The organism is Burkholderia sp. S171, assembly GCF_009766085.1.
Lineage (GTDB): Bacteria > Pseudomonadota > Gammaproteobacteria > Burkholderiales > Burkholderiaceae > Caballeronia.
Map to the genome: position 1 here is coordinate 533189 of NZ_LMUF01000007.1, position 57671 is coordinate 590859.

The window sequence follows — 57671 nt, forward strand, 5'->3', positions numbered from 1 at the left end:
ATGCGTCTGCATGCGTGCGTTTCCATTTGCGCGGTTCGCGGACCTTGAGCCCGAAGGTTCGGTTCGCATGCCACCGCCCATGTTGGGGGAACACACGATCGACGCGCTGGGCGAGTACGGCTTTTCAGACGAGCAAATCGATGCGTGGCTGACATCGCAGGTCGTGTTGCAGCATGAGCACGCGCTGGGCTGAATCAAGCCCAAGTCCAGCACGTGCTCATAGAGGCGCCGTCAAGCCGCCGGGGTCGCTTCCTTCTCCTTGGCGGCTTCGTCGTTGGCGGCGGCATCGCGGGTTTCCGGCATCGCGAGCCATACCAGCGCCACGGCCAGCGCACCGGCTGCGGCAAGTCCGAAGAAGCTGGTGTTCACGCCAAACTTGTCCGCCACGAACCCGGCAATCGCCGTGCTCAGCGTCGCCCCGACACCCGCCGCCAGCCCAAAGAATCCGATACACAAGTTGTACCGGCCCTTGCCGCCGGCCACGTCGGCTGCAATCAGCGGCAGCATTACACCGAACACGGCCGCGCTGATACCGTCGAGCATCTGCACCGGCACCAGCAGGTAAGGGCTGGCCGCACTGCTCGCGGCCGCGAACAGCAGCGCACGCAACGGCAGCGCCGAGAAGCCGATGATCAGCACCGGCCGCCGTCCCCAGCTTTGCGCCTGCCGCCCGACCCACGGCGACAACCCCGCCACGATGAACTGCGGCACGATAATGCACGCCGCAATCACGAGTTGAACGTTGTCGCCCATGTGCGCCGTGACTTCACCGGCGGCGAGGTTCAGCATGGCCGCATTCGACAAGTGAAACAGCACCACGCACGCCGCGAAGGTCAAGAGCCTCGGGTCCCGCAGCAGATCGCGCAGGCTTTCAGGCCGCTCGGCCCCGGCCGCGCTCACCGCTTGCGCGATGCTCGCGCCCGCTTTCGCCGCCGCTTTTTTCATACGAGGCACGACAGGTGCCATCTCGTGATGAATCATGTTCAGCGCGACGAGCGCAGGCAATGCCAGCGCCGCCGTCAAGAAGAACACTGAGCGCAGCGACAGATACTCGCCGAACAAACCCATCGCCGCCGCCGTGAGCGCACTGCCGATGGACGCCCAGCGCGCATTGCGCCCGAGCCGGTTGCCGAGATCGGCACGCGAGACGAGGGCGAGCGAGATCGCGGCCATGGCGGGCACGAGCATGCAGCTCGCAAAGCCGTGCAGCACTTCGGCCGCGAACACGACGGTGAACGTGGGGCTCGCGCCAAGCAGCAACGCACTTACGATGATCGCGATGATGGCGGCAGCAGCCGCGCCCTTCTTGTTGCGCAACGCATCGACGAGCGCGCCGGCCGGCAACTGGCTCGCCATCGCGCTGATCGTACCGACGCTCAGCATCAGCCCGATCTCGCCTTGCGTCCATTTGTTCGCGGCGAGATAGGAAGCGATGAACGGCCCAAACCCGGTCTGCACATTCGCGACAAAGAAGTTCAGCCAATCGAGCGCGCGCAGACTTCGTGCAATTCCCATATTTCAGATCGTCCTCATTGTTTCGAGGGGCGCGCAACAGCCGCCGCACCGGCTTTCGCACCTGACGCCGGGCCGGAGGCCGCGGCCGCGGCCGGAACTGCAGCCGAAGCGGGCTCCGGCGACTCGGCGGGTTCCGGCGGCGGGACGACGGGCGAAATGATCTTGATCGGTTGATCGGGCGAGTAAGTGGGGGCGGCTTTGATCTGTGCGTCGGTGAAATCCAGTTGCAATTGCATTACCTTGTTGCGCGAGACCACGTGCAGGTCGGGCCAGTTCGCCGCGACTTGCCGTTTGTCGGCGGCGAGGGAATCGGAGAGATCGATGACGATTGCCTGGGGCTGCGCCTCGCTATCGATCAGCACGTCGACGACGCGGCCCATCCGCGCGCCGTTTTTCTGCGAAACATTGGAGTCGATAAGTTGGGCGAGCGTCGGCGGAATATCGTTGACTGATCCCGGTCTCGCCGAGGCTTCCTGAGCCTTCGCTTTCGCCACGCTCGACGCTCCATTGCTGCCGGGCGTGGGTATGGCGAACGTGATGGGCGCTTTTTTGGTGGCCGGATTGAAGCGGAACGCGGTCCACGGGAAGGTCACCTTGCGGTCTCCAATACCCAGGAAACCCGCCAGATTCACGATCATGATTTTCGGTTTGCCGGTGGCATCGGCGTACATGTCCACTGCGCGGCCGATCACCTTGCCGTCCGGGCGCTGGATCTCGCTGTCGAGCAAACCGCGGATTTGCTCGTGCTGCATGATGCGCGTGGTGAGCAGCGGCGGCGGCACAGGCGGCGCTTTTTCTTCGACGGGCGGCGGCGGGGGCGGCGGCGGTTTTTTCGGCACGACCACACGCCGTTTGGGCGCGGGGCGCGGGGCTTTCGGTTCGGCCGGGGGCTGCGTGGCGACCGGTGTCGATGCCGGCTCTTCCGGCTCCACGACTTCCGGCTCGGCCGGCGGTTGCGGCGTCGACAAATCGACAATGGGCGCAGGCGCCTGATGCGGGAACAGGCTGCATCCCGACATGACCGCGAGGACAAGGAGGATCGCAAGCGTCCGGGCCACTGTTCGCCAGTGCCATTCGTACGCTCGAAGCGGGAAACCGCCACTCATCACAAGAGCTCCATGTTGCAGGACTGCCTTCACGAAATTCGTGCGCCGTCGCACGGGTTGTCGGCGGCGCGTGGGTTAGGGGAGGTTCGAGTTAATGTCCGATTCGGAACGCGCGAGCGGCACACGCAAGCGGCTGTATCCGTTTCGTCCGGCCGCGCTCAAAAGCCCGGCGGACGCGACTTCGCCTCGGTCGCCTGCGCGAGCCGCGCGGCGGTGTCGGGAGCGCCCATCTTCGCGGCGGCGTCGCGTGCGGTGAAACCGTTCGCGTCCTTCGCGTCGGGGTTCGCGCCTTTCTCGATCAGGAACTCGACCATCTCCATGCGATTGAACATGGCCGCGATCATCAACGCGGTGCGTCCGTCCGGCGATGCCCCTTCCACGTCCGCGCCGTGTTCCAGCAATGCCTCGATGACCGGCTTGTACCCCTTGAACGCCGCGCCTGCAATCGGCGTCTGGCCGTTGTCGTTGCGCAGGTTCGGATCCGCCTTGTGTCCAAGCAGCACGCGCACCGCATCGGCATGGCCGTGATAGCTGGCAAGCATGACGAGCGTGTCGCCTTTATCGTTACGCAGGTTCGGCGGCAAGCCTTTATGCAGCAAGGTGTCGAGCATGGCGGCGTCGCCGCGGCGGGCTACGTCGAAGACCTCGCTCGCGAAATCGATGAGTTCGTCGCTCATGGGTTCCGGGCTTTGACCGGGCTTGCCGGCGGATGAGTCGGCGGATGAGTCGGGCTGCATGGGAGGCTCCATTAGGATTGCACGGACCGGTGCGGCGCGGCCGCTGCTCGATGCCGGGATGGCAGGCGGGCGCCGGGTCGGGCGATGTTCGGTAGGTACTGCGTGCAGCGTCGATGTCAGGCGGTGTCGTTCAGTTGCGTCGGTTGCATCGGTTGCATATGGCATCGGTCCTGCGGTCATTCCTGGTTTCTGCGGCTTCCATCAGTGCGTCAGGATACACAGGTTTGGCGGCGGCCCGCACCGTGATAGCAGGAATCGCGCCTTGTCCGGGCGACCGGGCTTCCTGACCTGACATCCTGTCCAGACCGCGTGTTCGGAGCGTCATTCTAATGGGTGCGTCTTCATCGGCCGTTGTTCTTCAGTGCCGCTAAATGTGACTGATCAGTTTGACCGGCGGTTTATTGGTGTTCGCAGCGGCGTTGCGCGCTCCTCGTTGCGGTCTCTTTTCGCCTTGCGTGAGCGTTGTTCATCGGCAGATCGCCCAGCCTGCCGTCCTTGGGATTTTTGCTCGTGTTCGCCGGCAAGGTTATCGGCGGCTCTTTGCTTGACCTATGCGTATCGCGCGCTTACGCTCGCCAGCACTTCAATCTGGAAATGCACCGTGAGCCCCAACAACGCCGATAACCCCGACACGCTCCGCCGCGTGGCGCCCGCCGCCGAACGCAATCGTGGACCCATTCTCGAAGTGCTGAGCCGCGCTTTGCCCAAGGCCGGCGTCGTCCTCGAAATCGCGAGCGGAACGGGGCAGCATGCCGTCCACTTCGCCGCGGCGCTGCCCACCGTCACCTGGCAACCGAGCGATCCCGACGCGGCTTCGCGGGCATCTATCGACGCCTGGCGCAAGCACGCTTCACTCGCCAACCTCAACGCACCGATCGCCCTGGATGTCCGGTCCGCTCCCTGGCCGGTGCCGGATTCCCTTGCGGCAATTGTCTGCATCAACATGATCCATATTGCGCCGTGGGCGGCAGCCGAAGGGCTTTTCCAGGGAGCCGGCAAGCGCCTGACGAACGACGGCGTGCTGTTTTTGTACGGACCTTACAAGCGCGACGGGGCACATACCGCTCCGAGCAACGAAGCCTTCGACAACCAGCTTCGCGCGACCAATCCATCCTGGGGCGTTCGAAATATGGAAGACGTTATGCAGCTCGGCCGTGCGGCAGATTTGTGGATGGAAGAAGCCGTGCCCATGCCCGCAAACAACTTCTGCCTGATATTCCGGCGCACCGGAATCTGAGGTATCGGGAGGGAGGCAGCCGAACCGAGGCACCGAATCTGGCAGATCCAACGCAGGGCGCTTCGAACGGTTCCATATCGGCTGGATGAAGAGCGCACGGGGCACCGTAGGCACGACGCAAAAGACGTTGTAAGAATGTCCTCCGGCGGAGCGGCGAAGTGCCGCAAAAAAAGCCGCCGCACTGCCCGCGCACGCCCATCCAGCCCGCTTCCGATGCCAGCCGCCGCCCCTCGCCGCGCCTCAATTGTCGTCTGGCGTGTAGACTGCGTTAGGCCTTTGGTTGCAACGTCTCCTCAAAGCACTTTTTTCGTCTGTTTTCTGCCGATTCCCTCAAGCGGAGGCATCGTACATGCATGTAGCACTGCAACAGGACGTCGCTTCGAGCGAACTTTCGTCCCAACAGTCTCAACCGTCGGCGCGCGATCTGCGTCGTGTCGATATTCACCCCGATCACTGGTATCCGGTCGCCTGGTCGCGGGAAGTAAAACGCGGCAAGGCGCATGGCGTTCGTTTTGCCGGCGACCCCGTCGTGCTCGTCCGTACGGAAAGCGGCAAGGTGTTCGCGCTGGAAGACCGCTGCGCGCATCGCCAGGTGCCGCTGCACGCGGGCGTAGTCGACGGCGAATCCATTCGCTGCTGTTATCACGGCTGGACCTACGACTGCACCGGCCGCTGTATCGACGTCCCGTATCTCGGGCGCGAACGCCTGCCGAACGGCGTGCGCTCGTATCCGTGCCGCGAAGAAGCCGGCCTGATCTTCATTTTCCCCGGCGACCCGCTGCTCGCCGAGACCACGCCGTTTCCCGCGCTGGGTTCTGTCGGCGATAAAGCCTATAAAACCCGTCGCTTCGGTCGCGAAGTGAAGTGCCATTACACCTTCATGCACGAGAACCTGATGGACATGAACCATCAGTTCCTGCATCGCAAGCAGATGGGGCAGATGAAGGCGCGTTCAGTCGGGCGCAGCCGCGGTGAAGATTGGGTGGAAGTGAACTACACGTTCGCGCGCGAGGAGGGCAAGCAGCCGATCGGCGAGGCGCTGGTGTTCAGCCAGAAGCGCGGCACGAAGCCTGACGATAACAACAAAGACGTGATGACGATCCGCACGGAGTATCCGTACCAGACGCTCAGGATCCGTACCAAGGACCAGACGATGGTGATGGATCTGTGGATCGCGTACGTGCCGCTCGACGCCGAGCAGCGCACCAACCGCACGTTCGGCCTGCTGTCTATCCGCCGGCCGAAGATCCCGGGCATTCTTGATGCCGCGTGGCCGTTGCTGGTGTGGTTCACCGAGCGTATCTTCAAGGAAGACCGGTGGATTGTGGAGCGCGAGCAGGAAGCGCATGACCGGCAAGGCGCCGATCATAACCATGAGGTGTTCCCGGTCATCCTCGAACTGCGCTCGCTGCTGACTGAATGCGGTGCGCCGCTTCGAGAACCCGCGACGGAGCGTCGTGTGCATATGATTCAGCCGATCAGTGACTGATGCCGGCTGGCTCGCACGCACGACAAAATGCCGCAGTACCAACGTCTTGGGTCTTAGCCAAGACGTCGCAGTCATGAAGTATTAACCAGAAGAGGTCGACCATCATGGAACCCAACTCGACAGAGAACCCGGTCAAGCCGGCGGTGAACGCGCCTCCCGAACAGGATCATTTCGATGCCGCCATCAGCCACGTCGATCATTCCTATGCGTCGGGTGTCATGGCTGCAGGCGCGGCCAAGGGCATTCTCTATAGCGTGATCGAGACGCTGGGCACGCTTATCGGCGACCCGGATTTGCCGGAGCATGCGCGGTCCGGTTATCAGGCGTTAAGAGTGAGTGCGCAAGAACTGCGCTCGAAGATCGATTAAGCGTTTGCGCTTTGTTATCGTTTCAGCATCGAGTCGTGCAGCCAGTCCCTGTGACGCATTTTTATGGTCGCCGGGTAACCAAATCGCAACGGCTCGGGCAATAATGTCAGGTCAACCACGGAGCACATCATGAGCAAGAGCCAGGACGCAAAGAAAACCGAGAAGAAGGTCGCTGTCAAATCGCCGAAAGAAAAGAAAGAAGCGAAGAAAGTGAAGAAGGAGGCGTCCAAGCGGCAGTAATTCAGTAACGGAAGCGGCAGTTTGGAGGTGATGCGAGACTGCAGACGGGCGCGTTCAAACGTCCGCCGGGTTGATGTCTATCCCGCTTCTGCTTCCAGATTCTCCGCTTCCCGCAGTATGGTTTGGTTTATCGACGGCCCGCTCAACAGCGGGCCGTTTGCATGGTGAAGGCCTCGCTCGTACGGAGGCAAACTGATCGTCCCGTTGAGACGATGAACGGCCCATGAAAGACGCCAATGCCCCGCGAACCGCGAAATTCTGTATGATAATGATTCTCAATAACGTGCCTCGGTCCATTTTTGCGGATTGAGCCAGACCCTCTGCTCGCGCTCCATGCAAGACTTTTTCATGCCGGGATCCGTACTGTTCGCGATCGTCGGTGCACTCGCGTTTTATCTCGCCGCACCCGGCCAGCGCTGGCTGCGCGCCCCGTTGCCGCCGAGGCTTTTTAGAACGCTCGCGGCGGTTTTCAGCATCGCGGCGTTTGTTGTGGGCGCGAGCGGGCAGCATCCCGCCACGTCGCTTGCCATCGTGTTCACCGCGGTTATGGCGTGCCTGACCGCGTGTCCGTTTATCGGCGTGTTGCTCGAGCGGGTCCGCGTTGGCGACGCTTCGCGGGCGACACGTTGACCGTGGACACAGTGCGGCCCGCGAAAGAGCGCAGCACGTTATCGCGGGACTGGCTCTCGAAGACGCTGGCCGGCGTGATCGGTGGGTTCGGGCTGGCGATTGCGGCGAGCGGACTGCTGGCGTGCCTGACACCCGGCGCCCTCGATGAACAGAACAAATTCCAGGTCGCGATGTGGCTCGTGCCGCCTGTCTGGATCGGGGTGATGAGCGGTAGCTTTGTATTTCGGAGCGGCCTGCGCGCCTGGATCGGGCTGGGTGGCGCGAACGCGCTCGGCTTTGCGATGCTCGCGCTCGCCCGTCATTTTTTCATTCGATAACCCCCATGCGCAGCGACGTCATCCGCGTCTACAAGACGGTTCACACGTGGACGGGCATTGTTGCCGGTCTTGCGCTTTTTATCGCGTTCTATGCCGGCGCGGTGACCATGTTCAAGGACACGCTGAACGACTGGGTCACACCGCCAACCGCGCATGCCGGGGTCTTTCCGCTGGCTCAGGCGCCTGCCGTTATCGAGAAGATGCTGGCCGCGCATCCGGCGGCGCGGCGCCAGTTCACGTTGAGGATCGAACCTGCGAACGCGGCTAGTCTTTCATGGCGCGAGCCCGGCAAACCGCAGCGTTTCACCACCACGCTCGATGCCAACGGCAAGCTCGAAACGCAGGCGCACGGCGTGTCGAACGCGGCAAGTTTCATCGACGTCCTGCATATGACGGCCGGCATTCCAGGCGGTTTCGATGTCGGCATGGGCGTGATGGCCGTGGTGTCGCTGCTTTACGGGCTTGCGCTAGTGTCCGGTGTGATCGTGCTGCTGCCGAGCCTGATCAAGGACCTGTTTGCGTTGCGCGTGGGCAAGAACCTCAAGCGGATGTGGCTCGATGCGCACAATGTCGTGGGTATTCTGAGCTTGCCGTTTCATGTGGTGATGGCGTTATCGGTGGTCGCGTTCGGACTGAGTGACACTATTTACTCAGTGCAGGATCGCGTGATCTACGGCGGCACGCTCGGCGCTACCGTGCAGGCGCAGAACCCGTATTACGCGAAGGCGCCAGTGGTGCCGGGTGGCTCCACGACGCTTGCCTCACCGCTTCAGATCGTGGCCGCGGTGAAGCAGCACGCGCCGGAATTCGAGCCGACCGAGTTGATCTATCGCGGCGCGGGGGCACCGGGCGCGACCGTATTCGTCGGCGGCGATGATCCGCGTTATCTGGCGCGCAGTGGAGGATTTGCGCTGCTGGATCCGGTGACCGGGCGCTTTCTGAATGCTCAATTCCTGCCCGGTGCCGCCGATGGCAACGCGTGGTCCGCAGCCACCAGCGCATTCTTCGCATTGCACTTTGGCAGTTACGGCGGCGAGCCGATCCAATGGGGTTATTTCTTTCTCGGCCTGGCCGGTGCGTTCTTGTTCTATTCGGGCAATCTGCTTTGGATTGAGAGTCGCCGAAAACTCGAACGCGGCGCCGATGCCCCCAGGCAACGGCCCGCGACCTACTTCATGGCGGCGCTAACCGTTGGCGTGACGTTGGGTTGCGTGGCCGGTATTTCCGCGACGCTCGCAGCGGGGAAGTTGCTGAATGGCCGCGTGGCGGATTTATCGGCGTGGCACGCCCGGATCTATTACGCGGTGTTCCTGGCGAGCATTGCGTGGGCGTTCGTGCGAGGCGGAGCGCGGGGATCGGTCGAGCTTTTGGCGCTGACAACGGGCGCGACTTTGCTCGTGCCGCTGGCTTCAGCCGTTGGATGGCTTTTCCCTTCCACGGGGATGTGGTTCGAGCCTGCGGCGGCCGGGGTGGATGTGTGCGCGCTGATAGGCGCAGGGTGTTTTGCCTGGATGCTGCGGGCAACCGCGAAGCGGGCCGCGACAGGCCGGCAGGATAGCGTATGGAGATATTCCGCTCGCGCCCGGTGACGGGATTTGAGTGAGGCTTTGTCTTGAACCGGAAGGGGGGACTACAGATTGCCGCTGCTCGACAAGGTAATGCGCTTGAGGCGTAAGGCAGATTTTCGATCGCGACGTTTTTTTTCAGAGCCGGGCATAACAGAGCGCTGCGTCAAGGCAACACGCCTTTCAACCGCGCTCTGGAGCGTCCGAGACATCGCGAATCGTTTCGCAATGTCTCGCACTTCGATAGCCGCCGGCCGCGTTTCTACAACAACCGGTTCACGGCGAAACCCATCCTCAAAAGTCCGTGGTCATCGAAAGCAGCAGCGTCCGCGGTGTTCCCTGCGTCAGATACGCGCCAGTCGCCGAAGCCCAGTAAGCCTTGTTCGTTATGTTCTCCACGGTCGCGCGGAACGTGGTGACGTGCTTCACGATGCTCGTCGTGTAGCGCGCGCCGAGATCGAAACGGTCCCAGGCCGGTATCGACAGCTTGTTCTGCGCGTCGAGATACTGGTTGCTCGTGTGGATCCACGCGGCGTTGACCGTGACGCCGGGCAGCATCGGCAGATCGTATTCCGCGCCGACGTTGAACAGGTAGCTCGGCACGCCGATCGGACGCAAGCCGTCGGTGGCGCCCTGGTTGGTATCGAGTTGCTTGGCGTTGATCATCGTCGCGCCTGCAAGCACGCGAACGCCGTGCAACGGCTCGCCATATACCGATAACTCAAGACCGCGGTGACGCTGCGTGCCGTTGGTGCCGAATACGTTGCTCGTGGTGTCAGTGTAGGCGGACGGCTGTTCGATCTGGAACGCCGACAATGTCGCACCGAAGTGATTCGAATCGTACTTCGCGCCCACCTCGTATTGTTTCGTGCGGCTCGGTGCAAGTGTCTGGCCCACGTTGGCTGCGGTTGAAGGCGCACTCTGTCCGGCAGCCAGTGACTCGCTGCGGTTCGCGAACAGCGCAATATTATTCGTCGGCTTCACGACGAGGCCGAAGATGGGCGTCGTGATCGACTGGTCGTACGAAGACGAGATGGTGTCGGTACCGACCGTGAAGTTGTTCTGGTGCAGTTGCTGATGGCGCGCGCCGATCGTGAACAGGACGCGATCGTTCAGGAAACCGAGCGTGTCTGAGACGGCCACGCTGCGCGTCAGGATCTGGTCGGCAAGACCCGGATCGGCGAAACTTCCCGCGACAAAACCGTTGGCCGCAGGCTCAGGCACGATGCCGCCTCCGTACAGGCTTGTCGGGAACGAGCCGCTGAACGCGAACGCTTCACGATCTTCGAGCGTGGTGATCGCAAAACCCGCGCTGACCAAATGACTGACCGGCCCGGTGGAGAAGTGCCCGCGTACGCCGGCTTCGGCAGACAAGGCATCGGTGGTGCGCAAGACGTCGCCGCGCGTCGAGGTCGTGCCGGTATCGGCGTTATAGGTTGGCGACGAGTACGTCCCGTCCTCATGCGAACGACGAATGCCGCCGCTGACATACGCCGTCCAGGCGGGCGCGAAGTCGTATTCAGCTCGCGCGATACCGACTGTGTCTTCAAGCGTGCTTTGCGTCCAGGGTTGAGCGAAATTGCTGGCTGCGGACGGAACGGTTGGCACCTGATCGCCGGATACGGAAACCGTCGAGCGCCCTTGATCGATATTCCTTCGCTGGTAGAGAAAATCGCCATATAAACGGACTTTGTCGCCGCGATAGTCAAGCGAGACAGCCGTCGACGTGTTGTGACGGAATTCATCGTCGATGCTTGTTTCGCCGCCGAGGATCGAACTGTTCACACGGATGCCGAACTGGCCGTCGCTGCCGAAGCGCCGGCCGACATCAACGTGCGTTCCCAGTTGGCCGGAGCCGCTGCCTTCCACCGTCACGCGCGTGAGCGGTTGGTCGTCTGCGCGTTTCAGTTCCAGATTGATGCCGCCGCCCACTGCGGAACCGGTCGGCGACGCGCCGTTCAGGAACGCGTTGGCGCCTTTGAACACATCCACCCGTTCCAGCACTTCGGTCGCCACGAGCTGGCGCGGCGTGATGCCATACAGGCCATTCAACGAGATGTCATCCCCGGTCAGTTGAAAGCCGCGAATGACGAAAACCTCCGAGAAGTTGCCAAAGCCGAAGGCCGGACGCACGCCGGGATCGTGCGACAAGAGTTCGCCGACCGAATGCGCCTGTTGATCTTCGATTGCCTTCGACGTGTAGCTCGTCATGCTGAAGGGTACGTTGATCATTTCCTGATTGCCGAGCACTCCGAACTTTGCACCACGAGCAATCTGGCCGCCACCGTACGCAGGGGCGAAGTCGCCCGGCAGCGGTTCTTTGGCTGCCTGAACCTTCACGGCGGGCAATACGTTTTCCGTCGTCTCGGGCGAAGTGGATTGCGCCCGAGCGGTGGACGTTACGCCGATTGTCAGGGGGAGCGCTGCGTAAAGGAATGCGAGGCGGACGGCGTTGGATAACGGTCGAACGGACGATGAACCGGTAAAAGTGGACATGGCGATTAGGTAGTTGGCACGCGAAGCGGCTGCGAAGTGAGTGCGAGCAGGTAGGTAGCGGACGTAAGTTGTGGACTTAAGCCGCGGACGATCGTGACCGCGCGCTCGTGGCGCCACGAGCGATGTTTTTTGGTCTCTGTGCCAGATGAAGAAATTACGAGAAGCTGGAAATCGGCTGACAAATTATACACGAATGCGAATCGTTATCATTCGTAGTTTCAATAACAATAATGATGCGACATGAGGGAAGGGGCTTGCCGGGAAGGGCCGAAAACTGGCCGAGGATGTTGACGATCGAGTAATGCGATTCAGCAGCGGTTTACGGGCTGTAGTGCGACAAGAGCCGACTGAAGTGGACCTTCAGACAGAAGATCCGGACCGTTAAATGCCGCCCACCCAGCGTTCTTCTGACGCTTTCAAATGCGACCGCATGGCGGCCTGTGCGGCGATCGGATCGCGCGCTTCCAGCGTCCGCAGGATTCGCTCGTGCTCGGAGAGCGCGACGCCCCATGTCGTTATGTTTTCTGCGAGGCCGCTTACCTTGGCCGCGATCGGGTCGTTGCGGCCATCGAATAACTCGCCTACCAGCCGGGTCAGCACGGAATTCCCTGCAATTTCAGCCAGCGTGATATGGAACTGCCGGTCCGGTTCCAACGGCGAGCGTCCTTCTGCGATCAACTCGCGCATCGATTCCACGCTCTTTTGCAGGCGTGCCATAGCGTCCGGCGTCAGCCGCGTGCAAGCCAGCACGATCACGCATCCTTCGATAGCCGCGCGCGCCTGCATTAACTCGGTAGGGCTTTCGCCCATGGAGGTCAACGGCGGTTCCTCCGTGCTGCCTTCGCAGACATACACGCCCGAGCCCATCCGGATCTCGACCTGACCGCGAATTTCCAATGCAATCAACGCCTCCCGCAACGACGGCCGTGACACGCCCAACTGCTGCGCAAGCTCGCGTTCCGGCGGCAGGCGCGTCCCCGCCTGGAAGCTGCCGACCCGGATCAGCGTGTTGATCTGATCGGCGATGGTTTGGTATAGCCGTCGCGTTTCAACCGGTTTTACAGATGTCGTCATGGGTGTCGGGCAGGGATCGAAGTGTAAGGTGGCTTGACCAATTGCTTTCAGGATCGCTTGACCGGCATGCCGATGAATATAAGGGTAAATACCGCGATTCCAGAGTGGGCCTAACCCCATTATCATTCACAACAGGTAAGGCCACGTGACGAAACATAAAAATTGGCTTGACCACTTTGGTGCCAGACCGATGATCAGGCGCCACCCCAGAATCAGCGACCCCGCCGAGGAGACAATGCCGGTGCACATGCTCATACGAGTCGACGAGGCTCAGCGATGAACGTAGCAGCCGAACAAGGCGCGCCGCACAGCGCGCCCCATGCTGCGCGCTCGCCCGCCATGCCGGACGAGCCCTTGCTGCGCCTGAACAGCGTCGGCAAGCGTTTTCCTGGCGTGATCGCGCTGCAGAACGTCAGCTTCGACGTCCGCGCGGGCGAAGTGCACGCCATTTGCGGTGAAAACGGCGCGGGCAAATCGACGCTGATGAAGATCGTCAGCGGCCAATACCGGCCGGACGAAGGCGAGATCTACATCGACGGCCGCGAGCACCACTTCGCGTCGACGCTTGAGGCGCAGGCTGCGGGCATCGCGATCATTCATCAGGAACTGAACCTGATTCCGCACTTGTCCATCGCGGAAAATATCTTCCTGGCGCGGGAGCCGAAGCGGGGGATTTTCATCGATCGGACGCGTCTCGCTGCTGATTCCCAAGCCGCGCTCGATCGCATTGGTTTGTCGCTCAAGCCGCGCACGCTGGTTGGATCGTTGTCGGTCGCGCAACAGCAGATGATCGAGATCGCCAAGGCGCTGTCGCTCAACGCGCGGCTCTTGATCATGGATGAACCCACATCGTCGCTGACGGAATCCGAGACCGTGCATTTGTTCCGGATCATCAAGGAGTTGCGGCAGGCGGGCGTGGGCATTGTCTATATCTCGCATCGGCTGGACGAACTGGCCGAGATTGCCGATCGCGTCACCGTGCTGCGCGACGGCCGCACCATTTCCACCGATGATTTCGCTGCCACCACCATCGAGCAAGTGGTCTCGCACATGGTCGGGCGCGATCTGGACGATGTCTTTCCCGAACGCAAATCGCAGCCGACGAATGAAGTGCTGCTGAGCGTGAAGGGCCTCACGCGCCGCGAGGTGTTCGGGCCGGTGAGCTTTGAATTGCGTCGCGGGGAAATCTTGGGGTTTGCCGGACTGATGGGCTCGGGGCGCACTGAAGTGGCGCGCGCGGTGTTCGGCGCCGATCCGGTGGAGGCGGGCGAAGTTCAGTTGCAAGGCAAGCGGCTCTCGATCCATTCGCCGATCGACGCAATCCGCAATGGCATTGCGTATCTTTCGGAGGATCGCAAGGGCAACGGTCTCGCGCTGCAGATGACGGTCGCGAAGAACATCACGCTCGCGAACGTGGGAGCGGTATCGGGCGCGGGCGGTTTTATCCGCTTCGACGAGGAGGCGAAGGTCGCGCGCAAATATATCGATGCATTGGGCATTCGTACGCCGAGCGTGAACCAGATCACGCGCAATCTCTCGGGCGGCAATCAGCAGAAGGTCGTCATCAGCAAATGGCTGTTCCGCGAATCGAAGATCCTGTTCTTCGATGAACCCACGCGCGGCATCGACGTCGGTGCGAAATACGCGATCTATGAACTCATGGACCGGCTCGCGGCACAGGGCATCGGCGTTGTATTGATCAGCTCGGAGTTGCCCGAAATCATGGGCATGACGGACCGCGTGGCCGTGTTTCATGAAGGCCAGATCGCGGGCGTGCTCGAGACCCGCAAAACCAATCAGGAAGAAATCATGCACTACGCATCAGGACGGATCGCCCATGCTTGAGATGACTACCGACCCGGCGCACGCCGACCGTGCCCGCGCCCGTGAACGCCGCAAGGACCTGATCCAGAAGTTCGCGGCTCTGGGAAGCCTGGTGATGCTCGTGGTCGTGTTCTCGGCGACCAGCAACGCATTCATGTCGCTTGGCAATGGCATGACCGTGGCGTTGCAGGTGACGTCCATCGCTTATCTCGGGATCGGCGCGACGTGCGTGATCATTACTGGTGGTATCGACTTGTCGGTCGGGTCGGTGCTCGCGTTGTCAGGCGTGGCCGCCGCGATGCTCGTGAAAGCCGGCGTGCCCGTGCCGATAGGCATGCTCGGCGGCGTGGTCGTGGGCGCGATCTGTGGTGCGTTCAACGGCTTGTTCGTGACGCGCATGGGCTTGCCGCCGTTCATCGCGACGCTGGGGATGATGCTCGTTGCGCGCGGCGTGGCTTTGCAGATTACCGGGGCGCGGCCGGTCTCGGGACTCGGCGATTCATTCGCAGAACTCGGTAATGGCTCGCTCTTTCGCGTGGTCCGCATGGGCTCGGACGGGTTTCCCGACATCGTGTTTCCCGGCATTCCGTATCCCGTGATCATCATGGTTGTGCTGGCGGTGTTGGTCGCCATCATGCTCAGCCGCACCTCGCTCGGGCGGCACATTTACGCGGTCGGATCGAATGCGGAAGCGGCGCGGCTGTCCGGCGTGAACGTGAATCGCGTGAAGCTGTTCACGTATGTGCTGTCTGGCGCGCTTGCAGGGTTGACCGGCTGCGTGCTGATGTCGCGGCTGGTGACGGCGCAGCCGAACGAAGGCGTGATGTATGAACTCGATGCTATCGCGAGCGCGGTGATTGGCGGCACGTCGCTGATGGGCGGTGTCGGCACGATCTCCGGCACGGCGATTGGCGCGTTCGTGATCGGCATTTTGCGCAACGGGCTGAACATGAACGGGGTATCGAGTTTCATCCAGCAGATCATCATCGGCCTGGTTATCTTGGGGACGGTGTGGATTGACCAGATCCGTAACCGGAGATGAGTTTCATCGAACGCGCCTTCAGCGTTCGCGTTTTTAAAAGAAAGCACGGGTCCCACGGGGTCTTACAAAATGAACAGGAGCGAGACATGAAACTGACTACTAAAGCGATGTTTGCCGCCGTGCTTGCCGTTGCTGCGAGCAGCGCGTTTGCGGCGGGTGGCGAGATTGCCGTGATCGTGAAGAGTGCCGATTCGAACTATTGGCAGAACGTCAACAAGGGCGCGACCGCGGCCTTGGCCACGGAGAAGGGTTACACGATGACCTTCCAGGGCCCGGCTGCCGAATCCGACATCGCCGCCGAAGTGAACATGGTCGAGAACGCGGTGAACCGGAAAGTTGCGGGGATCGTGCTGGCGGCATCGGACCCGGACGCGCTGGTGCCGGCCGTGAAGAAAGCGTGGGAAGCGCATATCCCGGTGGTGATCATTGATTCGGCCTTGTCTGATTCGGGCAAGCCGTATTACCAGGCTTTCTTGTCCACCGACAATGAAAAGGCCGGCGAGATGTGCGCTCAAGCGTTGATCGCACGGGTGGGGCAGACGGGCAAGATTGCGTTGATGTCGTATGTGGCTGGGGCGGGTTCGGAAGTAGGGCGCGTGGGCGGATTCCGCAAGTATCTGGCGGCGCATTCGAAGTTGCAGGTGGTCGGCCCGTATTACTCGCAGTCGCAAATGGCGAATGCGTTGAATCAGACGACTGACGTATTGGCTGCCAATCCTGATTTAAAGGGTATTTTCGGGGCGAACGAGCCGACGGCTGTCGGGATGGGACGTGCGCTGGCTCAGTCGGGTAAGGCCGGCAAGGTCATTGCAGTTGGTTTCGATGGCAATTCCGATTTGCAGAACTTCGTGAAGGACGGGACGATTCAGGCAATCGCCGTGCAAGGTTCGTATCAGATGGGCTACAAGGGCATTCAGACGGTGATTGGTGTGATTGAGAAGAAGGCCCCGCCGAAGTTTGTTGATACGGGTGTCGTCATGGTCGATAAGGGGAATATTGATCTGCCAGTGGCGAAGAACGTGTTGTATTGAGCGTTGTTGATCGCGGCTCTTTGTTCGGGCTAGGCAGGTGATGCGCAGTGCGAAGGGATTGTTGGCTGATCCTTTTTGCACTGCGCTTTTTTTCGCGGTCGACTTTGACGGTTTTGTGTCACCGGACGCTGACTGAGTTTTTGTTGTCGGTTTCTCCATTACCTTCACCGGTAGAACAATCTGTTCTTTCCGTGTGGCTATCCGCCGCATATCTGCTCGCATACCATGATGTACCGATTACGACCCTAAGCCAGATATGCGAACTCCCCTGTACCGATGGTTATTGGCCGCTTCCGCCGCCACCGTTCTATTTGCCAGCGCCGCTCAAGCCCAGGTCGACACGACCAAAAGCACGGTGACGGCGACATCGAAGCAAATGAACGTGCCGGTTGAAGGCAAGTTCAAGAAGTTCACCGCGCAACTCGACTTCGATCCGGCCAAGCCCGCTGCGGGCAGCGCGAATCTCAGCATCGATACGGGAAGCTACGATCTCGGCGATGAAAGCTACAACAAGCAGGCGACCGACAAGGACTGGTTCGATACCGCCCATTTCCCGACGGCTACATTCACGTCGACGGCGATCGCGCCGGCTGGCGGCACGAAGTTCAACGTCAGCGGCAAGTTGACCATCAAGGGCAAGTCGCAGAACGTTGTTGTGCCCGTCACCGTCACGAGTCAGGGCGCAACGCAAACCTTCGATGGTTCATTGCCCATCAAGCGCACGCAGTTCGATGTCGGCTCGGGCGAATGGAAAGACACCTCGGTCGTGGCCGATGAGGTCGTCATCAAGTTCCACCTCGTCTCGACGAAGAAATAAGCCAAGAAATAAGCATTCATCGATCATCACATTCATCCTGGAAAACTCATGAAAAAGAACCTTCTGATTGCAGCCGCTGGCGCGCTTGTCGCGGCCGTTTCGTTCAACGCGATGGCTGAAGAAGTCACGTATCAACTCGACCCGAACCACACGTACCCGAGCTTCGAAACGGACCACTTCGGCGGCATCTCGGTCTGGCGCGGCAAGTTTACGAAGAGCAGCGGCACGGTGACGCTTGATCGTGCGGCGAAGAAGGGCACGCTGGATGCGACTATCGACATGACGTCGATTGATATCGGCAATGACAAGCTGAATGGCGAACTGAAGAGCGCGCAATTCTTCGACGCCGACAAGTTCCCGACGGCGACCTACAAGGGCACGTCGATAAAGTTCAAGGGCGATGTGCCGGTTGAAGTGATCGGCGAGTTGACGCTGCATGGCGTGACGAAGCCGTTGAACCTGAAGATCGAATCGTTCAAGTGCTTCACGAACCCGATGCTGAAGAAGGAAGTGTGCGGCACGGAATCGACGGCGACGTTCGATCGCGGCGACTTCGGCGTGGACTATGGCAAGGCATACGGCTTCAAGATGAAGACGACGCTGCATATTCAAGCTGAAGGCGTGAAGCAGTAAATAGACTGAGGGATGCCGGCGTGGAGGTGGTTACGCGCCGGTTGTTCAGAATAGAGAAGCCGTTCCAGCTAGTGCTGGAACGGCTTTTTGGTTTTTAAATCCGGCTTTTAATCCAGCTCTGAATTCGCACGTGCGTTCGCGGTGTTCATCCCCGCGGTACCGCATAGCATTGCTGCGCTCGCCATCAATGCTCTCGTGTCATGAATGAAATGACATCCCGGTTATCGCTAAACCGGGTCCGGTCCAACACAATCCTCTCCAACGCAGCGCTTGCTGCCTAATTTTCTGGAGAGAGACCATGTTTGCAGTTACCGGGATCACAGGGCAGGTTGGTGGTGTTGTTGCACGTTTGTTATTGGCTGCCGGCCATGATGTTCGCGCCGTCGTTCGCGATGCTGCGAAGGGCGAGGTTTGGGCGAAGCAGGGTTGCGAAGTCGCGCTCGCCGACGTCAACGACCAACAGGCATTGCAACACGCGTTCGAAGGCACGGAAGGCGTGTTTGTCCTGCTGCCACCAACATTCGACCCCACGCCGGGCTTTCCCGAAGCACGCAAGACCATTGCCACGCTGCGGGCTGCGCTCGCGGCTGCCAAGCCGTCCAAGGTCGTCGTGCTGTCCACCATCGGCGCACAAGCCACGCAGCCGAATCTGTTGAATCAGCTTCAAATCCTCGAGCAGGAACTCGGTACGCTGCCAATGCCCGTGGCTTTCCTGCGCGCTGCGTGGTTCATCGAAAACGCTGCGTGGGATGTTGCTCCCGCACGCGATTCGGGCATCGTTCCCAGTTTCCTGCAACCGCTCGATAAACCCGTGCCGATGGTTGCTACCGCCGATATCGGCCGCGTCGCGGCAGAATTGCTGCGTGAATCATGGTCGGGGCGTCGTATCGTTGAACTGGAAGGGCCGCAGCGCATTTCGCCCGACATGATTGCTGCGAGCTTTGCGCGTCTGCTTGGCCGCGACGTCAGCATGACCGTGGTGCCGCGTGATACATGGGAAGACCTGTTCCGCTCGCAAGGGATGAAAAATCCGATGCCGCGCATGCAGATGATCGATGGTTTCAATGAAGAATGGATCTGCTTCGAAGGCGCTGAAAACGAAGTGCGAAAGGGCCGTGTGCCGCTCGATACGGTGCTGCAATCGTTAATCGAAAAAGCGTAGTAGAAGGGCATCGGTCACTAGATTCCGATCGGGCGCATTCACATTTAGTCAGGAGTACAAGCAATGATTGGAACGGAAGAAAATGCGAGCGGTAAAGGCCGCCTCGATGGCAAGAAAGTGATCGTGCTCGGCGGTTCATCGGGTATCGGCTACGCGGTGGCGGAGTATGCGCTGGCGGAAGGTGCATATGTTGTGATTGGATCGAGCCATGCGGGACGTGTCGACGCCGCGGTCACGGCGCTGGGTAAGAATGCAGAAGGCCATGCGCTCGATCTCACCGATGAGACCGCTATTGAAGCGGTTTTCAACGCGACCGGCAGCTTCGATCATCTGGTGTTCACTGCAGGAGATTCGCTGAGGCTTGGCGAGATCGCCACGACGGATTTATCGCGGGCAAGACGCGCCTTCGATATCCGCTATTGGGGCGCGCTCGCCGCGGTCAAATACGGTGCGCCGCATATCGCGGCAGGTGGTTCGATCGTGTTGACAACGGGCGTCGCGGCGCTGCGTCCGCGCAGCGGCTGGGCATTCGGCGCGAGCGTGTGTGGCGCGATGGAAGCGCTTACGCGCGCGCTTGCCGTGGAGCTGGCGCCGTTGCGTGTTAACGCCGTTTCACCGGGATTGATCGCGACGAACCTTTGGCAGAACATGTCCGAAGAAGACCGGCAGTCGATGTACGAACAAGCCGGCAAGCATTTTCCAGTTGGACGAGTGGGCGAAGCGCGTGATGTCGCGGCCGCGTATCTGTTCCTGATGGAGAGCGGATTCGCGACGGGGCAGACGGTCGTGGTGGACGGTGGGGCGGTGCTGGTATAGGCGAACATCGCCGCGACAGTAGGCAAAGCCGTAGCGGCAAGGGACGTCGAATTCCCCCGTCATCTCAATCTTCGGGTGATTAACTTGCCGCGAAAATGTCAGTGGCCCAGACGCTTTGCGCCCGAGCCACTGTTTTGATCGCGCTCGTCAATTCGTGGACGGCAGATACGGGGACGTCAACGTGGTCGGAGGGAATGTCACAGCGCCCAATTGTTTCGTGAAGCTGTACCGCACATAAACGGCGGCCATGTATTCCCGGTATTGATAAGCGTTGCCAAGCGATGCCGATCCGCCTACGAACAGTTGCGGCGCAAGCTGGTATTCGGCGCTTGCGTTGAACGAGTACGCGACGCCCGTTTTGCTGGTGCTGGGATATACACCGCTGGTGGTGTACGGCGTCGCCGACAGAGCCGCGACAATTGACTGGAGACCACTACCACCATTGGTCGGGAAATAATTCGAAGCATCCTGGCGATAATGCTGAACGCCGATCGACCCCTTCACGTCGTACGTAAAGGCGCCATTGCGACCCTTGTATTCGATCGGAAAGTTCAATATCACATACTGTTGCGGGCTGAAATAGCCACCCTGACCGTACGTGAAGTACGACAGGTTTTTGTCGTAATGCATCAGGGTCGTGTTCACGCCCACGGTGAGCGTCTGATTTGCATCCGTGAACAAACGCGTGTACACCCCGCCGCCGCCTTTGACCGCCGTATTACTCTCTACGTTGTAGCCTTCGAAGTATTCGTACGACGCGTTTACGTAAGCGCCGCTCATGCCGTCGTCCCAGCCGAGCGAGGCACGGCCGCCGCTCGAGGTTACGCCGCCCCAGGTCAGCGTTCCGTTGTTTACCAGGTTTTGATAGGTTGCATCCCCCAATTGCGCTCTCAGTGCAGCGGCATTGTTTTGGGCATACGTACTGATGCTCGAATCTCGTGTGCCCGCATAGGACAACAAGCTGTCCGTGACGGCGCGGCGCGCAACGGCGAGCGAGTACGAAACCTTATCGGTGATGCCGCCGTTGTATTCAGCGCCGCCCACCCAGTTTGCCTCACGAAAACCGAAAGGCGTTCTCCCGACATCGGCCTTGATGCTGTCGGTTTCATAGCCCACGGATAACCCCACGCCACTCGCAGTCTGGTCGCCGGAAAGGTTTTGGCCCGTGAGCCCGCCGACCACACTCGCGCCAAACCGTGCCAGCGTGTTCGGATCATTGGAGGCCGTGCCCGCGTCCAGCGAGACTGGCGTTGCCGTCACGACAATATGTCCATTCCCCGCCGCGATGCGACCTTGAACCGGCGCTTCGATATCCGTCAGGTTCGACAACCCGTCTTCGCCGGTACGGCTGCGAAAGATGATTCCGCCCGACACCGTGCTCGACCGGGCGCGGTTGATTTGCGCGAGTTCATCGGCGACGCCCAGCGTTTGTGCATTTGCTACGGTCGTCGGATTGTTGCCGGCCATGCCGGTGTAAGGCTGTCCATTTTGCGCGGGCGCGTAGCCGTATCCTGCCGGCGGTTGCGGAATGTACGGCTGCCCGTAACCCTGGTTCGCATAGGGTTGCTGTTGTTGCTGCTGCGGATACCCATACCCCTGTTGCGGATACTGCTGCTGCGGGTAAGGCTGCTGCTGGGGATAAGGCTGCTGCCTGTAGTCCGTTTCATCGGCCTGACGGGTGTTACGCAGCGTGGCCTGCTTGCGCGTTGCCGTACGTTTCGACTTCGCTGCCGGTGCGCTGGAATACGTACCGGGTTGCGGTTGCTGAGCATTCGCCTGCGCTTCGCGCGCGGCGGGCGACATGGGCCATGGCGAACTGACTGCCGCCGGGTTGTACGGCTGCTGAGCCTGTTGATACTGACCCGGATAAGCCTGCTGCTGTTGATACGGCTGTTGATATTGCGCCGGATAGGGCTGCTGATATTGCGGCTGATTCGGTTGCTGATAAGCCTGCGGCTGATATTGAGCCTGCCCCTGCGGTTGATATTGACCTTGATATTGCCCCTGATACTGTCCCGAATCCTGAGCCGACCCTTGCCCCGGATAAGGCTGCAACGGCGCCGCTGCGGGCCCGCCAGACTGGCTCGAACCAGAAGTGTCGGGACCATATCCGCCGCCGGTCGTCACCGGGCGTGCGACATTGCCCGGCGTCGAATAGGGTGCAACATACGGTGTCGAATAAGGCGCGGGTTGAGGCGGGGGCAAATAGTTCGGCACGTTCTGCGTCGGTGAAGAAGGCTGAGGATAAGAAGTGGGCAACCCGGGCATTGGCGTGGTCGAGCGCGAGAACAGTCCGCTCAGCGGACCGGTCGGGGCACCGGGTGCACCCGCCACGCTCGTTGACGTATCGACGGCGGTCACGCCTTCAAACGGATTGGTGCCCGGCAGCGGCGTCGACCCGATGCGCTGCATGGCGGATTCCCAGCCGCGCGGCACGTTGGGTTGCGTACCCTGGCCAGTCACTCGCGCCGTTTGACGCACGGGCGTATTCGCCGCGATCAACGCCTGCTGCAAATAGCGCGATGCCAGCGACAGCTTGCCCTCTGCGTGATACATGCGGCCGGTCGCAGCGAGCACGCGGGGGTCATCAGGCGCTGCGCGCAGCGCCTGATTCGCCGTTGCCTCGGCAAACGAAAATTCCTTCGCGCCGGTGGCAGCGCCAATTGTCGCAACTTGCAAGTCGATGTCGTCAGGACGTCGAGCCAGCGCCGCGCGATAACTCGCGAGGGCGCTGCGGTCATCGCCGGCGGACGTGTACAAACGGGCCAGTGCGCCTTGCAGGTCGGGGTTGTCGGGCATGGCGGAAAGCCAGGGCGCGATTACATCGTAGGCACTTGCCAGGTCTCCGCGCTGGCGCACGGTATCGGCTTGTTTCACCACAATGCCGACATTCAGATTGTTAAAGTCGATGCGTTGCTGCGGCGTGAGCTGCGAAGCGGCGAGCCGCCGCATGACCGAGCCCAGCTCGGCTTCCTGCTGCGGATTCGTCTGTCCCGCAGTCACGGGAATATTGGTCAGGATACCTGCGTATTGCAATAGCAGGCCGGTGTTGTCAGGGGCGGCGGCCATCGCGCCGCGCACCAGCGACAACGCGCGCATGGCGTCGCCCGCTTGCAGATACGACGACGCAACCACGCCGATCAGTTCCGGGCTGCCCTGGGCAGTCGGCGTAGCGGCTTGCAGGATCGCTTCGGCTTGTTGCCTCTGCCCGGCACGCGACATCCGGTTCGCGAGATCCGCTTGCGTATGCACCCATAAGCGATGTTGCAGCACGGTCATGGCCGTCGTGCGCTGGTTGACCGGAATGCGTTCCAACTGCGATAAACCCGTCGCCCAGTCCTGCGTTTCGGCCGAGAGCAGCGCGCTTGCATACAGCGCGTCGGTCATGTCCGGATGCGCGGCGAGCAAGCCGTCCATCATGCTGCGCGCATTGCCGACCGCCCCTTGGCGCACATAAATGCGGGCGAGGTCGAGGCGCATCCAGACATCGTCGGGATTGTTCAGCAGCGCGTCTTCGAAGAGACTGCGCGCGGTGCCCAAGTCGCCGCGTGCTTCCGCCGCGCGCGCCTGCGCCGCCTGCGCTTCGCCGCGCAGCTTGTTGATGCCGCCGGCCTTCGCCTGCTGTTCCGCGTTCAACTGGTTCGCGAAGGTGAGCGCTTCTTCACCACGGCCTTGCGCGGCCAGTGCACCGACGAGTCCGCGAATGGCGTCGGGGTTGTCGGCCTGACGGCGCAACGCCATCCGGTACGCCTGTTCTGCGCCACGCGGGTCGCCGCTATTGAGCAGCGTTTCGCCGAGCATGGTCTGCGCGGTGGTGTCCGACGGATTCAGCGCGATCGCGCGCTCGAAATCCGACTTCGCCTGGGCGATCTCGCCATTGCTGCGCGCGCCGATACCCGCGCTCGTGTAACTCCAGTAAGTCGCGCTGGTGAGCGCGTCTTTCCAGCGCGCCGGATTGCCGGCCCGCGATGCACGCTCGAGATACGTACGTGCTTCGTCGAATTTTTCTTGCTTCAACGCGGCGATGCCCATGCCGCCGAGCGCATCGCCGTCGTTCGGACTATTCGCCAGCACCGCCGAAAAACGGGCGCGCGCCGTGACGATATCGCCACGATCCAGCGACGCGAAACCATCGGCGACCGAACGGCCCCGGGCGTCGGTGGCGGCATCCGCTTGCGAGCGATCGCGAGCTTGCTTGTCTTGCAGGACCATCGAATCGAAACGCGCCTTGACCGCGGGATCGTCCGGCGATGTCTGCAAATACGCTTGATAAAGCGGGGCATCGGATGCACGCGCGCCGAGCCACAGCAGCGCCTGGCGCCAGCTTTTTTTCGCCTCCTCGCCGACCGTGCTGTCCGTGCTCAACTGCGCAAGGCGGGCGATACCGTCACGCCGTGTGGTATCGCGATAGGTCAGGTGCTGCGCAAGCGCGAGCGCGTAGCGCGGGTCGTTGGGGTTCTGGCGCGCGAGCTGCGTCAAGCCCTGACGCGCCTGATCCCAGCCTTGCGGCGTGGCGGCCAGCGCCTGGTAATACTCGAGCGTGAGTTCGGGCGTCGCCGGCTTGCCGTCAATCGCGCGCTGATATTCCTGCACGGCGGACGCACTCTGTCCACTTTGCGCGAGCCGCCGGGCGTCGTTCACGGTCTGGTCGCGCGGGCTGGTTTCACCCAGCCGCCGGCCGAGTTCATCGATATTCGGATACTGCGGCGCAGCTTCCCGCAGACGCTGCAGATACTGTTGCGCGCCGCTGCCGTCCTTGCGGTCCGAGAGAATGATGCCCATGCCGTAGAGCGCGTCCGGCTGCTTCGGGTCGATGCGCAGCACTTTCAGCCACGCCTGCTCGGCCAGATCGCCCCGGCGATGCGCCTGCCAATAACGGCCCTGATCGATCAGCACGGCCAGGGGCGAATTGGCACTTGCACTGGCACCGGCTGAAGTGGCGGCGCTGCTGGCGGCTTGCGCGAACACGGTGAGCGGCACATTAGCGATGCAGCCAGCCGCGAGGCTCAATGCGATCGCTCGCGCACCGGTGTGCGGTTTCATCGGTTTCATCGTGAACAGGGGCCGTTTCAACATGCGCTTCTCCAGCTCGGTACGAGTCGACCGGCTTCGTCGAAACGGTATCGGCCTTCTATAAATCCGGCGCCGAACAAGCCCAGCACCCGGTCGTAATAAACCGGTTCACGGTTAGGATTTGCGGGCGCGGCGCCCGAAGAGGTTGCCACGGGCGCGTCGAGCACCGCGAGACGCGTGCGGGCAAGACCCAGGCCGCGATCGTCGCCGAGTGCCTTGAAATACGGTGCGAGCGCGGCCCAGTAGCTTAGCGGACCTTCGCCGCTCGTCACTCCAGTCGCCACATTCACGCGTTCCGGCGGATACCCGTTTTGCGCGACGGCCTGGCGCATGCCGCCGAGCGCCGCGAGCCACGGTTTGCCAAGCGGATCGGCGCTGAATGTCAGCCCGGCCCACAAATACACGCGAATGGCGTCGTAGCTGCCGGTGTCGGCGGTTTGCGGATCGACAACGAACTGCCCCGACTTGTACGCGGCCCAGTCAGGAGAAAAGCCATGCGGCGCGGTCGTGGTCACGAGCTTGTAGCCGTTCTCGGCAAGCTGGTTCCACGGGCCGTCCGGCATCTCGCGAGCGAGGCCGCGCAACACCGGCAGCGGCGAATAGCTCGGGTTCAGGCGCGTTACGTCGCCGGTTTGGAAGCCTTGCGGACCGGGCAGCAGCACGGGTCCCAGGCCTGCCAGATGGGTCACTTCATGACGCACGATCTGCGTGGCCAGCGCCATGCCCAGTTGCGTGTAAGTTTTCTCGTTCCACAGACGGCCGGCTTGCAGCAGGTCGTAGGCAATCCACAGGTCGGAATCGGAGGCCGAATTGGGATCGAGCACGCCGAAAGAACCGTCCGGTTTCCTGCCCCATTGCCATGAAGGCAACCGGACATTGCCCGGTTCGAACTGGTTCGCGGCGAGGTTCGTGCGGGTCCAGGCGAGCAGCCGGTCGAAGGTCGCGCGGTCGTTCGCGACCAGCGCGAAGAACATGGCGTACGACTGGCCTTCGGAGGTTGTCTGCTGCGTCGGCGTGGAGTAGTCGATCACGCGGCCGTCGGCCTGCACGAAACGCGCTGTGAAGGTCCGGTAAGCGGTCCAGTCCGTACATTGCGCGGGTGAAGAAGCATATGTGCTGAACGTGGTTCCCATGCCGGTCAACGCCAGCGCCAGAATTGCAGCCTTCGATCCACGCCTAAAACCAGCCTGCATATCAATCCCTCAAACGGCGCGCGGCAATGGCGCGCAGCGACCGGTAGAACAGTGCCGCGATGATGATGGCCGCGAGCAAGCTGCCAAACACCAGCAAGAGCGGGTGCGACGACAACGCCCAGCGCATGTATTCGAACGGCGACAGGCGGCCGACGTAATACGCCTGGCCATTCGATGTCACGGTCACGTCGCGTCCGTGGATCACGGCCATGGCGCCCTGGATCTCGGGCAGGATGTCGTTGTCGAGCAAGGCGGCGGACAGGTCGGCGTCGGACTGTCCGGCCGCGCTGATCAGCGCCACCGCGCTGCGATTGCTTTTCAAGGGCGATTCGAAGCCCGTGATGAGCGCGTCGCCGCTGGAGCTGACGAGCGTCAAGTCGGCGCGTGCCGGCAGACGCTCCACACCACGCGAGCCGTGCCACCAGTCGACCACCTTGAACGCCACGTCGGAGAGTTCGAAATTGCGCGACTCGCCGTCGCCCGAGAAGGGCATGTGCTTTGCCCAGCTTTGCAGCAGTGGCTGGCGGCCGGGCGAACCGAGGATCAGCAGGTCTTTATCGGCGAGACTGTCGACCTGATCGGCCTGGGCGACGGTCACGCCGGTCACCGGATAACCCGTCGATGCCCCCATGCGCCCCATCTCCAGCAAGTACAGGCTGAAGTCCGCGGAGTTCGGATCGTTCGGCATGATGACCGCCGTTTCCGACAGGTCAGCCATGCGCGTGAACGGGAAACCGCCGTTTGCAAAGGCCGCGAGGTCGGGCAGCGCCATGTAGTGCGGGAAACCCGACAGGTCGATGGTCGAGTTCGGATCGATGGAACCCACCACGTTGTCCAGCACGCGGCCCTGGCATTCGCCGGTCTTCGGGTAGTCGTAGTAGAAGTGCAGGCGCAACTGCGAGCGCGGCGTGAGCAGCAGCGGCGGCAAGTAGATCTCATGACGCGCGGCGGCCGTCTGGTCGGGCATCACCCGATTGAAATACCGGCCGAGATCGAAGGTCGACGTGGCCACCGCCGGGATCCGCAGCGACTGCACGAAACCGTCGTTCACGTTGATATTCAGCGTGGACCGGTCAAGCGTAGGCCGCACCGTGTAGCGATAACCCAAATCGATTGGCACGCCCTTCGTTTGCCACATGAAGAGATCGGGCGGCACGCGCATGTTCACGCGCACGGCATCGGCGTTATAACCCGACACCGACAGGTCACGCGCTTCGGCCAGTTCGCCGAAACGCACCGGCCGGTCGGTCGGCAGCCAGTTCGGCGCGTCGTACGGTTTGCGCGGGGCGAAGTCGTTCAGTTGCGTGATCGTCGCGCTCGTGCCGGACAACGAGTTCTGGCCGATACCAAGCGCCTTCGCGGCGGTCTTCAGCTCGGTGTCGTTGCGGCCCATCACGAGCAGCAGGCGGCCACGCGAAGGCGATTCACGATCCATCACCGCGATGGTCGGCCCGTTTATATCGGGGATCTTCACGCCGGCCGGGTGCTGGTCGCTGGTGGCGAACACCACGGCGTTGCCGGACAGCGGCACGTTGTCGATCTGCGTCGGAAACACAGCGCCGCGATACCCCGCGAGCGAGCCGAACCACGACGCTACCGCGCCCGCTGCTTCCAGCGTGGCGGCGCTCGGTTTTTGCGCGAACACGAACGGCAGTTCGAGACGGCGAACGTCGCGGCGATCAAAGAAAGGCGCGGGCAGCGAGGCCAGGTCAACCTTGCTTTCAAGCGATGCATACGTGAGGTCGAGCGAACTCGCGTTGCTGACCGTTGCCCACAGCGTGGAGTTCGACGGGTCCTCGCATTGCTGCGTGTAGTGGCCGATCAACTGCACGTTCAGGTGATTGAATTCCGTGATGAAGCGCGGGTCGATCGACACGTCGCGTGCAACCAGGATGCCGGCCTGCTCGCGCGGCACGGGCAGCGTGGCGGCGACTTCGCCGTTGACCAGCACCTTGAGTTGCGAGATCGACGGCAGCAGCGAAGGCGAATAGCTGTAGATCAGGTGCAGCACCGCGCCGGTCACGACTTCGTCGCTGCGAACCGAGAACGGCACGCCGTTCTGGCCGTCCGTGCCACGCAGTTGCAGCGGATCGAGCGCGCCCAGGTCGGAGAACGTAAGCGTCTGGCGGCGGCCGCCGGGTACCAGCGTGCCGGGCTCGGCCGTGGTCGGCGTTTTGGGGGCGAGCGTGCGCACGGCCGGTACAGCCGATCCCCCCAATGCGCCCGAGGCCGCTTGTGCGAACGCCGGCACGGGCACGGCGAGCGACGGCTGATCGATGGTCGCCCGGTTGAACGGCAGTGCAGGGCCGGGTGGCGGCACGGCGCCCACGCCGGTAGCGGTTGCGCTCATGGTCCCGCTCGCCGTCGTGCTGGCCGGGGCGCTAGCGGCCGCGGCGCTTGCCAGCGACGCCAGCGGCACGGCCAGTGCCGTTTGCAACGCAAGCCAGCAAGCGAGGCTGCGCATCAGGGCGCGGGGAATGGGGCGGGAGCTGAACGGAGTAAAAACCGTTGTGTCCGGTTCGCCATGTTCATTACCCGGGCTCAGCATCGAAATTCCCTTACCCATGTCAGTCTTTGGTCTTCAGTTTTTTAACGTCGGGAGAACGGGTCGTCAGCCAGTTCCGCGCGTCGGTGAAAAGATGTTCGAACAATGCGCCGATACCGCCCATGCCCACCACCAGGACATGCCGCAAGCCGCGTAACGGCGCGTCCGGGATGCGTCCTTCGGACCAGTTGGTCCAGGCGTCAGCGCGGGCGAAAGTGGTCTTGACGAACTCGAATTCCTGCTCACGCGTGAGCGCCGAAAAGCGCAGCCCGACGCGTCCGACAGCGGTAAAACCGACGGTCGCGGGAAACGCATATTCTTCGTCGCCGCGAAATAGCGATACGGTGACTTTCTCGTGCAGCGGCACTTCCAGATTGCCCGGCAACTTCACGCCCACGCCGCCTTCCGAGTAGTCCATGGTTTCGCAGGCGAGGGTGCGGCCGGTCGAAAACTTGAGCATCACGGGCATCTTCATTTCTACCCGATGCGTCGTGCGCACTTGCCGGCGCTCGCTTGCAGCGGCCACGCTCGCGCCGAGGATCAGCATGTTGTAGGTGGTCCACGCCAGGTTCAGCAAGACCGTGTTCACTTCGCTCTTCACGTCCCAGTGCAGGTAGATGTTCACCAGTCCGGCAATAAACCCGAGCAGGTTCAGCACCAGCAGGATCAGGTATGGGCGCGAGATGGCGTAATCGAAATAATCCTCGGATATCTGGCCGCCCTTTGCCGTCACGTTGAACTTGCCGAGCTTCGGGTTGATCAGCGCGAGCAGGGTAGGCGCGGTGATGTACGACGCCAGCACGGACTCATACACTTCAGCCCAGAACGAGTGCCGAAACGCGCGCTGCATCCGCGAGTTCGTGATGCTCGCGTGCATCATGTGCGGCAACGCGAAGATGGCGATCGTGCCGGCCGCCGCATGGATCACGTGCGCGCCAAAAAACAGGTACGACAGCGGCGCGGTCAGGAACACGAGGCGCGGGATGCCGTAGAAGAAGTGCATCATCCCGTTCAGGTAACAGAGCCGCTGACCGAGCTTGAGGCCCTTGCCCGTGAGCGGGTTATCGATCCGGAAAATCTGCGTCATGCCGCGCGCCCATCGAATTCGCTGGCCGATGTGGCCGGACAAACTCTCGGTCGCGAGACCGGCTGCCTGCGGGATCGCGAGATACGCGGTGGTGTAGCCGAGCCGATGCAGCTTGAGCGCCGTATGCGCATCTTCCGTCACCGTCTCGACCGCGATGCCGCCGATCTCTTCCACCATCGTTCGGCGCAGCAGCGCGCACGAACCGCAGAAGAAGGTCGCGTTCCAGAGGTCGTTGCCGTCCTGTACCAGCCCGTAAAACAGCTCGCCTTCGTTGGGCACCTTGCGGAACGTGCCCAGGTTGCGTTCGAACGGATCCGGCGAAAAGAAGTGGTGCGGCGTTTGCAGCATCGACAGCTTCTTGTCGCGCAGGAACCAGCCAAGGCCGATCTGCAGGAACGAGCGCGTGGGAATGTGATCGCAATCGAAAATGGCGAGAAATTCGCCCTTCGTGATTTTCAGCGCTTCGTTGATATTGCCGGCCTTCGCATGCCGGTTGTGCGTACGGATGGTCCAGGTAACGCCGACCTCTTCGCAGAACGCCTTGAACTCGGGACGGCGGCCGTCATCGAGAACATGAATGGAGATCTTGTCCGCCGGATAGTCGATCGCAAGCGCCGCATAAATAGTCGGCTTCACCACGCCGAGCGGCTCGTTATACGTGGGAATAAAGATGTCGACAGTCGGCCATTCATCACGGTTTGCCGGCAACGGCATCGGCTTTCTCTGCAGCGGCCACGCGGTCTGGAAATAGCCGAGCATCAGCACAATGGCCGAATAGACTTCGGCGGCGACCAGCAGCAAACCCCAGGCGGCATCGAGCGGACGTTCCCAATAGGTCGTCTCGGTCAGCCGCCAGTACATGTAGCGGCCCGTGACCGCCACGGACAGCATGATCATGACCAGCGTGGCGTACTGGCCGCGCAGGCGCCGGAACGCAAGGGCCATGGCAAAACAGCAGCACGCGAACACCAGTTGCTGCGTGGTCTCGAGCGGTACCGTCCAGACGAAATACATCGCCGCGAGGGCAAACAGCGTGAGGATCGTCGTAAAGATCCGGCTGCCCCAGATCTTTGAATCGACAAAACGTTCCAGCCGCGACGCGACCTGGTCGGCCTCGGACAATGTTCGTGCGCGTGGCTTGCTCATGCGACGCTCCTCGGCGAGAGCTGCTTGGCGTCGACCGCGTTGGTGAGCCATTCGCCACACGTACGCAGATCGGCGGCGGCCTGGCTCAACGGGTCGTAATGGATCAGCGTGGTGTCGCAGGCGAGCGACTCGCTCACGCCTTCGTCAAGATGGATAACGCCCGGGAACATTTTGTCGCCGAGCAGGTTGCGCAATACCTTGAGCACGTCTTTCGTCAGTTGCCGCGACTGGTCTACCTGGTTCACCACGTAACCCGTACCGACAAAGTTCGCCCGCGGCGTGGCATAGGCTTCGATCATGCGTTCCATCTGCGGGATGGCGGCGTACGAAGCGGCGTCGGCCAGCACGACATTCAACGCGAAATTCGACGCGCACAGCGCCGTGCGCGTATAGACCGACGAACCCGGCGGGGTATCGACTATGACGATGTCCGCGGCATCGAGTCCCAGCCTTTCAAGCGATTGCGCGAGCCACTGCGGGTCGCGGTCGATATGCGCTTCGAAGCGGCGGCGATCGTCTTCCACCACCGCGCCGTAGGGCAGGACCGTCACGCCGTCGACACCGTCGAACATCACGGTTTGCCATGGATCACCGGCGAGGGTGGCACGCGACAATCCGTCGATGCTGTCGAGCGGAATGCCGAAATGCAGGCGCAGCGCGTTTTGTGGATCGAGGTCGAGCGCGATCACGCGGCGCCCGCGTGCAGCGAGGACCGAGGCCAGATTCGCCGCGAGCGTGGTTTTTCCGACACCGCCTTTGGCAGAGACGACGGTGATGACTTTCATGAGGACGAATTTCGGTTGGCGAGCCACGAACTAGCGCCCGGGTTGACGGGTGTCTGCGCCGATGCCGACGTAGACGCGACAGGTCCGCGCAGACGCTGGAACATCGACTCCAGCGAATCCGGCTGTGCGCTGGCTTGGGGTGCAGGCTGAGCTTGCCCTTGTGGACGGAACAGCTTGCCGAGGATCGACTGGTTCTTTGGTTCGGCTGCTTGTGCCGATGCCGGCAACGGCGCGGCTTCGGCTGCCTGCACGCGTGGCAACGATTTTGCAACGCTGTTCGAACGTTGCAGCGCCGCGGCGAACCCGGTCGGTTGCGCGGGCGTGCTCGCAGGCGTGGCGAGCGGCTGCGTGCGCGGTTGTGGCTGTGATTGTTGAGCCTGCGGCAGGTGCTGCTCTTGTTGCGTGTGGAACGGCCGAAACAATGGTTGCGGCAGTCGTGCTTGCTGCGGCTGTTGCACGGCGGGAATGGCGACTGGCGGAGCGGCCTCGGTTTCCACGGCGTTCGACGTTTCTTCAACCGCATCGATCAGCGCCGAGAAGCGCGCTGCGCCCACCGGCGCCGCCGGCAATGTCACGTTGGCGACCGGCGGAACCGTCTTCCGATGCGCACGTGCAAAGAGCGGCGGTTTGCCGCGATTGACCGGCGCTGCGCCTTCCGGCTGAGTCAGGCTGTTTGGCACGTTGCGATGTTCGCCGGAGCGATCTTGCGTCTGGGACAGGTGAGCATCGCGGCGAGGCGCGATGCTCGGGATCGACGGCTGCGAGAAGTCAAGGGTCGCGAGCAACGGCCAGCGCGTGCGGGCGTGGATAGCCTCGTTTTCGCGGCCGATCTCCTGGTAGTTGCTGGCATCGCCGCCAAATTTATCGAACAGCTTCTCAATATCGCGCGAAGGGTTCATGTGCTGCGTCCTCGTACTCTCTCGGTTGTGCTGCGAGCCTTGCCTCGACGACCACTGGCCAGTGACGTCTCGCGCGCCTTTGGGCGCTGATGCTGGCAATGCCTGATTGACTACCTGGTTGACCACCTGATCCGGTGTCGGACCTGTGCTGCATTCTTGAAGCTTGCCCAGCGAAGCGAGCTTGGATGTGCCCTCAATGGCCTTCAGTTGCTATAACGGCCCAATCGGAATTCGACTGCAGCACTTTCGTCGAATTCGCCAGCCTGGACCACCGACAAGCCTTGCGCGCCGAGTGCGCTTAACCACTCCTGATACGCGCCTTCGAGAAACGCCGGGCTCCACGGCAATGCATTCGCGCCGAAGGCGAGCAGCGGCGGACAGCAATGAACGATGCGCAGATAATCCGGCTCGTCGCTCACCTCCACAAACCCCCAGTCGACGTCATTCCAGATCGCGTTCAACGCGGCGCCGAGTTCAGGCGTGGTGGCGCAGGGCGGCAGCGGGTGAGCGGCGGCAAAACGGCGACCTACCCGTTGCATTAACTGACGCAACTCGTCGCGGCCGATCTGGGTATCGAATTCTTCCGCCAAGGCGACCAGCACGCCGCGCCACTGCGAGGAAATTTGCCGGTCAAGCAGATAGTCGAGGGTCATGGCCATATTGTTAGAAAGGAAAGCTTCCAGCTAAATGAATGCGAAAATAGCGTTACAGCGTAACCAGTAGTATTTACACCATGCCGTCGTGTGAGGCCGGTAAAATAGTGATACGTCTTACCTGTAAGCCGGGAGTCTACTTGAAGGCGATTTGTTTTTGCCACCTAACGCACATTAGCAAATAGTTCTGTGGTTAAAGCCGCAAACAGAGGGCAAAAAAATCGTTATGTCCACTTTATGTAGTACTCAGACAGTTAGCGCAAACGTTTAATCCCTCAAACTCTTTCGTCAGTTTAATCTTGCGCTACGCGCTTGTGTCGCGAAGTTGGCGGGAGTTGGGCCGTGGGGTCCAAATTGCGTGAATCGCAGTCATCGATTCACCGAAGGGTCTTCGCTTACATGTGGGCGCATCGGGCTGAAACTGCGGGTTTTGGCATGCCTCTCAACGCTGATCGGAAAATGCTGCTGCTCTCGTGCAAAGGCAAATTCTGGCGGCTTGCGGCATTACGCGATTTTTTCAGCCGCGGTTCGCAGGGATACTCTGTGCATGTGAGCAAGTGGTTTATTTGACTCCGCACGCAACCAGTTAATGGCGCGAGGTCAGCTACCCGATTATCGAATGGATGAAAGAGAGGTGATTGGGCGCCCGGATAGGTTTGCGCCAGATCAATTGTTCTTCGTTTGACGATGCCAACCTTCGCGCCGGCCGTTGGCACGTTACCAGTGGGCACAAAATCGGATAGACGTTTTGCTTTTTGGCTCGACACCATTCGATCAGCAGGTACGAGCACGAGGGTTCGCGCAGAACGTCCGCGATCGTCAGGGTCGCTGATCGCCGACGTCCAGCTCAATAAAATCGACCATGAAAGAAAATGGGGGCAACCGTAAAAGAGGCCGACGGTTTAGCTCTTTTTCAGCAGTGCTGCGCCGGACATCGGTGCATTGGGGGATTGAAAGCTTTCTCCGCAGTTGATACCTTGGAGGCCGGTTGAAACCTCAATCCAGGAGATGTCATGTCTTATATGTTGCTCATCGCCGAACCGGTTGGACAGCGGGCCGAGCGTTCGCCAGCCGAGGGCAAGCTTCTCTACGAGAGCATGGTCGAGTTCGGCGCGGAACTGAAAGAACGTGGCTTGCTGATCGCGAGTGAATCGCTGGCAACGGGCGGAGTACGTGTCAAGAAGCGCGACGGCCAGGCTAGCCTGATCGACGGACCGTTCGCGGAAGCGAAGGAGATGATCGGCGGGTTCTACATGCTCGATTGTGCGACGAAGGAAGAGGCCATCGAGATTGCATCGGCGTGTCCGGCCGCCGAATGGTGCGAGGTCGAGGTGCGCAAGATCGGTCCCTGCTGGGAGTGATCTTTTTACGCCACCTCGGTGCGATTGGGTTCGCCTCTACGAGTTAACCCTCGTCAGCTAAAAAATTGTCGATTTCTCCTGCCGTGGTTCGTCGTGGGAATGAGAGCGCGTCCAGCGTTCTCGGATTCGCGCCACGACCACACCACGAGGAGAACAACGATGCGATTCATCATCTTGGTCAAGGCGACCGAAAAAACCGAAGCGGGCATCCTCCCCGAGGGCGCGTTGATCGGCGCGATGGCGACCTACCACGAAGAGCTGGCGAAGGCAGGCGTGCTGCTCGATGCGAACGGTCTCCAGCCGAGCGCCAAAGGCTGGCGCGTGCGTTACGAGGGTGGCCTGCGCAGCGTGATCGAGGGGCCGTTCGCGGAGACCCGCGAACTGATTGCGGGCTACACGCTCATCCAGGTGCGTTCACGCGAAGAAGCGATCGAATGGGCACGCCGTTTTCCTTCACCGATGGGCGAGCATGAAAGCGGCGAAATCGAAGTGCGGCAACTGTTTGAACTGGACGACTTCGGCTCGGGCGAATCGATCGAGCGCTTCCGCGAACTCGAATCAGCGCGGCGCGTTTGAACGCCGCTTGAATAATCCGAACACACTCGCGGAAGCCGGCTAACGCCAGCACCCCGCATTTCTCGAAGGACTATAAAAAATGCATAAGCAAATCTTTGTGAACCTGGCCGTGGCGGACCTGCCGAAAGCGCGCACGTTTTTCAACGAACTCGGCTTCAGTTTTAATCCGACCTTCAGTAACGATCAGGGCGCGTGCCTGGTCATCGCTGAGAACATCTTCGTGATGCTGCTGGTCAAGCCGTTCTTCCAGACCTTCACCACGAAGACGATCATCGACCCGAAACAGCAGGTTGAAGCGCTCACGTGCCTGTCGTGCGAGAGCCGCGCGGAGGTCGATGGAATCGTGGCCAAGGCCGTGCGCGCAGGCGGCACGACGCCACGGCCGGTGCAGGATCTCGGCTTCATGTATGGCCATGGTTTCGACGATCTCGACGGCCATTCATGGGAGTTCGTATATATGGAGCCGAACGCGGACCCGCACGCTGTTTCGAACACGGAGAGCACTCCGTGAGCGGAGCTTCCGGCGAGTCCGGCGGCGGCCAGGAGTCGGCCACGCATCGCGCGATAGAGGCGGTGTGGCGGATGGAATCGGCGAAGGTGATTGCGGTCGTGGCGCGTATGGTGCGGGACGTGTCGCTCGCCGAGGAGTTTGCGCAGGACGCGTTGATCGCGGCACTTGAGCATTGGCGTGTGGATGGCGTGCCGGACAATCCGGGCGCGTGGCTCATGACCACGGCGAAGCATCGTGCGCTGGATCGCTTGCGCCAGGATGCCTTGCACGCCCGCAAGCACGAGGAGTTGGGACTCGACATGGATGCGCGCGAGGAGCACGTCACGCCGGATTTCGTGGATGCGCTGGACGCCGCGCGTGAGGACGATATCGGCGACGATTTGCTGCGGCTCGTGTTCACGGCGTGTCATCCGGTGCTGTCCGTCGATGCCCGGGTTGCGCTAACGTTGCGGCTGCTCGGCGGCCTGACCACGGATGAGATTGCGCGCGCGTTCCTGCAGCCCGAGCCGACCATCGCACAACGGATTGTGCGGGCGAAGCGGACTTTATCGGCGGCACGTGTGCCGTTCGAAGTGCCGAAAGCGGATGCGCGAGCGGCGCGGCTGGCGTCGGTGCTGGAGGTCATTTACCTGATCTTCAACGAGGGTTATTCGGCGACCGCGGGCGACGACTGGATGCGGCCTTCGTTATGCGATGACGCGTTGCGTCTCGGGCGGATCTTGGCGGGTTTGACGCCTGAAGAGAGCGAGGTATTTGGGCTCGTCGCGTTGATGGAGATACAGGCGTCCCGGACTCGTGCACGAACCGATGCGACCGGGCGGCCGGTCTTGTTGATGGACCAGGACCGCAGCCGATGGGACCTGTTGTTGATCCGTCGCGGCCTCGCTGCATTGGAGCGGTCAGAGGCGTTGAATGGCGCACGCGGGCCTTATGCGCTGCAGGGTGCGCTGGCGGCGTGCCATGCGCGTGCACGGCGGGCGGAGGACACGGACTGGGCGCAGATTGTGGCGCTATACGACGCGCTGGCAATGGTGGCGCCATCGCCCGTGGTGGAGCTCAATCGGGCGGTGGCGGTGGGGATGGCGTTTGGCCCGGCGGCGGGGCTGGAGATTGTCGACGAATTGGGATCGAATGTAGTGCTGAAGAACTACCACTGGCTGCCGAGCGTGAGGGGCGATTTGCTGGCGAAGCTGGGCCGTCGTGAGGAGGCGCGGGCGGAGTTCGAACGGGCCGCAGGGATGACACGTAATGGGCGGGAGAGGGAGTTGTTGCTTGAGCGGGCGGAGGAGATGAAGGTTGCGCCTGAATGAAGCGGGCTTACACGGCGGCAAGCTAGCCGGCGGGGCGAAGCGAAAATTCGCAGATAGCCCAACGACCCTATAAATCCTGCTCCGCCCCCATAGGCGCAATCTCGACCACCACTCGTTCCAGCGCCCGAAATGGCGCCAGCCTGATTTCATCGGCGAGGGTGGTGGTGATCAGGCGCCAGTCGCGCTCCAGCGGTGTCCAGTGCTGCTGCCGTGCGCGCCCGAGCTTGTCGGCATCGGCCAGCACTACCACACTCGCTGCCCGGCGAATAATGCAGTCCTTCAGATACGCCTGTTCCGCGCTGGCCTCGCACAAACCAAAATCCGCGGCCACGCCATCCGCCCCGAGAAACGCGAGATCCACGCTCAACCGGCTTAGCACAAGTTCGGCCAGCGGCCCAAGCGTGCTCATGCTCGATGCCCGCAGATCACCGCCAATCAGCGTGATCCGCATGCCCGGCACGTTGGCAAGCGTCATCACCGCCAGCAGGTTGTTGGTCACCACATGCAAGTCACGATGCGCACTCAAATGACGCGCGAGCGCGGCGCACGTCGTGCCGCCGTCGAGCAGCACGGTGTCGCCATCCTTCACATGCAACGCGGCGGCCTTCGCGATCACTTCCTTCTGTTCCCGCTGCGTCGACTTGCGTTCCTCCAGCGACGCTTCCGGCTCATGCGCACCAACCAGCGCGGTCGCGCCGCCATACGTGCGCACGAGACGGCGCTCTTTCGCCAGCATGGTGAGGTCGCGCCGCACCGTCGCCTCCGATACCCCCAGCGCCTCGCTCAACTGCTCTACATTGGCGTCGCGGGTGAGGACAAGATCGAGGATGGCGCGGTGACGGGCGGATGCTTTCATCGGTGAATGCTCATGCTTGATAACAAGGCCGCCGATGTTACACGAGCGCGTCTGCCGTCCTGCTGATCCGCCGATCCAATCACCCGCGCCGTGTCGCGAGTTCCGCGCCCTGACGCAGCGCTTCGAGCAGGCTGCGTTCATCGGCTATCCCTTTGCCCGCGATATCAAACGCCGTCCCATGATCCACCGACGTGCGGATCACTTCCAGCCCGACCGTCACGTTCACGCCCGCCTCGAGCCCGAGCACCTTGACCGGACCATGTCCCTGATCGTGATACATCGCGACCACAAGATCGAAGTCGCCGCGGCCGGCGCGAAAAAAGAGCGTGTCGGCGGGCAGGGGACCGGTGACATCGAGTCCGCGTTCCTGCAGGATCTTGACAGCCGGGATGATCTTTTCTTCTTCCTCGCCATAACCGAACAAGCCGTTTTCGCCCGCGTGCGGGTTGATGCCGCACACGCCAATACGTGGCTTCGCAATCCCCGCTTTCACCAGCGTCGCATTACCGCGCTCGATGGTGCGCTGCACGAGGCCGGGCTCGATCTTCCTGATCGCATCGATGATGCCGATATGCGTCGTCACATGAATCACGCGCAGTTGCGGCGCGACCAGCATCATCGAGACTTCCTTCACGCCCGTCAGATGCGCGAGCATTTCCGTGTGGCCCGGAAACTTGTGACCGCCCGCGTGCAGCGCTTCCTTGTTGAGCGGCGCGGTGCAGATCGCATCGATCTGCTGCGATTGCGCCAGTTCCACGGCACGCGCGATGTACTGATACGCGGCATCGCCGGCCACTGCCGAGAGCTGGCCGAAGGGCAAGTCATCGGGGATCAGGTTCAAGTCGATGCAATCGATGATGCCCGTCTCATACTTCGCTTCCGTCGCATCCTTGATGCGGCGAATTTTCGCGTTGCCGTGCACGATCTCATTGGCTTGCTCGAGGCGGCGTGCGTCGCCGATCACGAGCGGACGGCATTGCTCGTAGACCACTTTGTGCGTGAGACTCTTGACGACGATCTCGGGACCGACGCCGGATGCATCGCCCATCGTGATGCCGATTACGGGGAGAGTGTTGCTCATGATGATTGGTTGAACTCCGTGTAAGTGGGGGCGCTCTGAGGCGAGATGCTTACTGTGTTCGCGCTCGCGGGCGTTAATGTGTGTTGGTGGCCGCGTCGGACGTTCGCAATGTCGGCTGTGCAGGCTGCGGCAGTCTCTGCAAATGCTCCCACGCGCCGAAAAGCGCATGCTCGCTGCCGAATGCACCGGCCTTGGTGACAATGGCGGGACGTGCCGCATGCCGCCCGCAAGGTCGCGCTACCGCGACGCCTGCTTCGATTTCCGACAGCAAATCGAGGCTATCGATACCGGCTGCGCTCAGCATCGCGCGGGCGGTTTCGCCGCCGGTCGCGATCAAGCCGCCGACATGCCTGAAATGCGGCGTCACCAGCGCGGCGAGCGAGGTAGACAGGTGCGCGCCTTCGGCTGGATCGAAGGCATCGTCCCGGCCGATGCGCACCAGCAAGTCGAGGTGCCGCTCCAGATAATCGCCAATCTTCGACTGCCACGCGCGCCAGTCCGCGTGCTCGCTGCCTACCCGCAAGACCGCAGGCGGCACGATCAGTTCGCTCACACGGGCACGCTCGCGCAGCATCGCGCATTGGCGTTCGGACACGGCCGACAGGCTGCCGACCAGGACCAGGATCGCGCCTTCCTGCTTCTCGTGGACGACGGCCTCGCGGGGCGGCGCATCGAAGAGATCGGGCAGCGACGCCAGTTCGCGTGCAAGTCCGCCCGATCCGACCCAGAACAACGGGTGCTCGAACGGGTCGAGTAGCGTGGTGGCTTGTGCGAGCCGTTGCAGGTCGCCGCCGCTATGGGCATCGACGATCAACGCTTGCACGCCTTGCGCGGCGGTTGCCTTGATCCTGTGCAGCAGCGCGTTGATGTTGCCGCGCAAGGCATCCACATCGATGGACTCGCAGCGCAAGCCCGCTTCCTCAAGCATCGTCCTGACATTCGCAGGCCTGCCGGCGTTTTCCAGCTTCCACGTGTCCGTGTTTTCCAGCGGTTCGCCATGCACCAGCACGCGAGCCTGGTGCAGCGTGCGGCCGGTCGCGGGAAACGAAGGCGCGACAATCGCCAGTCCAGCGAGCGGTTGCAACGCGGCCACTTCAGCCGTCCAGTTGCCGCGCAACGTCGAATCGATTTTCTTGTATAAGCGCCGCCCGGGCGCGCTCAACGCGTTGAATGCATCGGCGGTGCGCTGCGCCGCGTCTTGCGGCGAGAGGCGGCGCGTGTCGGTATCGGCAGCGATGACGTCAACGTTGTCCTCTGCCGCAGTGCCCATCACGCCCGATGTCGCAAGCGTCACGACCGTGCGCCGTCCCGCACCGGCGAACGCGATGGCGCAGTCGGCTGCGCCGGAGAGATCGTCGGCGACGATCAGCATGCTGCGGATGTTCATCGCGTGGCCTCGTTCTGGACTTTCTGCACGGTACGGCGCTCTTCGGCCCGGGCGTTCACGCGTTTGGCGACTGCCGCCGTCAGAATGGGCGACACAATAGCAGTCACCACCACGCACGCCGCGACCAGCAGTGTCGCGCTTTTCGCGGCTTCCGCGTAGACCGGATTCGCCGCCGCGATCAGCGCGGGAACCGCCGCCGCATTACCCGCCGTATTGGCCGCCGCCACGCCGGCCACGCCCGTGCCACCCGTCAGGCGGTCAGTGAAATACAGGGGGATTCCCGTCACGACCACCACCGCCAGTCCCAATCCGATGCCAAGCAGGCCCGCTTGCCACACTTTGTGCAGGTCAAGACTCGCCCCCAGCGCAAGCGCGAAGAACGGGATCATGACCGGCACGGCGCGCGCAAGGAAGTCGCGCATTTCGCGATCCAGATTGCCCAGCAGCATGCCGACCGCGAGCGGCAGGATGCTGCCGACCAGCGTAGGCCACGGAAACGCGGCGAGGCCCGCCACGCCGAGCGTGACCATCGTGAGAAACGGTCCGGATTCCAGCGACATGATCGTGTACGCGCCCACATCTTCGGACTTCCCGTATTGCCCCATCAGCGCCATGTAGAGGCCGCCGTTGGTGTCGTTCATCGCGGCGACCACGGCCAATGTCGAGATGCCGGCGAACAAGCCCGAAGAAATGGGCTGCTCCCCAAGGAAATGTCCCATCACGAACCCTACGACAATCGCCGAGCCGATCTTCGCCGCGAACAACGCGCCGCCTTTCTTCAGCAGATAGGGCGTCGCCTTGACGTTGATGCTCGCACCCATACATACATAGAACACAGCCAGGATCGGCAGCGCGCCGGTGAATAATGCGCTGGTGAACGAGCCGAAGAACTTCGGCATGCCGGGCAAGAATGTCGCGACTAACGAGCCGATAAGCAAGGGCACGATCATCATGCCGCCGGGAACACGCTCGATCGAGCGCTTGATAGGAAGCTGGGCCATACGGGTCTCCTGTTTGACGAGCGAATCCGAGTTCAATGCTCGAATCGATCACGTGTTTGATTGAAGCAGTCAAAAAGAAGTGTAATCCCGTCCCACGAAATGCGCAAATTGATCGTTTTTATGATCGATCTGATCATTTGGCTGAAAGTGACGCACCGGTCGTTCAAGCATTGATGTGCTCGCTCGATAGCTACGCCAGCAAAAAACACACCGTCGCCGGGCGGCTGCGGCGCATCGTTCCTCGTGCGCGGACCGCGCTCGAACATGCTTTGCCCGCAGCTAATAAACTAGCGATATGACCGCTGCAAAATCATCGACTTCCAATCCGCTCGACAGCTTCCATCCGGCCGTCGCGGCGTGGTTCAACCGGCATTTCCCTTCGCCCACGGAGGCGCAAGCGCGGGCCTGGCCGCTGATCAAGGCCCGTACGTCAACGCTCGTGGCCGCGCCGACCGGCTCGGGCAAGACGTTGACTGCGTTCCTGGCCGAGATCGATGAACTGGTCCGGGAAGGGCTGGCTAGCGCCCACCCGCTGCCCAACGAAACGACCGTGGTCTACGTGTCGCCGCTCAAGGCGCTGTCCAACGATATCCGCGTGAACTTGCAGGAACCGCTCGCCGGCATCTCGGCTGAACTCGAGCGGCTGGGACTTCCTCCCGTCGAGATTCGCGCCGCGGTGCGCACCGGCGACACCACGCAACAAGAGCGCAACGCGGTCAAAAAGCGGCCGCCGCATATCCTCGTCACCACGCCGGAATCGCTTTACGTGCTGCTCAGTTCCGATTCCGGCCGGGCGATGTTATCGACGGTGCGTACGGTGATCGTCGATGAAATCCATGCAGTCGCCGGCAACAAACGCGGCGCCCATCTCGCGCTTAGTCTTGAACGCCTGGACGCGTTGTGCATTGAACATAAGCACGAAGCGCCGGTGCGGATCGGGTTATCGGCGACCCAAAAGCCGATCGAACTTGTCGCGGAATTCCTCACGGGTAAGCGCCCATGTTCGATCGTCGATGTCGGCCATGTGAGGAAGCGCGACCTCGCGCTGGAACTTCCGCCTATCCCGCTTGAAGCCATCATGTCGAACGATGTGCGCGAGCGTGTCTACGACCGCCTTGCCGATCTGATCGCACAGCACCGCACCACGCTCGTGTTCGTGAACACGCGCCGGATGGCCGAGCGTGTCGCGCGCCATCTCACCGAGCGGCTCGGCAAGCCCGCCGTCGCGGCCCATCACGGCAGCCTGGCAAAAGAGCAACGGCTGGATGCCGAGCAGCGGCTCAAGCGCGGAGAGTTACAGGTGCTGATTGCAACGGCTTCGCTCGAACTTGGGATTGATATCGGCGACGTGGAGCTGGTCTGTCAACTCGGTTCGCCGGGCTCGATCGGCGGTTTCCTGCAGCGTGTCGGGCGCTCGGGGCATCAGGTAATCGGTACGCCGAAAGGGCGGCTCTTTCCTGAGTCGCGCGACGATCTCATCGAATGTGCGGCGCTGCTCGATTGCGTGGCGCGTGGTGAACTCGACGTGCTGCATATTCCTCAAGCACCGCTCGATGTTCTCGCCCAGCAGATCGCCGCCGAAGTGGCGTGCCGCGAGTGGAGCGAGGACGCGCTCTTCGAACTCGTGCGTCGTGCGATGCCGTATGGGTCGCTTGATCGGTCGCAGTACGACGCAGTTATTCGTATGCTCGCTGAGGGCTATACGAGTCGGCGCGGCGTGCGCGGGGCTTACGTGCACCGGGACGCGGTGACGCATAGTTTGCGCGGCCGGCGGGGTGGCAGGCTGACGGCGGTGACATCGGGTGGAGCGATTCCAGACAACGCCGATTTCGCCGTGCTGCTCGAACCGCAAGGTTTGCAGATAGGCACCGTCAACGAGGATTTCGCGGTCGAAAGCCTCGCCGGTGACGTGTTCCAGCTCGGCAATGCGTCGTACAAGATCCTGCGCGTGGAGGGTGGCCGAGTGCGCGTGGAAGACGCGCACGGCCAGCCGCCGAACATTCCGTTCTGGCTCGGAGAAGCGCCGGGGCGGACCAATGAATTGTCGGCGGCAATCGCGCGTTTGCATGCGCAAGTGGACGCTTGGCTGAGCGATTATCCGGTCGACAAAACGATTCTCCTGCTCGCAGAGACAACCGGTATTGGCGAGGAAGCGGCACGTCAAATAGTTGATTATCTGGCGCGCTCGCGATCCGCGCTCTCCGTTTTGCCCACGCAGGACGTGCTGGTCATGGAGCGTTTCTTCGATGCCTCCGGCGGCACGCAACTTGTCATTCATGCGCCCTTCGGCAGCCGGGTGAACCGTGCGTGGGGCCTCGCGCTGCGCAAGCGTTTTTGCCGCACGTTCAACTTCGAATTGCAGGCTGCGGCGACCGAGGACGCAATCGTGCTGTCGCTGACCGGTAGCCACAGTTTTCCACTCGATGAAGTCTGGCGTTACCTCCATTCCAATACCGCGGAACACATGCTGATCCAGGCGCTGCTCGATGCACCGCTGTTCGGCGTGCGCTGGCGCTGGAACGCGACCAACGCGCTTGCGTTGCCGCGTTACGCGGGCGGTCGCCGGGTCGCGCCGCAATTGCAGCGCATGAAAAGCGAGGATTTGCTCTCGACGGTATTCCCCGACCAGGTGGCGTGCGTCGAAAACGTTGTGGGCGAGCGTGACGTGCCGCGCCATCCGCTGGTCGATCAGACGATCGACGATTGTCTGCACGACGCCATGGATTGCGATGCGTGGCTCGCGCTGTTAAGGCGCATAGAAAGCGGCAATGTGCGGCTCGTCACGCGCGATTTGCCCGCGCCGTCACCGCTGGCGGCGGAGGTTTTATCGGCGCGTCCTTACGCCTTTCTCGACGATGCCCCTATCGAGGAACGCCGCACCCAGGCCGTGCTTGCGCGAGGCTGGACCGATCCGCAATCGAGCGATGACCTGGGTGCGCTCGATGCCGATGCTATTGCGGGCGTGCGCGAAGAAGCGTGGCCAACCGTTTGCAACGCCGATGAAATGCACGAGGCGCTCTCGGGGCTTTCGTGCATCACCGACACGGAGTCGCAAGCCAACGATGGCTGGCCGGCGTGGCTTCAACAGCTCGCGGCCTCCGGGCGTGCGACGCGTTTGCAGGTGACATCGACGGATGGGTTATGGGTGCCGGTCGAACGCCTGACATGCTTGCGCGCGGTTCATCCGGTTGCATCAATGCAGCCGCCGCTGAACCCGCTGCCCGGATTCGACGAAGCGTGGACCGAAGACGATGCGCTCGTCGATATCGTGCGCGCCCGGCTGAGCGGCTTTGGTCCGCTGCCGGCGCCTGTTATTGCGCGCGCTCTGGCCGTGCCGGTTTCGTCGGTAGCGCTCGCACTGACGCGCCTCGAAGTTGAAGGTTATGTCATGCGAGGCCGCTTCACGCCGGGCGCGACGGGGGCGATGGAAGAAGAGTGGTGCGAACGGCATCTGCTGGCGCGTATCCATCGATACACCGTGCGGCGTTTGCGGCGCGAAATCGAGCCGGTCGAGTTGCAGGATTTCATGCGTTTCCTGTTCGACTGGCAGCACCTCAGCGTGGACGCGAAAGCCGATCCGCACGGCGACGGCCACGACGCGCTGATGCGCGCGATCGAACAACTCGAAGGCTACGAAGCGCCCGCGGTCGCGTGGGAAGACGAGATCCTGCCTGCGCGCCTGAGCGCTTATTCCATGACCTGGCTCGACGATCTATGCCGCTCCGGCAAGGTTGTCTGGAGCCGTCCGGGTGCGCGGTCGCGCAGTTCGGGCGGTCCAGTGCGCACCACGCCGATCGTGTTGCTGCCGCGTCGAAATCTCGCTGCGTGGAATCCGCTGATGCAACCGGTGCAATTACCCGAGCCTTCGTCGCGTGCCCAGCTCGTGTTCGACGCGCTCACGCAACACGGCGCCATGTTCTTCGATGAACTGCGCTCGGACGTTCGCCTGCTGGATACCGAACTCGAAACCGCGCTGGGCGAACTGGTGTCGCTGGGACTGGTGAACGCCGATAGTTTCGCCGGCCTGCGCGCGTTGCTCACGCCGGCCGCACGCCGCAACAGTGTTGGCCGGCGGCCACGGCGCGGCGGGCGAGGCCATTTCATTGGCGGGATGGATGACGCCGGGCGTTGGGCGTTGCTGCGCCGCACTGAACTCAGTGCCGCGCCCGGCACTACTACTGACTCGCTTGAGCACGTCGCGATGACCCTGTTGCGCCGATACGGCGTGATCTTTTGGCGCTTGCTCGAACGTGAAGCCGACTGGCTGCCGCCGTGGCGCGACTTGCTGCGGGTATTTCATCGGCTGGAAGCACGCGGTGAAATTCGCGGCGGCCGATTCGTGGCCGGACTGGCGGGGGAGCAGTTCGCGTTGCCCGAAGCCGTGCCGCTTTTACGCACGATGCGCAACCGGGCCGCCGACGGCAGTTTCATCGCGATCAGCGCGGTCGATCCCTTGAATCTCGCCGGCACCTTGCTGCCCGGGGAGAAAGTGCCGGCGCTGCCGGGTAATCGCGTGCTATATCGCGATGGTTTGCCGGTTGGGGCGGTTATCGCGGGAAAAACGCGTTTCCTGGTGGAACTCGATGCGCAATCGCAAGAAAGCGTGCGCTGGCATCTCGTCCGGCGCAGCTTTGACCGAATGCCCGTTTCTCCGTTAATGTCGGGTCGCTAAAAGAACAGGCTGAGTTTCATAAGAAAAATTGAAAGATTTTCGATAAAACGTTGATGTTCTTGCTAAACATTACGCGGGTAGAAATAATTGATGAATCGCAACCGAGGGAGACAACCTCGTCGCTTATTTTAATGAAAGTTAAATGAAAGTTCTGGCCGTGGAGAGGCGAACCGCTTTCGTCAAAAACCATCACCGACCCAGACAATCCCGCGCGAGTCGCATTATCGATTCAATCGTCTTTCAGCAATGTGCATCCTGCCCGGCCCGTGAGCGGTGATGGACAACAACGCCTGTAAAACCGTTGCCCCGCTTGACCTGCCAGAAAAAGAACGAATAAGGATATAGCGACAACTCCCCGTTTCCTTCAGCTCGTTTTAAACCCATGCTAAAGTTTTATCGATAAAACGCCGTTAATTTCTTTGCGATGTCGGGTAATGCCAAAAGCCGGGCACGGCCAATCTGGAAAATAATGTCGGAACCTGTTATGGAGGCTGAGTAACGCCATGTCGACGCCCATCAGATTCGACAGTGCCGATTTCCCCGAGAATGACGCCGAGGAAATCTGGCGCGAAGGAATCGACGCTGTGTTTGAGATCCAGCGCCCGAAAGATCCACCCGCGCCGTTTCGCGCGAAGATGGAAAGCTGGTCTTTAGGTTCAATGCTGCTCATGTCGCATGTTGTAGGTGGAGACGTCGAATTTCAGCGCACCCGCCGCAGGATAGCGACCTCCGGCGTTGACCATTACCTCGTGCATTGCCTACTCGACGGCACGCTGATGTCGACTTTTGGCCGCGATATCCAGCAGGTGTCGCTCGGGTCGGTCGTCGTGCGCGACCTGGTCGTCGAAAACGTCGGTTTCACCCGCGACGCGCCCATGCTGACGCTCACCATTCCACGCCAGGCCATCGACCGGCGCACGGGCGGCGCATTGCGCCTGCACGGATTGTCCTGGGAGGCGGCTGACCCTATCGGCCTGCTGATCGCTTCGCATATGCGCACTCTGGTCAGCGTCGCGAGCGCGATGGACGACGAGCAGGCTCACGTGGCGGGCGAAGCCACGCTGGACTTTGTCGCTGCCTGCGTGCTGCGGCGTGCCGAGCGCTGGGAGCAATCCGGCGATCCGCGCCTGACGCCGGTGATCCGCGCGCAGGCGCTGAGTTTTATCGAAGGCAATCTGGCCGACATGAGCCTCGGTCCGGCGAGGCTGCGCGAAATCCTGAAGGTATCGCGAACCGCGCTCTATGAACTTTTCGAACCGATGGGCGGCGTGGCGGAGTATGTACGCGCGCGCCGGCTCGATGAAGCCATGCGCCGGCTCGAATCGCCGCTGCATTCGCGCGATCTCATTGGTGCAATCGCCTGCGCGGTCGGCTTCATGAGCGAATCCACGTTCAACCGCGCTTTCAAGGAGCGTTTCCGTTGCACGCCGACAGAAGCCCGCAAGAGGCGCGCGGCCGGGGCGCAGATTGGCGCGACTTTAGCGGCCGACGACAGCAGCCGTTTTCGCGACGCGCGCGGTGTTGGGTTCAGGACCGCCGCGACGATCCGCAGCTTGGGCGCCTGAGTGTGTAAAGGAGATGTAAGTGGCCGTAAGCACCCGTAAACGCATGTAAACGCAGATAAACATTTCCCCGATGCGCTGAACAAAATGGGCGGAAAGAGCGGACGGAATGAGAGGGCGGCAGCGTACGTCGAGGGCATCATTGCGTGGCGCGTACGCAGGCATCGTGAGCCGTGCTGAGCAAAGGCCGAGGCGAAGAGAATGAGGCCGATTATTTCTCGGCGCGTGTGGCAGGCGCCTTGCCCGTTGGACGCACTCGCCCTTGGGTGGTCACGACAAGCGCCGCTGACAGACCGCTACGGCTCCGACAACAAATCCATACCGCCCGACGCGAAGGCTGTGACTGTGCAGGGTTATGGGTCCCCAAAACCGCATCGGTCATCCGACGCAGAGAGCAGGCACGCGCAGGCAGTTGCGGACCTTAATGCCCGTTCCGCCGGATTCAGGCGTGACCACGCTTGAACGCTGAAAAGCACAGGATCGCGGACCTGAGAGAGAAAGCGTCATCAAGACGCTTCGAGGCAAAACGCGCCTCACGGTCGATGTCACCGACATCAAGCCCGCCGCGTGTTCGACCTACACCAAGAAAAATGTGACATCGGGAAAACTCATGTGGCTGTTTGCTTTGTTCCACGCCGAAACCTTGTTCGGCCGTATCGTCAAGATGGGTGTGTGCGGCGCGGCAGTTGTCGCGTTTTATGTGGGTCTCACGTCGACGCCACCATCGGGGATCCAGGTTGCACTGTCGCTTGCCGTGATCGCGGCGCTCTGGCTGCATGGGTATCGCGAAAGCAAGCGGTCGTCGTATGCGTCGGCGCAATGCGACGCCGAGATTCGCGAGGATGAGGGCCGGATTCGGGTAGCCGGCGGCGGAGTCGATTTCACCTTGCATCTCGCGTCGCGGACGCTCACGGTCAACAAGGTGGCGAAGCGATTCGTTTCGACCGACGCTCCCGGCGAGTTTCAACGCTTGCGCTCGGGCCGCTTCGATTGGCCGTTCCGGGCGCTGACGATCGAACCTGAGCCTGAACCTGAGTCAAAAGCGGGCAGCTTCGGCACGGTGTCTGGCGCTTCGGCAGCACGATGGACGGGTGAGAGGGCAATACCGTCGTCCGATACCGGCGAGACCACGACGCTGGCTGGCGAACGTGCAATTGGCGTGTACTGGAAACACCCGGGCCAGGGTGATCGCCTGTTATTTTCGGTGACGGGTCCCGTCGAAAAATATGAAGCGATAGACCGCGCATTTTCGATCTTCGCTGCCTGGGTCGATCACGAGGACGAAGCGCGGCACGCAATCGAACGCCGCCAACAGGCCGAGGCGTGGCAACGCGATTGGGAAGCGCAACGGTTGGCAGAAGAACTCGAACACACGCGGCGCCGGGGAGACAGCCCCTTCGACGAAACCGATCAGCCCATGCGCATGGCCGCCAAAGCAACTAAAGCGGCCAGAGCAATCACGCCTTCGAGCAGGTGGTAGCTGCCGGCCATATGTTAGAAATGCGCTCGTCGCGCGCCGTCGTTCTTATCGCTCGGAAGGCGCAAAAACGCGCAGCCGATGACCGTCGGGGTCCAGCGCGACGAAGGTAAAGCCAAAATCCATTTCCGTCGGACGTTGGATGATCTCCAGGCCGCGCTTGACCCAATCAGCGAAGAGACTGTGCACGGCGTCGCTGTTTTTCACGGGGAACCCGAGTTCGCCGCCACCGCCTCCCGCTGAAGCCGACGCGGGTTCGACCGTATGCTTTGACCACAATCCCAGCTTGAGACCCGAATCCAGGACGAACATGGCGAACGTCGGAGAAGTTTCGACGGGTGTCTTGCCGAGCAAGCCCGCATAAAAATCGGCGCTGGTCGCAGGGTTGTCGACGTACAGGATGATGAAGTTGGGATCGGTCATGGTGTTCGCTCGCTCAGGGTCGATGGGAATTAGCCGCGGTGCGCAGCCGGGAATCCAGCAACGAGTCAGCAATTCACTGATTGACTGCCGCTGCTGAAGTCGAACCCATCGTAAGCGTTGTTACTGCCAGTTTCTGTCAGGAGTGGTGCTTCGCGGACTCATCACTTTCCGGCGGAGCAAGTGCCCCGTCATCGCGCTGACCGCAAGAGCGATCGACCGAGCGGCGAGCGCGCAGTGAACTCTATTTTGAGCAGTTCGTGCGGTCCCAAAGCCCCTGTTAGAAAGGACTTGGCCTAATTTGTGTGCTAGAGTGACTAAAGGGATAGCGACGCGATGGAGGGGAGCCATGAAGCTGGAAGACCGAATCGTTCGTTCAATTTCACAAAGGAAGGGGCCCGTCATACTTCGCTCTGAGGTCGCCCCCTTGGGAAGTCCTGCCCATGTTGGACGCGTGTTGTCGAAGCTGGTTAGTGACGGCAAGCTTGTCCGCGTCAGCAAAGGGGTATTCGCGAAAACTCAAATCAACAAATTTACCGGCACGCCAACTCCCGCGGCAACATTCGAAGTCATTGCTGCAGAAACCTTCCGCAAGCTCGGCGTTGAGATCACCCCGGGATGGTTGGCCCGCGAATATAACAATGGGCGGTCGACCCAAATCCCGATGGATAGCATCGTCAACACGGGAAAGCGTCGCATCCGCCGCAAAATCCAGGTCGGACGCCGAACGGTAAAGTATGAGAACGATCACAAGCGAGTGGAAGTCTGACATAGAGCAAGCTGCGACTGCCGACTTGCTGGGAAATTTGCCGGCTGCAGTGGCGGAAAAGGATGTTCACATCACTGACGCGCTAAGGGAACTGTCGCGAATCAAGGTTGTGCATACGGCCCACAAAATCAGCCAGAAAAAGGGCGACCCGCGTCCGGGTACGCTGGAGATAACAAGCCAACTCGTCTTCGCTGGGGGCACCTGCCTTTCCAAGGCGCATGGGCTGATCGAGCGTATGTCCGAAGACATCGATATCAAGATCGTACTTGGGGAAGTGCCGAGTGGATACGCGCTACCCAAGGGCCAGTCGGACAGGGCACGGCTTGGTGATATCCAGACAAAGGTGTGCGCTCAACTTGAATCGATTGGCTTCACGCTCACGGTTGTTGAGGAGGAGAGCAATCCAGTCTCGCGCGACAATCGGCGCTATTACTGCCTGGCGGTCGACTACGGCCCCGAGTTTATGGATATCTCGGGTGTGTTAAGGCCTCAGTTGAAGGTTGAACTCATACACCGTCATCCAAAACTCAACCAGCAAATGCTGGACTTTGGTTATCTGGTCGACCGGTTTATTGGCCGCGAGTCAGTCGAGCGCGTGCAAGTGCCCTGCATTTCAATCGCGGAAACACTTGCTGAAAAAGTTCTTTCTTTATTAAGGCGCTGCGCTTGGTATTGGGATGGTTATCAACGCGGTGATTTCGATACAGCATTGGTTCGCCATATCTATGACGTGTGGCGTATCAATACATCTTTGCCCGAGGCGGTCGACAAAGCTGGAGAAGTGTTCGAAGCCCTGGTGTTGGAAGACGTCAAGGAATTCGAAGGACAGAACCCTGATTTTGACGCCGCCCCTTACGCGATCCTTCGTCGCACTCTGGTGCGTGCTGCTACGGATGACGGGCTGCGGAAGAATTTCGACCAGCGGCTCGCTCCGCTGCTGTTTGCAAAAGATAAACCGACTTTCGATGTCTGCTTTTCAAGTTTCAACGCTGTTGCTAAAACTCTTTTGTCCGCCCGGGCGGTGGTCCAGTAGGACTACCGCCGATTTAACATCCACGCCTCACGCCAGCGCCGCCGCAACGACCGCGGACAAATTCCCGATCGAAAACGGTTTCCGAAGCAACGAGATATTGTTGCCCATGGCGGCGTCGAGGGCGGAGCTGTCCGCGTAACCGCTCGCGAAAACAATGGGCATGTGCAGACCCTGGGACCGCGCCAGTTTGGCCACCGTCGCGCCATCAAGATGCGGCATCGCGAAGTCCAGCACCAGCAAGTCAGGTGGATCACTTGCCATCATGTGGAGCGCCGCCCGCCCGCCTGCCGCCGAGTCCACCCGATACCCCAGCGCGACCAGCGTTTCGACCATGAACGTCCGAACATCAGGATCGTCGTCGACGACCAGGATCCGTGGCGCACTCAGCTCACTCACATTGACGACAGCCGCCGACGACGGGTCCGGTGCGGCGGCTAACGCGGGCGAACGTCGCAGAAACAAGGAGACGCGGGTGCCACGCGGACTGCTCTCGATCCGCGCATGGCCGCCCGCCTGCTGGCAGATTCCGTACACCTGGGCGAGACCAAGACCGGTTCCCGCGCCCAGTTCCTTGGTGGTAAAAAACGGCTCGAATGCCCGGGCCGCGACATCGGCGGGCATGCCGGTGCCGGTATCGTCGACACTCAATTCCACGTAATCGCCATCGGCGAGATCGGCATCGTCCGTAATCGTCCACGCTACCGTGCTGATGCGCAGCACGCCGCCCGTCGGCATCGCGTCCCGTGCGTTGATGGCGAGGTTGAGCAAGGCGAGTTCGAGTTGGGTCGCGTCCGCCACGACCAGGGCGTTGTCGTCGCCGAGTTCCAGCCGCAGGTCGATCCCGGGACCCAGCGTGCGGTCGAACAGATCGGCCATGCCGTGCACGAGTTGCGCCAGCCCGACGGGTTTCAATTCGAGTTTCTGCGAGCGCGAAAACGCCAGCAATTGCGCGGTGAGCTTGGCGCCGCGGTTGACGGCCCGCATGGCGTTGCCGGTCCAGCGCAGCACGCGCTCGGGGTCGGACGGCGAGCGCTTCACGAGTTCCAGATTGCCGTGAATAGCCTGCAGCAGGTTGTTGAAATCGTGGGCCAGGCCGCCGGTCAACTGACCGACCGCCTCCATTTTTTGAGCCTGGTGCAGGCGGGCTTCCATCTGCCGTTGCTGCGAGAGATCGGAGATCACGCCGCAGATCAGGCGGTCCTGATCGCGCTCGGCTTCAAGCGCCTTGAAGCTGCAATAGACGGGGGTTTCTCCGCCGGCCGACAACACGGTGAGTTCATCCCGGGCAGTGCCGGTAGCGCTTTCTCGGATCAGTTCCTGCAGACGCGCGTGCTGGCCATCGAGCACAAAAGCGCTGAACGCGTAGCCCACCACATGCTCGACCTGGGCGCCGAGCAACTGCCCGGCACGTTCGTTGGCGTAGAGAATGGTGCCGTCGGCGGAGAGCATCACCGCGCCTTCCTGCATCTGCTCCACGAGCACGCGGTAGGGCCGGTCCGCGCTCTCGAGCGTGTAGATGCGGCGGTCATCGTCGCTGCCGACCACCACGGCATCCACCGCGCCGCTGCGGATAGCGTCGAGCGTATCTTCCGCCTCGCGCAGCCGCTCGCGCAGCTCTTCGATAGTCGCGGTTTCGAGTGAAGTGGAGCGGAATTGATCGGACATACGCGTCAAGGTTTGATGGCCGCGCCCGGGGACGCGCTTAAGGATGCACTGCCGGCTACGTTCGACACCATCACGCCAAGCGCGGCCAACACCTTGTTTGAATCCGACAGGTCGCCGATCACCCTTCGCAACGGCCCGGGACGCAGCTTGACCAGCGTCGGCGCGGCAATGATCTGAGCGGCGATCGCGGCTTCCGGATGCAGGTAGATATCGATCACTTCAAGCTCGAAGCGGCCCGCCGCATAGGTTTCCAGCAAACGCCGCGCGTTGTCCACGGCACGCGTTGAGCGTTGCGTGTTCCCCGTTACGTACAGGCGCAGCACGAGCATGTCCGAGGGTGGCGGAGGCGGTGGACCGTCTCCGCCCCCTCCACCATAGGCTTCGACGGGCAGGGCGCTCACGAACCGGCCCTCGTCTGGATATCGAGGCCGACGAGCACGCGCTCGGTATCGGACAAATCGCCGATTACTTTCCTGAGCGGCGCGGGCAGATGCCGGACCACGGTCGGTATCGCGAGAATCTGGTCGGCGGCGGCCAATTGCGGGTTGACGCGCAGATCGATGACTTCAATCGAATACTCGCCGGCAAGGTGCATGGCGCAGAGCGCGCGGAGATTGCGGATGGCTGCCAACGATTTCGGCGTTTCCCCCGCTATATACAAGCGCAGCGAATACAAGCAAGCGCCGGGCGTTCCGGCGGCGTCCGGTTCAAATTGCGCTGGCGAAGGCGAGTCGTGTTCAGTCATTCTTTGGTTCGCCGCAGTTGCGCCATCCGGGTCCGGTCGGCTTCCTGCAGGCGCTTGTGTTCGTCACTTTGCTCGACTAACGCATCGAGTTCCGACGCTTCCGCGTCGAGCGCCGACTGCAGTTCCGCGACCTGCTGCTCGACCGCTTTGCGCCGCCGCGCAAGCTCGCGTTTCTTTTGCATCACAAGCTCGTCGCGCGCGGCGGATTCGTCGCGTTCCTGCGCTTCCTGCGCGAGCCGCGCGGAACCTGTCAGCACGCCGCCCGCGCCTATATATGCCGGCACCATGGCGATTCCCCCATTGCTGATCTGATATTCGCGGACCTGGTTCGAGTGATCCATGCCGCGCGATTTCAGCACGTAGACAAGCCGGTTGCGCTCGCCGTTCGTTTCAATATGCGATAGCGAAATCCAGGTATCCATCAGCGAGGAAATGCTGCGGTCATTGATGCTGGACGCCTGGTCGGTGGTGCTGAGACTGGTAAAAAGTGCCGTGATACCGCGCGATTTGAGGAAATCGACAAGTCGTAACAGCGTTGCATGCACTTCGGATTCCGCGCCACGCAGCGACGAAATCGGGTCGATCACCACGGCGGTCGGCTTGAACAGGTCGATGTCGCGGACCATCCGCGCCAAATGCATTTCCAGCCCGAAGAAACTGGGCCGCGCCGATTCGATCCTGAGCGTGCCGCCCAGACAGTGCGCAAGATCCACGCCTACCGAGCGCATGTTGCGCACGATCTGTTCGGGTGACTCTTCAAAGGCGAACCACAGCGTGCGTTCGCCGAGTGCGCAGCGGGTCTCGACGAATTTAGCGGCAAAGGTGGTTTTGCCCGTTCCCGCCAGCCCCGACACCAGTACGCTGGAGCCGACAAAATACCCCCCCACGCCCAACATGGCGTCGAGATCGGTGATGCCCGTGGAGATGACGTCGCTCGACGTCAGGTGCGACAGGCCGGCCGATGTAATGGGGAGGACGCTGATGCCGGTGGTATCGATAAGAAACGGGTATTCGTTGGTCCCATGCGCCGAGCCGCGATATTTAACGATCCTCAGGCGCCGCGTGGTGACCTGGTTTTCGACCCGGTTGTCGAGCAGGATCACGCAGTCGGACACGTATTCTTCAATGCCGTGCCGCGTCAACTGGCCCGAATCGCCGGTTCCCCGCTCCGCCGTCACGATGGCAGTCACGCCGCGTTCCTTCAGCCAGTCAAAGAGGCGCCGCAACTCGGCGCGCAGCAAGACGACATCGGGGAAACTGGCGAACAGGGCTTCGAGGGTGTCGAGCACGACGCGTTTTGCGTTCACGCTCTTGATGGCGTAGTCGAGCCGCACGAACAGGCCTTCAAGGTCGTATTCGCCGGTGTCTTCGATTCCCGCCGGGTCGATCTTGACGTAATCGATGGCGAGTTTCTTCTGCTCGATGAGCGACATCACGTCGTAACCCAGCGACGCCACGTTCGCGGCCAGGTCCTCCGCCGATTCCTCGAAACTCACCAGCACGCCAGGTTCACCATACTTCAGCACGCCTTCCACGAGGAACGTCATGGCGAACAGGGTCTTGCCGCATCCTGCCGCGCCGCACATCAGGGTCGGACGGCCAGCTGGCAAGCCGCCGAGAGTGACGTCGTCGAAGCCCGAAATGCCTGTTGGCGATTTTGAAAGCACTGCTCCGGTCATTGTTTTTCTTTGTAAGGTTTAACAGGAAGGCACCAGCCGCCCCAGGCTCGATGCCTGCGCCAGTTGGTCGATGGCGACAGCGCATCTTGGCATCGCGGTACGCTGTATGCAATCCAGAAGATCACAATCGCCAGGGCTCGCAACAGGCGGCCGTTTTTAAAACCCTTGGCGCGAGCAACCAGACCCGTACAATTGAGCGCAGCACCGCACAAAAAATATCGAGCACCGAGAGGTAGAATTTGAATCCCGTTTACGGAGTTCTGCAGGCTGCCATGGATGACAGCGACGAAGCCATTGCTCGCGACGTGGCCATCATCGGCCGGATCGGCGCCGTTCCGTCCATGCTGCGCGTGATCTGCAGCAACACTGGCCTGGGTTTCGCGGCGGTGGCGCGCGTCACCGAGGGAACATGGACCGCCTGTGCCGTGCAGGACGACATTCAGTTCGGGCTATTGCCCGGCGGTCAACTCGACGTCCACACCACGCTGTGCAGCGAGTCCCGCGCCATGCGCCGGCCGGTTGTTATCGACCATGCGAGCACCGATCCGGTCTATCGCGAACACCATACGCCCCGCATTTACAACATCGAGAGTTATATCTCGGTGCCGATCATTCTCCCGAACGGGGATTATTTCGGCAACCTGTGTGCAATCGATCCGCGTCCGGCCATGATCTCGGATGCACGAACGCTCACCATGTTCACGCTCTTCGCAGAACTGATCGCGCTGCAACTGGAGAGCGAGAACGAGCGCTCGGCGACCGAAGCCGCGCTCCTCGACGAGCGGACGACCGCCGAGTTGCGCGAGCAGTTCATCGCCGTGCTCGGCCACGATCTGCGCAATCCGCTCGCCGCCGTGGGCGCAACCGCGGAATGGCTGGCGCGACGCAGCAGCGAACCGGAACTGGTGACCATTGGCACGCGGTTGCGGGCGACGACGCGGCGCATGTCGCGCCTGATCGACGACGTACTCGATTTCGCCCGCGGCCGGTTGGGCGCGGGTATCGGCGTGTCGCTGGCTCCGGTTGACGATCTCACCGACGCGCTGCGCCATGTGGTCACGGAACTGCGCGACGCGAATCCGGAACGCGTCGTCCTGGAGCAGACCGCGGTGGACGGTTGCGTTTATTGCGACCGCGGGCGCATACAGCAACTGCTGTCCAACCTGCTGGCTAATGCGTTGACGCATGGCGCTCCGGATCAACCGGTGCGGGTCGAGGTGTCCATCGACGCCGGCGAGCTTGCGATCTCCGTCTCCAATCTGGGCGCGCCGATCGCGCTGCACGACCTGGAGAAAGTCTTCGAACCGTATTGGCGGCCGGCAACCAGTCAGCCGGGCGGTGGCCTCGGCTTGGGACTCTACATTTGCTCGCAGATTGTCCACGCGCACGGCGGCACGTTGTCCGTGAGTTCATCGGCGCAGACAGGGACTTGTTTTGTGGCACGGATACCTGTGGGTGAGGCGGTGTGAACGTAGTCCGCCGGTATAAGTACCCGGCTCCGGGATCGTAGCGTCCCACCTTTCTCGACTCGTCGCCGCCACCCCCGCCACCCCCGCGACGATCGCGTCCTTTCCCGCACCCCAAACCCTCTCCATATAAACCCGGATTGTCCCCGTCAATTCGGCGCTGCTATCGTTCGCAGGCACTTGTGGAAGCGCTTCCACTCCACCGCTCAACAGGAGTCCTCGTGGCACTCGACGCATCCGTTGTCTCCAGCGATCCATTCTCCCCGCCGTCCGATTCAGCCCTCTGGCGACGCGACTTTCTACTCGGCGCAGCAACCGCCTCCTATCAGATCGAAGGCGCCGTCAACGAAGACGGCCGGCTGCCGTCGATCTGGGACACGTTCTCGGCCACGCCCGGCAAAGTGCTGGCGGGTGACACCGGCGAGGTGGCTTGCGATCACTATCATCGGTGGGAATCGGACCTCGACCTGCTTTCCACGCTTAATGTCGATGCGTACAGGCTATCCATTGCGTGGCCGCGCGTGATGGATGAAGCGGGGCGCCCGAACCGGAAGGGCATCGACTTTTATAAGCGCCTGATCGGGCGGCTGAAAGAGAAGGGCCTCAAGACGTTTGTCACG

Annotated in this window: 48 protein-coding genes (2 of these 48 running past the window's edge); 26 read left to right on the plus strand and 22 right to left on the minus strand. The window is 61.7% G+C overall.

From position 1 onward, the window contains the following. A protein-coding gene (locus tag GSQ93_RS05340; RefSeq protein WP_158934547.1) for an MFS transporter crosses the window boundary here: on the minus strand, positions 1–26 show its 5' portion. It extends 490 nt beyond the left edge of the window; 26 of the gene's 516 nt are visible here — the first part of the coding sequence; the start codon lies at positions 24–26; its stop codon lies beyond the left edge, outside the window. A gap of 41 nt (positions 27–67) precedes the next feature. Between GSQ93_RS05340 and GSQ93_RS38500 the strand changes: the two genes are divergently transcribed. Further along, a complete protein-coding gene (locus GSQ93_RS38500) occupies positions 68–193 on the plus strand; it encodes a hypothetical protein (RefSeq protein WP_301952045.1) in 126 nt (41 codons plus the stop codon). A gap of 38 nt (positions 194–231) precedes the next feature. Here the strand turns inward: GSQ93_RS38500 and GSQ93_RS05350 are convergent, their stop codons facing one another. The 3 genes from GSQ93_RS05350 to GSQ93_RS05360 form a co-directional block, all read right to left on the minus strand. Next, positions 232–1515, minus strand: coding sequence for an MFS transporter (locus GSQ93_RS05350; protein WP_158934549.1), 1284 nt, complete (start codon positions 1513–1515; stop codon positions 232–234). 14 nt (positions 1516–1529) lie between these two features. Further along, a complete protein-coding gene (locus GSQ93_RS05355) occupies positions 1530–2621 on the minus strand; it encodes a PRC-barrel domain-containing protein (RefSeq protein ID WP_158934550.1) in 1092 nt (363 codons plus the stop codon). A gap of 158 nt (positions 2622–2779) precedes the next feature. Continuing rightward, positions 2780–3298: an ankyrin repeat domain-containing protein gene (locus GSQ93_RS05360; protein ID WP_254073764.1), complete on the minus strand. Its 519-nt coding sequence runs from the start codon at positions 3296–3298 to the stop codon at positions 2780–2782. A gap of 661 nt (positions 3299–3959) precedes the next feature. Between GSQ93_RS05360 and GSQ93_RS05365 the strand changes: the two genes are divergently transcribed. From GSQ93_RS05365 to GSQ93_RS05390, 6 genes are all read left to right on the plus strand, one after another. Next, positions 3960–4595: a DUF938 domain-containing protein gene (locus GSQ93_RS05365; RefSeq protein ID WP_158934552.1), complete on the plus strand. Its 636-nt coding sequence runs from the start codon at positions 3960–3962 to the stop codon at positions 4593–4595. A gap of 349 nt (positions 4596–4944) precedes the next feature. Beyond that, positions 4945–6084, plus strand: coding sequence for an aromatic ring-hydroxylating dioxygenase subunit alpha (locus tag GSQ93_RS05370; protein WP_158934553.1), 1140 nt, complete (start codon positions 4945–4947; stop codon positions 6082–6084). A gap of 104 nt (positions 6085–6188) precedes the next feature. Next, the gene (locus GSQ93_RS05375) at positions 6189–6452 is read left to right on the plus strand and encodes a hypothetical protein (RefSeq protein WP_158934554.1); all 264 of its coding nucleotides are present in this window, start codon (positions 6189–6191) and stop codon (positions 6450–6452) included. A 588-nt stretch (positions 6453–7040) separates the two neighbouring features. Further along, positions 7041–7322, plus strand: coding sequence for a hypothetical protein (locus GSQ93_RS05380; protein ID WP_158934555.1), 282 nt, complete (start codon positions 7041–7043; stop codon positions 7320–7322). A 2-nt stretch (positions 7323–7324) separates the two neighbouring features. After that, positions 7325–7639 (plus strand): hypothetical protein, encoded by a 315-nt coding sequence (locus GSQ93_RS05385; RefSeq protein WP_367889735.1) that lies wholly within the window; start codon positions 7325–7327, stop codon positions 7637–7639. 5 nt (positions 7640–7644) lie between these two features. Continuing rightward, a complete protein-coding gene (locus tag GSQ93_RS05390; protein WP_158934556.1) occupies positions 7645–9228 on the plus strand; it encodes a PepSY domain-containing protein in 1584 nt (527 codons plus the stop codon). A 270-nt stretch (positions 9229–9498) separates the two neighbouring features. Here GSQ93_RS05390 and GSQ93_RS05395 read toward each other — a convergent pair whose 3' ends face one another. After that, positions 9499–11700, minus strand: coding sequence for a TonB-dependent siderophore receptor (locus GSQ93_RS05395; RefSeq protein WP_158934557.1), 2202 nt, complete (start codon positions 11698–11700; stop codon positions 9499–9501). Positions 11701–12081: 381 nt separating this feature from the next. Next, on the minus strand, positions 12082–12774 hold the full coding sequence (locus GSQ93_RS05400) for a FadR/GntR family transcriptional regulator (RefSeq protein ID WP_158934558.1): 693 nt from the start codon (positions 12772–12774) through the stop codon (positions 12082–12084). A gap of 339 nt (positions 12775–13113) precedes the next feature. Between GSQ93_RS05400 and GSQ93_RS05405 the strand changes: the two genes are divergently transcribed. The 7 genes from GSQ93_RS05405 to GSQ93_RS05435 all read left to right on the plus strand — a co-directional run bounded on the left by GSQ93_RS05405 (position 13114) and on the right by GSQ93_RS05435 (position 20099). After that, positions 13114–14619, plus strand: coding sequence for a sugar ABC transporter ATP-binding protein (locus GSQ93_RS05405; RefSeq protein ID WP_254073765.1), 1506 nt, complete (start codon positions 13114–13116; stop codon positions 14617–14619). Continuing rightward, positions 14612–15640 (plus strand): ABC transporter permease, encoded by a 1029-nt coding sequence (locus GSQ93_RS05410; RefSeq protein WP_158934560.1) that lies wholly within the window; start codon positions 14612–14614, stop codon positions 15638–15640. The genes GSQ93_RS05405 and GSQ93_RS05410 overlap by 8 nt, the downstream gene beginning before the upstream one ends. Before the next feature lie 107 nt (positions 15641–15747). Continuing rightward, positions 15748–16671 (plus strand): ABC transporter substrate-binding protein, encoded by a 924-nt coding sequence (locus GSQ93_RS05415; RefSeq protein WP_254073766.1) that lies wholly within the window; start codon positions 15748–15750, stop codon positions 16669–16671. A gap of 256 nt (positions 16672–16927) precedes the next feature. Further along, complete coding sequence (locus tag GSQ93_RS05420) at positions 16928–17488, plus strand: YceI family protein (protein WP_158934562.1); 561 nt, start codon at positions 16928–16930, stop codon at positions 17486–17488. Positions 17489–17536: 48 nt separating this feature from the next. Further along, complete coding sequence (locus tag GSQ93_RS05425; protein ID WP_158934563.1) at positions 17537–18121, plus strand: YceI family protein; 585 nt, start codon at positions 17537–17539, stop codon at positions 18119–18121. 298 nt (positions 18122–18419) lie between these two features. Continuing rightward, positions 18420–19283, plus strand: a complete 864-nt coding sequence (locus GSQ93_RS05430; protein ID WP_158934564.1) for an NmrA family NAD(P)-binding protein — start codon at positions 18420–18422, stop codon at positions 19281–19283. Between the two features lie 63 nt (positions 19284–19346). Beyond that, positions 19347–20099 carry an SDR family oxidoreductase gene (locus tag GSQ93_RS05435; protein WP_158934565.1) on the plus strand — a complete coding sequence of 251 codons (753 nt, stop codon included), beginning with the start codon at positions 19347–19349 and terminating at the stop codon, positions 20097–20099. Positions 20100–20246: 147 nt separating this feature from the next. Here GSQ93_RS05435 and GSQ93_RS05440 read toward each other — a convergent pair whose 3' ends face one another. From GSQ93_RS05440 to bcsD, 7 genes are all read right to left on the minus strand, one after another. After that, positions 20247–25175 (minus strand): cellulose synthase subunit BcsC-related outer membrane protein, encoded by a 4929-nt coding sequence (locus tag GSQ93_RS05440; RefSeq protein ID WP_254073753.1) that lies wholly within the window; start codon positions 25173–25175, stop codon positions 20247–20249. After that, positions 25169–26305 (minus strand): cellulose synthase complex periplasmic endoglucanase BcsZ, encoded by a 1137-nt coding sequence (gene bcsZ, locus GSQ93_RS05445; RefSeq protein WP_254073767.1) that lies wholly within the window; start codon positions 26303–26305, stop codon positions 25169–25171. Before bcsZ ends, GSQ93_RS05440 begins: the two co-directional genes overlap by 7 nt. Before the next feature lie 61 nt (positions 26306–26366). Next, positions 26367–28931 carry a cellulose biosynthesis cyclic di-GMP-binding regulatory protein BcsB gene (gene bcsB / locus GSQ93_RS05450; RefSeq protein ID WP_158934567.1) on the minus strand — a complete coding sequence of 855 codons (2565 nt, stop codon included), beginning with the start codon at positions 28929–28931 and terminating at the stop codon, positions 26367–26369. 1 nt (position 28932) lies between these two features. Further along, positions 28933–31143, minus strand: a complete 2211-nt coding sequence (gene bcsA, locus GSQ93_RS05455; RefSeq protein WP_158934568.1) for a UDP-forming cellulose synthase catalytic subunit — start codon at positions 31141–31143, stop codon at positions 28933–28935. After that, positions 31140–31928, minus strand: a complete 789-nt coding sequence (gene bcsQ / locus GSQ93_RS05460; RefSeq protein ID WP_158934569.1) for a cellulose biosynthesis protein BcsQ — start codon at positions 31926–31928, stop codon at positions 31140–31142. Before bcsQ ends, bcsA begins: the two co-directional genes overlap by 4 nt. Beyond that, complete coding sequence (gene bcsP / locus GSQ93_RS05465; RefSeq protein WP_158934570.1) at positions 31925–32827, minus strand: cellulose biosynthesis protein BcsP; 903 nt, start codon at positions 32825–32827, stop codon at positions 31925–31927. Before bcsP ends, bcsQ begins: the two co-directional genes overlap by 4 nt. Before the next feature lie 203 nt (positions 32828–33030). Next, positions 33031–33486: a cellulose biosynthesis protein BcsD gene (gene bcsD / locus GSQ93_RS05470; protein WP_158934571.1), complete on the minus strand. Its 456-nt coding sequence runs from the start codon at positions 33484–33486 to the stop codon at positions 33031–33033. Between the two features lie 1007 nt (positions 33487–34493). Here bcsD and GSQ93_RS05475 point away from each other — a divergent pair. The 4 genes from GSQ93_RS05475 to GSQ93_RS05490 all read left to right on the plus strand — a co-directional run bounded on the left by GSQ93_RS05475 (position 34494) and on the right by GSQ93_RS05490 (position 37238). After that, complete coding sequence (locus tag GSQ93_RS05475; protein ID WP_158934572.1) at positions 34494–34841, plus strand: YciI family protein; 348 nt, start codon at positions 34494–34496, stop codon at positions 34839–34841. 159 nt (positions 34842–35000) lie between these two features. Beyond that, the gene (locus GSQ93_RS05480) at positions 35001–35417 is read left to right on the plus strand and encodes a YciI family protein (protein WP_158934573.1); all 417 of its coding nucleotides are present in this window, start codon (positions 35001–35003) and stop codon (positions 35415–35417) included. 79 nt (positions 35418–35496) lie between these two features. After that, positions 35497–35928 carry a VOC family protein gene (locus tag GSQ93_RS05485; RefSeq protein WP_158934574.1) on the plus strand — a complete coding sequence of 144 codons (432 nt, stop codon included), beginning with the start codon at positions 35497–35499 and terminating at the stop codon, positions 35926–35928. Next, positions 35925–37238 (plus strand): RNA polymerase sigma factor, encoded by a 1314-nt coding sequence (locus tag GSQ93_RS05490; RefSeq protein ID WP_301952046.1) that lies wholly within the window; start codon positions 35925–35927, stop codon positions 37236–37238. Before GSQ93_RS05485 ends, GSQ93_RS05490 begins: the two co-directional genes overlap by 4 nt. A gap of 67 nt (positions 37239–37305) precedes the next feature. Here the strand turns inward: GSQ93_RS05490 and GSQ93_RS05495 are convergent, their stop codons facing one another. The 4 genes from GSQ93_RS05495 to GSQ93_RS05510 all read right to left on the minus strand — a co-directional run bounded on the left by GSQ93_RS05495 (position 37306) and on the right by GSQ93_RS05510 (position 41563). Beyond that, positions 37306–38094 carry a DeoR/GlpR family DNA-binding transcription regulator gene (locus tag GSQ93_RS05495; protein ID WP_158934576.1) on the minus strand — a complete coding sequence of 263 codons (789 nt, stop codon included), beginning with the start codon at positions 38092–38094 and terminating at the stop codon, positions 37306–37308. 79 nt (positions 38095–38173) lie between these two features. Further along, positions 38174–39175, minus strand: coding sequence for a 4-hydroxythreonine-4-phosphate dehydrogenase PdxA (pdxA, locus tag GSQ93_RS05500; RefSeq protein WP_158934577.1), 1002 nt, complete (start codon positions 39173–39175; stop codon positions 38174–38176). A 73-nt stretch (positions 39176–39248) separates the two neighbouring features. After that, a complete protein-coding gene (locus GSQ93_RS05505) occupies positions 39249–40562 on the minus strand; it encodes a four-carbon acid sugar kinase family protein (RefSeq protein ID WP_158934578.1) in 1314 nt (437 codons plus the stop codon). After that, a complete protein-coding gene (locus tag GSQ93_RS05510; protein ID WP_158934579.1) occupies positions 40559–41563 on the minus strand; it encodes a 2-keto-3-deoxygluconate permease in 1005 nt (334 codons plus the stop codon). The genes GSQ93_RS05505 and GSQ93_RS05510 overlap by 4 nt, the downstream gene beginning before the upstream one ends. Before the next feature lie 35 nt (positions 41564–41598). On the opposite strand from GSQ93_RS05510, the gene GSQ93_RS05515 reads away from it, so the two are divergent. The 4 genes from GSQ93_RS05515 (at position 41599) to GSQ93_RS05530 (ending at position 49277) form a co-directional block, all read left to right on the plus strand. Next, a complete protein-coding gene (locus GSQ93_RS05515; protein WP_158934580.1) occupies positions 41599–41862 on the plus strand; it encodes a hypothetical protein in 264 nt (87 codons plus the stop codon). Continuing rightward, complete coding sequence (locus GSQ93_RS05520; RefSeq protein WP_158934581.1) at positions 41859–46235, plus strand: DEAD/DEAH box helicase; 4377 nt, start codon at positions 41859–41861, stop codon at positions 46233–46235. The genes GSQ93_RS05515 and GSQ93_RS05520 overlap by 4 nt, the downstream gene beginning before the upstream one ends. 503 nt (positions 46236–46738) lie before the next feature. After that, positions 46739–47800 carry an AraC family transcriptional regulator gene (locus GSQ93_RS05525; protein WP_158934582.1) on the plus strand — a complete coding sequence of 354 codons (1062 nt, stop codon included), beginning with the start codon at positions 46739–46741 and terminating at the stop codon, positions 47798–47800. Positions 47801–48407: 607 nt separating this feature from the next. After that, entirely contained in the window at positions 48408–49277 is an 870-nt protein-coding gene (locus GSQ93_RS05530; RefSeq protein ID WP_158934583.1) for a hypothetical protein, read from the plus strand. Between the two features lie 45 nt (positions 49278–49322). On the opposite strand, the gene GSQ93_RS05535 is transcribed toward GSQ93_RS05530, so the two are convergent. Further along, positions 49323–49697, minus strand: a complete 375-nt coding sequence (locus GSQ93_RS05535) for a VOC family protein (RefSeq protein WP_158934584.1) — start codon at positions 49695–49697, stop codon at positions 49323–49325. 346 nt (positions 49698–50043) lie between these two features. Between GSQ93_RS05535 and GSQ93_RS05540 the strand changes: the two genes are divergently transcribed. Further along, positions 50044–50463, plus strand: coding sequence for a DUF6088 family protein (locus GSQ93_RS05540; protein WP_158934585.1), 420 nt, complete (start codon positions 50044–50046; stop codon positions 50461–50463). After that, positions 50432–51496, plus strand: a complete 1065-nt coding sequence (locus GSQ93_RS05545; protein ID WP_158934586.1) for a nucleotidyl transferase AbiEii/AbiGii toxin family protein — start codon at positions 50432–50434, stop codon at positions 51494–51496. Before GSQ93_RS05540 ends, GSQ93_RS05545 begins: the two co-directional genes overlap by 32 nt. A 27-nt stretch (positions 51497–51523) precedes the next feature. Here GSQ93_RS05545 and GSQ93_RS05550 read toward each other — a convergent pair whose 3' ends face one another. From GSQ93_RS05550 to kaiC, 4 genes are read right to left on the minus strand one after another with little or no spacing between them, the layout of a single operon-like run. After that, positions 51524–53161, minus strand: coding sequence for a PAS domain-containing sensor histidine kinase (locus GSQ93_RS05550; RefSeq protein WP_158934587.1), 1638 nt, complete (start codon positions 53159–53161; stop codon positions 51524–51526). Positions 53162–53166: 5 nt separating this feature from the next. Further along, positions 53167–53562: a circadian clock KaiB family protein gene (locus GSQ93_RS05555; RefSeq protein ID WP_216857574.1), complete on the minus strand. Its 396-nt coding sequence runs from the start codon at positions 53560–53562 to the stop codon at positions 53167–53169. Beyond that, the gene (locus tag GSQ93_RS05560; RefSeq protein ID WP_158934588.1) at positions 53559–53906 is read right to left on the minus strand and encodes a circadian clock KaiB family protein; all 348 of its coding nucleotides are present in this window, start codon (positions 53904–53906) and stop codon (positions 53559–53561) included. Before GSQ93_RS05560 ends, GSQ93_RS05555 begins: the two co-directional genes overlap by 4 nt. Continuing rightward, entirely contained in the window at positions 53903–55585 is a 1683-nt protein-coding gene (kaiC, locus tag GSQ93_RS05565; RefSeq protein ID WP_158934589.1) for a circadian clock protein KaiC, read from the minus strand. Before kaiC ends, GSQ93_RS05560 begins: the two co-directional genes overlap by 4 nt. A gap of 272 nt (positions 55586–55857) precedes the next feature. Between kaiC and GSQ93_RS05570 the strand changes: the two genes are divergently transcribed. Together GSQ93_RS05570 and GSQ93_RS05575 are read left to right on the plus strand one after the other, a co-directional pair. Further along, positions 55858–57054, plus strand: coding sequence for a GAF domain-containing sensor histidine kinase (locus GSQ93_RS05570; protein ID WP_158934590.1), 1197 nt, complete (start codon positions 55858–55860; stop codon positions 57052–57054). Between the two features lie 218 nt (positions 57055–57272). Beyond that, positions 57273–57671: the start of a GH1 family beta-glucosidase gene (locus GSQ93_RS05575; RefSeq protein WP_158934591.1), read on the plus strand. 993 nt of this gene lie beyond the right edge of the window; only the first 399 of its 1392 coding nucleotides appear in the window; its start codon is at positions 57273–57275; the stop codon falls past the right edge of the window.

Excerpts from the sequence above, each read along its gene's own strand:
- GSQ93_RS05475 (WP_158934572.1), top strand. The coding sequence starts at position 34,494 with ATGTCTTATATGTTGCTCATCGCCGAACCGGTTGGACAGCGGGCCGAG.
- GSQ93_RS05505 (WP_158934578.1), bottom strand. The coding sequence starts at position 40,562 with ATGAACATCCGCAGCATGCTGATCGTCGCCGACGATCTCTCCGGCGCA.
- GSQ93_RS05515 (WP_158934580.1), top strand. The coding sequence starts at position 41,599 with ATGCTCGAATCGATCACGTGTTTGATTGAAGCAGTCAAAAAGAAGTGT.
- GSQ93_RS05435 (WP_158934565.1), top strand. The coding sequence starts at position 19,347 with ATGATTGGAACGGAAGAAAATGCGAGCGGTAAAGGCCGCCTCGATGGC.
- GSQ93_RS05495 (WP_158934576.1), bottom strand. The coding sequence starts at position 38,094 with ATGAAAGCATCCGCCCGTCACCGCGCCATCCTCGATCTTGTCCTCACC.
- GSQ93_RS05355 (WP_158934550.1), bottom strand. The coding sequence starts at position 2,621 with ATGAGTGGCGGTTTCCCGCTTCGAGCGTACGAATGGCACTGGCGAACA.
- GSQ93_RS05390 (WP_158934556.1), top strand. The coding sequence starts at position 7,645 with ATGCGCAGCGACGTCATCCGCGTCTACAAGACGGTTCACACGTGGACG.
- GSQ93_RS38500 (WP_301952045.1), top strand. The coding sequence starts at position 68 with ATGCCACCGCCCATGTTGGGGGAACACACGATCGACGCGCTGGGCGAG.
- kaiC (WP_158934589.1), bottom strand. The coding sequence starts at position 55,585 with ATGACCGGAGCAGTGCTTTCAAAATCGCCAACAGGCATTTCGGGCTTC.
- GSQ93_RS05350 (WP_158934549.1), bottom strand. The coding sequence starts at position 1,515 with ATGGGAATTGCACGAAGTCTGCGCGCGCTCGATTGGCTGAACTTCTTT.
- GSQ93_RS05380 (WP_158934555.1), top strand. The coding sequence starts at position 7,041 with ATGCCGGGATCCGTACTGTTCGCGATCGTCGGTGCACTCGCGTTTTAT.
- bcsA (WP_158934568.1), bottom strand. The coding sequence starts at position 31,143 with ATGAGCAAGCCACGCGCACGAACATTGTCCGAGGCCGACCAGGTCGCG.
- bcsD (WP_158934571.1), bottom strand. The coding sequence starts at position 33,486 with ATGGCCATGACCCTCGACTATCTGCTTGACCGGCAAATTTCCTCGCAG.
- GSQ93_RS05420 (WP_158934562.1), top strand. The coding sequence starts at position 16,928 with ATGCGAACTCCCCTGTACCGATGGTTATTGGCCGCTTCCGCCGCCACC.
- GSQ93_RS05360 (WP_254073764.1), bottom strand. The coding sequence starts at position 3,298 with ATGAGCGACGAACTCATCGATTTCGCGAGCGAGGTCTTCGACGTAGCC.
- GSQ93_RS05560 (WP_158934588.1), bottom strand. The coding sequence starts at position 53,906 with ATGACTGAACACGACTCGCCTTCGCCAGCGCAATTTGAACCGGACGCC.
- GSQ93_RS05405 (WP_254073765.1), top strand. The coding sequence starts at position 13,114 with ATGCCGGACGAGCCCTTGCTGCGCCTGAACAGCGTCGGCAAGCGTTTT.
- GSQ93_RS05535 (WP_158934584.1), bottom strand. The coding sequence starts at position 49,697 with ATGACCGATCCCAACTTCATCATCCTGTACGTCGACAACCCTGCGACC.
- GSQ93_RS05395 (WP_158934557.1), bottom strand. The coding sequence starts at position 11,700 with ATGTCCACTTTTACCGGTTCATCGTCCGTTCGACCGTTATCCAACGCC.
- bcsZ (WP_254073767.1), bottom strand. The coding sequence starts at position 26,305 with ATGGGAACCACGTTCAGCACATATGCTTCTTCACCCGCGCAATGTACG.
- bcsB (WP_158934567.1), bottom strand. The coding sequence starts at position 28,931 with ATGGGTAAGGGAATTTCGATGCTGAGCCCGGGTAATGAACATGGCGAA.
- pdxA (WP_158934577.1), bottom strand. The coding sequence starts at position 39,175 with ATGAGCAACACTCTCCCCGTAATCGGCATCACGATGGGCGATGCATCC.
- GSQ93_RS05425 (WP_158934563.1), top strand. The coding sequence starts at position 17,537 with ATGAAAAAGAACCTTCTGATTGCAGCCGCTGGCGCGCTTGTCGCGGCC.
- GSQ93_RS05430 (WP_158934564.1), top strand. The coding sequence starts at position 18,420 with ATGTTTGCAGTTACCGGGATCACAGGGCAGGTTGGTGGTGTTGTTGCA.
- GSQ93_RS05480 (WP_158934573.1), top strand. The coding sequence starts at position 35,001 with ATGCGATTCATCATCTTGGTCAAGGCGACCGAAAAAACCGAAGCGGGC.
- GSQ93_RS05415 (WP_254073766.1), top strand. The coding sequence starts at position 15,748 with ATGTTTGCCGCCGTGCTTGCCGTTGCTGCGAGCAGCGCGTTTGCGGCG.
- GSQ93_RS05530 (WP_158934583.1), top strand. The coding sequence starts at position 48,408 with ATGTGGCTGTTTGCTTTGTTCCACGCCGAAACCTTGTTCGGCCGTATC.
- GSQ93_RS05510 (WP_158934579.1), bottom strand. The coding sequence starts at position 41,563 with ATGGCCCAGCTTCCTATCAAGCGCTCGATCGAGCGTGTTCCCGGCGGC.
- bcsP (WP_158934570.1), bottom strand. The coding sequence starts at position 32,827 with ATGAACCCTTCGCGCGATATTGAGAAGCTGTTCGATAAATTTGGCGGC.
- GSQ93_RS05570 (WP_158934590.1), top strand. The coding sequence starts at position 55,858 with ATGGATGACAGCGACGAAGCCATTGCTCGCGACGTGGCCATCATCGGC.
- GSQ93_RS05520 (WP_158934581.1), top strand. The coding sequence starts at position 41,859 with ATGACCGCTGCAAAATCATCGACTTCCAATCCGCTCGACAGCTTCCAT.
- GSQ93_RS05525 (WP_158934582.1), top strand. The coding sequence starts at position 46,739 with ATGTCGACGCCCATCAGATTCGACAGTGCCGATTTCCCCGAGAATGAC.
- GSQ93_RS05370 (WP_158934553.1), top strand. The coding sequence starts at position 4,945 with ATGCATGTAGCACTGCAACAGGACGTCGCTTCGAGCGAACTTTCGTCC.
- GSQ93_RS05410 (WP_158934560.1), top strand. The coding sequence starts at position 14,612 with ATGCTTGAGATGACTACCGACCCGGCGCACGCCGACCGTGCCCGCGCC.
- GSQ93_RS05540 (WP_158934585.1), top strand. The coding sequence starts at position 50,044 with ATGAAGCTGGAAGACCGAATCGTTCGTTCAATTTCACAAAGGAAGGGG.
- GSQ93_RS05375 (WP_158934554.1), top strand. The coding sequence starts at position 6,189 with ATGGAACCCAACTCGACAGAGAACCCGGTCAAGCCGGCGGTGAACGCG.
- GSQ93_RS05545 (WP_158934586.1), top strand. The coding sequence starts at position 50,432 with ATGAGAACGATCACAAGCGAGTGGAAGTCTGACATAGAGCAAGCTGCG.
- GSQ93_RS05400 (WP_158934558.1), bottom strand. The coding sequence starts at position 12,774 with ATGACGACATCTGTAAAACCGGTTGAAACGCGACGGCTATACCAAACC.
- GSQ93_RS05485 (WP_158934574.1), top strand. The coding sequence starts at position 35,497 with ATGCATAAGCAAATCTTTGTGAACCTGGCCGTGGCGGACCTGCCGAAA.
- bcsQ (WP_158934569.1), bottom strand. The coding sequence starts at position 31,928 with ATGAAAGTCATCACCGTCGTCTCTGCCAAAGGCGGTGTCGGAAAAACC.
- GSQ93_RS05550 (WP_158934587.1), bottom strand. The coding sequence starts at position 53,161 with ATGTCCGATCAATTCCGCTCCACTTCACTCGAAACCGCGACTATCGAA.
- GSQ93_RS05440 (WP_254073753.1), bottom strand. The coding sequence starts at position 25,175 with ATGTTGAAACGGCCCCTGTTCACGATGAAACCGATGAAACCGCACACC.